Source organism: Paenarthrobacter sp. CM16, from assembly GCF_013179505.1.
Taxonomy (GTDB): Bacteria; Actinomycetota; Actinomycetes; order Actinomycetales; family Micrococcaceae; genus Arthrobacter.
The window spans coordinates 1-41,573 of record NZ_JABMCX010000003.1; the positions used below are offsets into that span (position 1 = coordinate 1).

The window sequence follows — 41,573 nt, forward strand, 5'->3', positions numbered from 1 at the left end:
CAATTTTCCGCGTCCAAGCCAAAGCCACCCGCATGTTACCCGCCAGTAACATGGTTGGGTTAGAGTGTCCCCATGACTTCAAGCAACGACGCTTCCGGCGCACTTGCGCCCACGCAGACTCCCTACGTAGCTACTGGTTCGCTCAAGGGCAGGACCATCCTGATGTCCGGCGGCAGCCGGGGCATCGGCTTGGCCATCGCCACGCGTGCGGCCCGCGACGGTGCAAACATCGTGCTCATGGCCAAGACAGGGGATCCCCATCCCAAACTCGAAGGCACGGTTTTCACCGCCGCCGATCAGCTGGTCGCTGCCGGTGGCCAGGCATTGCCGCTCGTAGGGGACGTGCGCAATGACGACGACGTCGCCGCCGCTGTAGCCGCCGCCGTCGAGCGTTTCGGAGGTATCGACGTCGTGGTCAACAACGCCTCGGCCATCGACCTTTCCCGGACCGATGCTGTTGACATGAAGCGTTACGACCTCATGCAGGACATCAACGTTCGTGGCACCTTCCTGCTCTCCAAGCTCGCGCTGCCGGCGCTCAGGGAATCCAGCCACGGCCACATCCTCACCCTGTCCCCGCCCCTGAACCTGGACCCGAAATGGGCCGGCATGCATCTTGCCTACACCATGGCCAAGTACGGAATGAGCCTGACCACCCTGGGATTGGCCGAAGAGCTCAAGAACGACGGCGTGTCGGTCAACTCCCTCTGGCCTTGCACGCTGATTGATACAGCCGCGATCCGGAACATGCCCGGCGGGCAGCAAATCGTGCAAGCAGCACGGGGCCCCGAAATCATGGCCGATGCCGCACATGCTGTCCTGACCGGTTCCGGGGCAACAGGCAAATTCTTCACCGACGAAGAGGTCCTGACAGCTGCCGGTGTGTCGGATTTTTCGCCCTACAGCCTCGGTGCACCCGAAGGCCGCCTGGTTCCGGACATCTTTCTCTGATTTCCACGCGGGGTTCTCCGGGTGTATTCCCAGACCCTTTTCAGGGCACGGGCCATCTGTGTGCGCCGCAAATGGATAGGATTCAGCTATGGATGCCGAACAGCCAGACAGCAGCGAACCCCCTGTCCAGGGCGCCGGTCCCGAGCGGCCCGCGTTGGACCGGGAAGCATTGCTGCAGCCGGAGTTCCTGTCGGCAGCAGGCATTTCGCAACTGAACATCGTTCAATCCACGGGCTCCACCAACCAGGACCTGGTGCGGGCGGTCACCGTTGAGCCCAAGAAGTGGACTGACCTTTCCGTGCTGACCGCCGAACATCAGACGGCGGCTCGTGGACGGTTGGACCGGCAGTGGGAATCGCCCGAGCGTTCAGCGGTGTCTGTATCCATGGTGCTTCGTCCTGTCACAGCCGAAGGCATGCCGGTACCCACTCAGAGCTACTCGTGGCTGTCCCTCCTGGCTGCAGTTGCCCTGCGTGAAGCTTTGCAGGAAACGGCCGGGGTCACTGCCGATATCAAGTGGCCCAACGACGTCCTGGTGAACGGCCGCAAGATCGCCGGCATCCTGGCGCAGATGACGAACATCGGCGATGGCTCGGTTCCCGCCGTCGTCCTCGGCGTGGGCCTTAACGTGACGCTGGCTGAGGAGGAGTTGCCGGTCAAGACAGCGACGTCGCTAGCGTTGGAAGGGGCAACGACGACGGACCGCACCGCGCTGCTGAAAAGCTACCTGTCCCGCTTCGCACGGCTTTACCGCAGTTTCTGTAATTCAGAAGGAGATCCCGCCGCAGGTTTGGCCGGCGGACCTTCCCTGCACAAGCGGGTGGAGTCGGCCATGGTCACACTAGGCCGCGAGGTCCGGGCACATTTGCCGGGGGATCATGAGCTTGTGGGCCATGCTTCGCGTTTGGACGAGCACGGCTCCTTGCTGGTGGTGGACCACGGCGGCAGGGAACATGTTGTGACGGCGGGTGATGTGGTGCACCTGCGCGCCACAGAAAGCGGTTATGCGTAAAGAGTTGCTTCCGGGAGAGCAGGTCATCACCATCACGCGCCAACAGGCCCGCTCCCTCTTCTTTCCCGTGCTTGCCTTCGTTATTGCTCCGGCCCTCACAGGCTATGCCTGCGCTTGGATTGTCAAAGGCAATGCACAGCGGGTGGCGCCTTTCATTACGGCGGAATGGACTCCTTGGTTGATAGGGCTGTCCTTACTGCTGGCTGCGTGGCTGGTGGTTGGGTACAGCCTGCGGCGGGTGATGCGATGGAATTCCGTCCGGTACATCCTCACGAGCAGGCGGATACTTGCCAAATTCGGAATGTTCCGGCGTCGGGACTGGCAGATATCGCTGATGGCGATCCGCAATGTGGGAGTCCATCAGAGCATGCTCCAACGGGCTTTGCACTCAGGGAATATATCCTTGGATACCGGGCACTCCGGAACGGCCACCTTGGTGGATGTTCCAGACGTCGCGAAATTCCGGGGTTTCATTCTTGACGCGATGGACGAACTCCCGCAAGGTGAAGTTTTTGAGGGCCAAGTATTGACGGACTATGACCAGTTGCCATGGGAGCTGAGAGAAGGTGGAAGAGATGAGCGTTGAGGATCAGCAGTCCGGCGAGGACACGGACCAGGAGTTCGACGCCGTCCCTGAACCTTCAGTGGATGAGGACACCGAGGCCGGGCCTGCTCCGGTTGTCGTGCAAACAGGTCCGCCTACGGGTGTTATGTCCGCCGAGCGTCTGGCCATCAAGGCCTTGGAATCGAAGCTGCTGGGCGGCGAACGCAAGCTCCGTCGTCGTGAAGTTGCCGCAGGTGCGGGAGTTTCCATTCTCTCGGCGAGGAAAATCTGGCGTGCCCTGGGATTCCCGAACTTCGGCGACGAAGACGTTGCCTTTACGGAACGGGACCAAGCCGCTCTCTCCACCATCCTGGACCTCGTCCGGGCCGGGATATTGACCGAGGAAGCCGCCATCTCCGTCACCCGTTCCATCGGGCAGATGACAGACCGGATGGTGGTCTGGCAGATCGAAGCGCTGGTCGAAGACATGGTCTCCGAGCAGGGGATTCCGGATGCAGTGGCGCGCAAGCAATTGGTAGGCCAGTTGCCGGCCCTGGTGGATTCGCTCGAAGAGATCCTTGTGTACTCCTACCGCCGTCAACTCAACGCTGGTGTGCAGCGCCTCGCCGTTCGCGCTGAAGCCGGACTTCAGGCCAGCGAGGAAGGCCGTGAGGGCGACGAAGACGATTCGCCTTTGCCCCTGGCTCGGGCTGTGGGCTTCGCCGACCTCGTCTCCTACACCAGCCTTTCGCGCCGCATGAACGAGAAGACGCTCGCTCAGCTGGTGCAGCGTTTTGAGAACAAGTGCGCAGAAATCATTTCCGTGGGTGGCGGACGTCTGGTCAAGACCGTGGGCGATGAAGTCCTCTACATCGCCGAGACACCAGCCGCAGGGGCTGAGATTTCCCTGGCATTGGCGCAGGCCTTTACTGAGGACGAGATCCTGCCGCAATGCCGTGTCTCCATGGTTTGGGGTCGCATCCTGTCCAGGCTGGGTGACATTTATGGACCGACGGTCAACCTCGCTGCCCGCCTCACCACGTTGGCTCAACCGGGCACCGTCCTGGTGGACGCCATGACCGCAGCTGCGCTGGGGCAGGATGACCGATTCGTCCTGGTTCCGCAGAAGTCTGAAAATGTTCGCGGTTTCGGCGAGATCCATCCCGTCATGCTGGCCCGTGGCCGCGGCAAGGGTTTGGTGCTCGACTAGGCGCCTCCGGACGGGCCGCCTTCCAATGCGCATGCTCTCTCACTTCCCCCGGGTTTGAACCGGACGCTCTATCACTTCCCCCATGGTTTGACCCGGACGCTCTATCACGTCCCCCTGGTGTGAACCGGACGCTCTATCACGTCCCCCATGGTTTGAACCGGACGCTCTATCACGTCCCCCTGGTGTGGACCGGTCGCTCTATCACTTTCTTCAAGGAAGGGAGAGAGCGTTCGGGTTTAAGGGGTGTGATGTGGGAGAGCGTTCGGCTTTAGGGGGTGTGATGTGGGAGGGCGTGTGGGTGCGATTTAGGTCACGACTTAGCTAATCGATGGAGTAACCCGGTAGGCTGTGGGGTGATTGTGTCGTGTTGCGCCGTGGGGGTCGGCGATGGCGGCTCCGTGCTGCCTGAACTGTGGGGGAATGTGGGATGGCTCTGTCTGATGGGTCCGGAAAACGCCGTGCCAATAACCGCCGGCGGAAGGTCATCGCAGCCACTGCTTTCACTGCCGCCACAGCTGTCCTGGTAACAGGTGCCATCCTCTATCCGGGTTTCAAGACCACGGAGGTGGACCTGAACGACGGCGGTGTATGGGTGGTCAGCAAGACCAAGAACGCGGCCGGCCGCCTCAACTACCCGTCCAAGTCGCTGGATGGGGCAGTCACTCCAGCCAGTACCAACTTCGATATCCTCCAGCAGGCCGGCGACATTTTCATCGATGACGCCGATGGCGGGACCATCAACCCCGTCAGTGCAGCCAACATGCGCCTCGGTGGCGACCAAAAACTGCCAGGCTCGGCAGAGGTGAGCTTCGGCAACAAGGTCCTGGCTGTCACAGACCCCTCCAAGGGCAAAGTATGGGCCGTTTCGCCTACCTCCATAGGCGGTTTCAGCGATGAATCCGAACCCTTGTTCGAGCAGTCGCCCGGTGTGGTCTCAGTGGTGGGTGTGGATGACACCATCCATACGCTGGACCCGAAAACCGGGACATTGACGGCCACAAAGGTGGACATTGACGGTAGGTCCGTGGACTCGCAGGTCAGGAAAGACGACGCCTTAAAGGCCGACGGCGAAGTCCAGTTGGCAACCGTCGGCGACAAAGCAGTGGTCCTCAACGCGGCCACAGGCGAGATCGTGCTGCCCGGGGGCAACAGGGTGCATCTGGACGATGCCAGGGAAGCGAAACTGCAGCAGAGCGGCCCGGACGCCACCAGCGTCGCCATCGCCACTCCGAAAGCGCTGCTCCTGCAACCCTTGGACGGCGGAACCGCGAAGACTGTTCCGGCAGACGGGCAGGGGATTCCGGCCGCGCCGGTGCATCTGGGATCCTGCACGTACGCCGCGTGGTCCGGTGCCAACAAGTACGTCCGGGAATGCACCAACGAGGCAGATAACAGGCGGTCCGACGTTCCCAAGGCGAGTGCGTCGCCGTCGTACGTTTTCCGGGTCAACCGCGATCTCGTGGTGCTGAACGACGTCAACTCAGGCAACGTCTGGATGGTCAACCAGAACATGCAGTTGGTCAACAACTGGGATGACGTCATCCCGCCCCAACAGACCTCGGACGACGCCGAGAAGGACTCTGCGGATGAAGTCCAGCAGACAGTCCTTCCGGACAGGAGTAAGCCCAACACCGTGCCGGTGGCCAAACCTGATGCGTTCGGAGTCAGGGCCGGTAAGACCACCGTCCTGCCCGTCTTGGACAACGACGCAGATGCCGACGGCGATGTCCTCACGGTCAGCACCAGCGAGCCGTTGAAGTCAGGCGCTTTGTCCGCCGTTTACGGTGGCACCGGCTTCCAGATTGCGGTTCCCGCAGGGACCACCGGCTCGGAAACTTTCAAGTATTCGGCGGATGATGGCCGTGGCGGTACAGGCGGCGCCGATGTTGACCTGCGGGTTGTGCCAGCGGAGGAAAATAACGCCCCCCAGCCCAAGCCGAACCGGAACAACACGTTGGTGGTCCAGTCCGGGAAGATCGCCAGCCAGTTTGTTCTCACCGATTGGTTGGACCCCGACGGCGATGACATCTTTGCCGTCGCCGTCTCCAGCAGCGATCCCGCGGACCAGGTCCGGATCAGGCCTGATGGCTTGCTCACGTTTCAGGACTCGGGGGCGGGGCCGGGCCGTAAAACGCTGACTGTCAGTGTTTCGGACGGGTCGCTGACCACCCAAGGGCAGATCGGCGTTGACGTTCGTGCTCCCGGCGCACTGCCGCCGATCGCGAACGCGGACCATGTGGTTGCAGTGGCCGGCCAGGACACCGTGATCGCGCCCCTCAAGAACGACACCGACCCCCAAGGCGGCACCTTGCGGCTGGCTCAAGCCCAGCCGGATCCGCAGTCAACAGCCGTGGTGGGGCCGGACCAGCAAACCTTTACTTTCAATTCCACGACCGTGGGCGCCCACTATGTGACCTACATGGTGACCAACGGGCCTGCGAGTGCGCAGCAGTTGGTGCGTGTAGACGTTGTTTCCGGCAACAGCGACGGTGCGCCCGTAGCCGTCCGCGATATTGCGCTCCTGCCCAGCGGCGGCAGCACCGTGGTTGATGTTTTGGGCAATGACTCGGATCCCAGTGGGGGCGTCCTGGTGGTCCAGTCGGTCACGGCGGCGGACGGGCTTCCGGTATCGGTCGCGGTCCTTGACCACTCGGTCATCAAGATCACCGACATCCGTGCCCAGGGGCAGTTGTCTTTGAAATACACGATCTCCAACGGCAAAGCCTCCGCAACCGGGGACATTTCCGTCCAGGTTGTCCCGGCGCCCACCAAACTCCAGGCGCCGCAGGCGAAACCGGACGAAGTCTCCGTCCGTGCCGGCGACGTCGTCACCATCCCGGTCCTGGAGAACGATACAGACCCCAATGGTGGAGAACTGACGCTGGACCCGGTACTGGCCCAGCAGCCGGACGAGAAAGCCGGGCGGATCTTCCTTGCCGGCAACACCCTGCGCTACATCGCCGGCCAGGAACCCACCACTGTTTATGCCATCTACAAGGTCAGTAATGCCTCGGGTCAAACTGACTCGCAACAAGTCACCATCCGCATCCGCGCCCGCGACGACGCCACCAACACCAGGCCGGAGCCCCGGAATCTGACAGCCCGCGTGGTTGCGGGGATGACGGTAAGAATCCCTGTTCCCTTGGACGGCATCGATGCCGATGGCGACTCGGTGCAGCTGATGGGCATCGATAAAGCTCCCGAGCTGGGGACAGCGATCCTGCGGGACGGGTACCTCGAGTTCACCGCTGGAGGAACGTCTGCCGGCACTGACACCTTCAGCTACCGCGTACGGGACCGTATTGGTGCGGAGAACACCGGTACGGTGATCGTGGGCATCGCGCCTGCGGAAGCCGACAACCAGAAGCCCATCGCGGTGGACGACGTCATTGATGTCCGGCCCGGCCGACGGGTGGCGGTTAACGCACTGAAAAACGACTCAGACCCCGACGGCGACCCCATCGCTTTGGTGTCGGCGTTCGAGGCCAAGCCGGAACTGCAGGTTGAGGCCGCTGCAGGAAAGGTAGTCCTCACAGCGCCGGGTGCAGCCGGCACGGACAGCATCAGTTACCGGATCCAGGACGATAAGAAGGCTGAAGCAGCCGCGGTCATCCGTGTCCAGACCAGCCCGACAGCGCCACTACATGCCCCCGTGGCAGTGGACGACCGGATCACGCTGGCCGAGACCCTGGGTAAGACTGCGGTTGACGTTCCGGTGGTGAAGAACGATTCCGATCCCGACGGCGTGGCGGAGGACCTCACCATTTCCCTGCCGGACGGAAACCCGAATGCGCGCGTCGGAACCGCCGGAAACGTGGTGGTGACACTCCTGCCCGAGGACCAGCTGATTCCGTACACCGTCACGGACATTGACGGTCAATCAGCTACGGCCGTCATGTGGATTCCGGGCCAGGGCCTCCAGTACCCCACACTTTCCACCACGGAGATCGTGGAGGTCACAGCGGGGGAGGAAGTCACTTTGGCCCTCCAGGACCACGTCAAGGTCAGGGACGGCCGCCAACCCCGCATCACGGTGGCTGACAAGATCCGTGTCCTGGGCGGTGACTCCACCAACGTCATTGCTGGTGACGGTACTGCGCTGAGGTATGCGGCCCGGCCTGAGTACGTGGGGCCCGGGTCCATCACCTTCGAAGTGACCGACGGCAGTGGTCCGGACGATGCCGAGGGCTTGAAGTCCACCCTGACCATCCAGACCAAGGTGCTCCCGAACCCCAACGCCAACCACGCCCCCACCTTCAGTGGAGCTGCGATTGAGGCGCCGAAGGGAGATACCACCGAGCTGGACCTGGCCAACCTTGCCGCGGACGTTGATGAGCAGGACCAAGGCAAGCTCACGTTCAGCGTGGACGGTGACCTGCCCGGCGGATTCGACGCGCGGGTGGAGGGTACGGTCCTGAAAATCACCCCCGGAGGCTCACTCAACCCCGGTGCCCGCGGGACCGTGCCGCTCAAGGTGACAGACGGCCGCTCAGAGCCTGCGAAGGCAGCCGTCACCGTCTCCGTGGTCTCATCGAACCGACCCAAACCGGCAGCGAACGATGACGTCCTGGACAAGGCCAACGCCGGCAAGTCAGAAACCATCAATGTGCTGGGCAACGACTTCAACCCCTTCAGCGAACCCTTGACCGTGCTTTCTGCCGTGGTGGAAACCGGATCCGCATCGGGTGAGCCTGCCATTGGAGGCGACTCCATCACTGTGACGCCTGCCGACGGCTTCAAGGGGGTCCTGGTGGTCAGGTACACCATCAAGGACAAGACCGATGATCCCAGCCGGCAAGCCGTGGGCCGTGTCCGGATCACCGTGCGGGACAAGCCCGACGCTCCTTCGGCACCGGTGGCCACCGACGTCCGCAGCAAAACTGCCGTCCTCAAGTGGGCACCACCGTCGGACAATGGCGCAGCCATCACCAAGTACACGGTTAAAGCGGCCGGGTTCCAGCAGGAATGCCCCACCACCACCTGCACCCTCACTGGGCTCACCAACAACGTCAAGTACGTCTTCACCGTGGTTGCCACCAATGAGGTAGGCGAATCCCAGCCCTCTGTGCCCTCCAACGAGATCACTCCGGATGAGAAGCCGTCGCCCCCGGACGTCCCCACGGTCAAGGCCGGCGATAAGGACCTGGCGATCACTTGGACCCCTGCCAAAACCGAGGGTTCGCCGGTGAAGCACTACAATCTGGAGATCTCTCCACCGCCCGCCAACGGCATTGCCGTCAAGAACGATGTCACCGGCCTCAGCTACACCTGGCCGGGCCTGACCAACGGTGTGAAGTACAAGGTCCGTGCTCAGGCTGTCAATGACCTCGGCCCCTCAGACTGGGGGCTGTATTCCGCCGAGGACCACCCTGCGGGTATCCCCGCAACACCGGCGCCGCCGAGTACCACTGTGGTGTCCGCAGTTGGTGCGCAAAACCAGCTCCGTGTCGACTGGGCTGAGCCGGGCATCAATGGTGACCCCATCAAGAGCTATTACGTCACCATGAGCGGTGGCAGCGGCACCACCCAGACTCAGACCATTCCGGGGAACGTCCGGACAGCCACCTTCAAAGTTTCCACCAACGAATCGGCGTACACGTTTACTGTCCAGGCCGAGAACAAAGCAGGCAAGAGCCTGGTCAGCGCAGCCTCGCCACCGCGCAGGGCCACCGGAAAGCTGGGTACCGTTCAAAACGTCAGCGCGACGCCGGCCAACACCGGCGCCGCTGGTGGCCAGCTCACCATCAACTTCAGTGCGCTCGGCGACACCCAGCGCAACGGTTCCAAGGCCAACGAAGTCAGCTACACCTACTCCGCAGGCGGACGCTCCGGCGCCATCCAGCCCGGGCAGACCGTAGGAGGCTTCGCCAATGGCCAGGCCACCACCGTGACAGTGACGGCACATTCAACCGTGGCGCCCAGTTCCGATGCCGCTGCCGCGCCACCCGCCACGCCATTTGGTGCGCCGGGGACGCCGTCGGCGTCGGGGTCCAACGGAGCCGTGAACCAGAAATCGGTGACCTTCAACTGGTCGTCACCATCGGCATCCACCAACGATGTGAAGACGACGAAGATCCGCATCGACAACGGCGGGTGGGAGACTGTGGGAGCCTCGGGCAGCCGGACCATCAACACCGCCGGGTGGGAAGAGGCTCACAGCATCACGGTGCAGACGTTCAACTCGCTGGGAACCGGTGGGCCCGTGGCATCGGCCAGTGCCAAGTCCGGGCGCCAAGGGGAGTGGACCACCACCATGAACCCAGGAGCCGTGGTGCGGTCTTGCAGCTTTACCTTGGGCGGCGCGAACTATAGGGAATCGGACAGAACCTGCGACGGAAAGGGTGGCAACCAGCCACCTTGGTTCTACTCGGCTGATCAAGGACCGCTGGTTGTGCGTTGTTACATCGACCAGTCGGATCATGTCGTCGGCATGTTCCGCTGGTGGCGCATCGAATCAGGCTCCTACCGCAACGTGGGCCGGTACATCATCGCAGGTCACACCAACCTTCCAGATCCCGCAGGCATTGGAGCGCCCCCGTGCTGACGGCCGCCGACGCCAGCGATGGGGCACATCTCCCCATCGCGCGCCCAGTGGTTAAGGCCGTAGTCTGTCAAAGCCAATGGATAGCCCGGTCTCGGGTTTCCTCGATTGGACGTGGGGTGCGTGGGATAGTCTTAGGGACTGAAAATTCCGCCGCCGTATGGGGGTACTGCGGAATGCACGGCTGCCGGCATGTGTCGGTTGGCCCGGACGCCGCTGGGGAGCGGCTGTATATCAAGGGAATTTTGGGGCTGTGAGAAATTTCTTCGGCAAGTTGAGGCTGACGAGGCGTCAAAACAAGAAGTTCATAGCGGGAACTGCTGCAACGGCAGCGGGCGCGTTGTTGATCACCGGGGCTGTGCTGTACCCGGGATTCAAGACCACTGAGGTGGACTTGAACGACGGCGGCGTGTGGGTTGTGAGCAAGACCAAGAACGCCGTGGGCCGGTTGAACTACCCGTCGCGTGTTCTCGATGGTGCCGTGACTCCGGCAACCACCACCTTTGACGTCCTGCAGCATGACGGCAACGTCTTTGTCGACGACGAATCCGGTTCCACCATCAACCAGGTCTCTGCCGCGAACCTCAAGCTTGGCGGCGACAAGCAGCTGCCGTCGTCGTCGCAGGTGAGCTATGGCTCCACCGTACTGTCGGTGACCGATCCGGCCCGCGGCAAGGTGTGGGCGTTGTCTCCCTCCACCGTCAACGGTTTCGACGAAGAAGGCACCGAACCGGTCCTGACCGGCGAACAGGGATTGGTTTCCGCTGTAGGTGCCGATAACCGCATCTACACTGCGGATCCGGGGAAGGGCGAAATCACCGTTACCGCGGTTGACGCCAATGGCGAGCGGACAGACTCACAGGTCACCAAAATTGACGAACTCAAAGGCGCCGGAGACCTCCAGATCTCCGTCGTGGGGGACAAGCCGGTAGTCCTCGACGCCGGTTCCGGCAACCTGTTCCTGCCCGGCGGCCGCAAACTCCAGTTGCAGGACGCAAGGGAAGCCAAGCTGCAGCAGAGCGGCGAGGACAGCAGCTTCGTTGCCATCGCCACTCGGAAGGCCCTGCTGAAGCAGCCCTTGGATGGGTCCACAGCGGCAACAGTCAACGCCGACGGCGAAGGTGTCCCGGCTGCACCAGTGCAGGTCAGCAAGTGTGTTCACGCAGCCTGGTCCGGGGCCAACAAATATGTCCGCGACTGCGAGAACGATGCCGACGACAAGAAGAACGACGTCCCCAAGGCCAGTGCTTCGCCCAGCTACGTTTTCCGCGTCAACCGCGACCTCGTAGTCCTCAACGACGTGAACTCGGGCAGTGTGTGGCTGGTTAACCAGAACATGCAGCTCGTCAACAACTGGGACGATGTTGTCCCTCCGAAGAACCAGTCCGATGACCAGGACCAGGAGTCCGCGGACAACAACACCATCAACGTCCTGCCGGACCGTACCAAGCCCAACCGTGCACCGGAAACGAAGCCTGACGAGTTCGGTGTCCGTCCTGGCCGAACCACTATCCTCAGCGTCCTGGACAATGACTCAGACCCCGACGGCGACGTCCTCACCGCAGCTGTGGGCGCGAACGGACCAAAATCGGGGGCGCTGGAGAACATCTATGGTGGCTCAGCGTTCCAGCTCAAGGTTCCCGCTGACGCCAAGCCCGGCACGGAAACCTTCGACTACAACGCTTCGGACGGACGTGGCTTGTCCGCCGGTGGCCAGGTGACGCTGCGCGTCGTGGCTCCGGAGGACAACAAGCCTCCCTTCTTCAAACGCGGCGAGCCCACCACCATGCTGGTGGAGCAGGGCAAGTCCGTTAGCCAGAACATCCTGACAGACTGGATGGACCCTGACGGCGACGACCTCGTGCTTCTGGATGCCAAGACGGACAACGATCAGGACCAGGTGAAGGTCCGCCGCGACGGCCTGCTCACGTACCAGGACTCGGGTGCAGCACCGGGCAAGAAGAACGTCACCATCACGGTATGGGACGGCCGGGCCACCACCACCGGCAGGATCGTCGTCAACGTTCAGCCGCCGGGCGCTTTGGCGCCGGTGGTCAACGCCGACCACGTCACGGCAGTGGTAGGGCAGGACCTTGTCATCGCACCCCTCAAGAACGACGTCGATCCCAACGGTGGCGCCTTGCGCGTTGCCCATGTGGAAGCCGCCGGCCCGGCGGAGCTGGGTCCAGTGACCGACGGCGGTACATTCACTTTCCGGAGCACCACACCGGGCCCGGTCTACTTGACGTACATCGCCAGCAACGGCCCCCAAAGCAGCCAAGGCCTGATCCGCGTGGACGTCGAATCCGGCAAGGACTCCGGTGCGCCGGTTGCGGTCCACGACGTCGCCCTGCTCCCTGTAGGTGGCAGCGTCCTGGTGGATCCACTGGCCAACGACTCCGATCCTTCCGGCGGGGTGCTGGTCCTCCAATCCGTTACCGTCCCGGACGGCTCATCGGCCTCGGTCAGCGTGATCGACCACAGCGTGCTGCGCGTTACCGACGTACTCGGCGCGAAAGAACCTTTCGTGTTCAGCTACACCATGTCCAACGGCCGCGGCTCGGCCACAGGCACCGTGGGCGTCGTCCCGGTGCCGGCCCCCGCCGTCGTCGAGGCTCCGCAGCCGAAACCGGACGAAGTCAACGTCCGCGTCAACGATGTTGTAACCATTCCGGTCCTGGACAACGACACCCACCCGCAGGGTGAGGAACTCTCTGTTGACCCCGTACTGGCGCAGACCATTCCGGAAGAGGACGGCAAGGCGTTCATTTCCGAGAAGACCTTGCGCTTCATTGCCGGCCCCACTCCCAAGACCGTGCGTGCCATCTACAACGCGGTGGACCCGCAGGGCCAGAAGAGCGCCGCGGCTGTCACCATCCACATCCTGCCGCTGGAAGGTGCGCAGAACTCACGTCCGCAGCCGCAGAACCTCACCGCACGCGTAGTGGCCGGCGGCAGCGTCCGGATTCCGGTACCACTGGACGGCATCGACCCCGACGGCGACTCTGTCCAGTTGACCGGCATCGACAGCACCCCCACCATGGGAACCGCGACGGCGGGCAGCAGCTTCATCGATTTCGTCGCCGCCGGTGATGGCGCGGGAACCGACACGTTCCGGTACAAGGTGATTGACCGCCAAGGTGCGGTCAACACCGGAACGGTGACGGTCGGCGTCGCGCCCCGCGGTGAAGACAACCAAAAGCCTGCCCCAGTGGATGACGAAGTGCAGGTGCGGCCCGGACGGCAGATCGCCGTGGATGCCACTGCCAACGACACCGATCCCGACGGCGACATCATCCGTATCCTGACGGACAGCATCGAAGCCGACGCCGGACTCGAAGCACAGGTCAGTAAGACCAGTGGCCGTGTACTGGTCACAGCCCCTGCCGCAGAGGGCACAGTCAACGTCCGGTACTCCGTAGCCGATGACCGGGACGCCGTGGGCCAGGCCAGCATCAGGGTGATCGTCAAGAACGACATTCCTCTGCAGGCTCCTATCGCCCGCGATGACCGCGTCACGTCTGCCCAGACGCTGGGCAAGACCGCAGTGGACGTTCCGGTCCTGAAGAACGATGAGGATCCCGATGGCGTGGGGGAGAACCTCAAGGTCACCACGGGCTTGGAGACGGCCCGTCCGGGCTCCGAAGGCAACGTGGTGGTGGACCTCACCGAGCAGCCGCAGTTGGTGCCCTACACCGTGGAGGACGTGGACGGTCAGAAGTCCACTGCCATCATCTGGGTTCCGGGCATCGGCCAGCAGGTTCCGACACTCGCCAAGGATGAAGTGGTGGAGATGGTTTCAGGCCAGTCCGTCACCGTTAACCTGGCCGAATGGGTCAAGGTCCGCGAGGGTAAGTCGCCGAGGCTGACCCAGGCGGACCGCATCAAACTCATCGGTGCCGACGGCAGCGACCCCGTAGCCGGCAATGGAACGGCCCTGAAATACACGGCCGGCGCTGAATACGTTGGTCCCGGTTCCATCAGCTTCGAAGTCACTGACGGAAGCGGACCCGACGACCCCAACGGACTGAAGTCGACACTGAGCATCCGGACCAAGGTGCTGCCGGATCCGAACAAGAACAACCCGCCGGTGCTGCTGGGCAGCGACGTGGACGTTCCCAAGGGTGACTCGGCCAGCCTGGACCTGGAGAAGCTCGCGTCCGATCCCGATTCCGACGATGTTCAGAACATGAAGTATGAGTTGGCCGGCGCAGCCCCGGGTGGATTCAGGGTCAGCATCGATGGCAGGACCCTGAAGGTCTCGGCCGAAGATTCGGTGCAGATCGGCCAGGGCGGCACGGTCCAGGTGAAGGCCAAGGACCCGCGTGGCCTCGAAGCGATTGCAACCTACAAACTACGGTTGACGGCGTCCAACCGGCCCAAGCCGGTTGCCAATGACGATCTTGAGCCGGAGGCACAGTCCGGGAAGTCCGTCACCGTCAATGCGTTGGCGAACGACTCCAACCCGTTCCCGGATACGCCACTGAAAATTATCTCTGCGGTGACTGAAACGGGCGAAGGCACAGCAGAGGTCAGCGGTGGGAACGTCACCGTCACGCCGTCGTCGGGCTTCACCGGCACCATGGTTGTTGCCTATGTGGTGGGTGACAAGACAGGCGAAACCTCACGTTATGCCACGGCGCGCATCCGCCTCACGGTCAAAGACAAACCTGCGGCTCCCACCACGCCGCTCGCCCAAAGCGTGGGCGACCAGACAGCGTTGCTCAACTGGAACGCCTCCGCTGACCGCGGCTCGCCCATCACCAAATACACCGTGTACGGCGAGGGCGGATTCAAGCAGGACTGCCCGGCCAACACCTGCACGTTGACTGGACTGACCAACAACGTGAAGTATCACTTTGCCGTCACGGCGACCAATGCGATCGGTGAGTCTGAACGTTCGCCGGCATCCGCCGAGGTCCGTCCGGACGTCAAGCCCGATACTCCCATTGCTCCCACGCTGAAGTTTGGCGACAAGCAGGTGTCCGTGGCTTGGGTAGCCCCTGGCAGCAAGGGCTCGCCCATCAAGTCCTACGATCTTGAGATCTCACCGGCTCCGGCAGGGCAGAACCCCCAGATCCAGAACCTCACGGGCAACAGTCACGTGTGGACCGGACTGACCAACGGCGTGGCCTACAAGGTCCGCGTCCTGGCCCGGAATGACGCCAAGGAACCGTCCGAGTGGAGCCCCTACTCCGCGGCCGAAACACCAGCCGGTGTCCCGGCAACCCCTGCCGCGCCGTCCGTGGCGGGCGCCGGATCCGTGGGCGACCAGAGCCAACTCCAGGTCAGCTGGACCGCCCCGAACAACAACGGTGACGCCGTGTCCGCCTACACACTGACCACCTATCGCGGCGGCGCTGTGGTGACCACGCAGTCAGTGGGTGCCACGTCGCAGAACGTCACCGTAGCCAACAGCGAAGCTGATTATACGTTCACGGTGTCGGCTACCAACAAGGCAGGCGTCAGTGGGGTGAGCCAGCAGTCCGCGGCAATCCGTGCTGCGGGCAAGCCCGGGATGGTGGCTGCGCCCACAGCAGCTTTGGTGGAAACCAACGCGGCCGGAGGGAAAATCCGGGTGGCCTTCAACCCCCTGTCACAGCGGGAACGCAACGGCGCCAACGCTAACGAGATCAGCTACCGGTATGCGCTGACGTCCGGAGCCGCCAGCGGAGCGATTCCGGCCGGTGGTGGAATTGTTGCGGCACCCAACGGCCAGGATACGGCCGTGGTGGTGTGGGCGGTCTCCTCAAGAAACCCCACGCCTGGCGACAGGAGCCCTGCATCAAACGCTGTCAATCCTTATGGGCTTGCGGCTGCGCCGACCGTTACCGGCAGCAAGAGCAGCGGCGTCGGAGACAAGACGGTGTCCTGGACGTGGAACCAACCCAGCGGTAATGGCAGGCCGGTCACCGGTTACCAGTACAGCCTCGATGGCGGGGGATGGACTGACACCGGTCAGCGGAGTTTCTCCACGAGCGTAGGCTTCAGCGAAACGCACACCCTGAGAGTACGCGCCATCAGCGGCGGTCAGGCCGGCAACGTCGGAAGCGACACGTCGCGAAGCGGTTCGGCGCCCCCACCCCCGGAGCCGACATCACAGATACAGGTAGATGCGTCCAGCGTGCGGACTTGCCCGGGTAAGCCCGGCCAAACGGACAGTTACACCCCCGGCAGTCCCGCGAAGTGCGGTGTGGGTTGGGTGGAACGCTCCTGGGGCAAGATCACCGTCAACTGCACCAAGGACATCTACGGAAACGGCACCCCGTGGTACCGGCTCCAAGGCTCGCCCAAGGACGGCTGGTTCGTGAAGTCCACCACGGTGGATCTCTACGGACCGCGCCCCGGCGGTTGCTAGCCCGTTCGGGCCGGCAGCCAACAACAACGTCAAACCTCCACCGATACATAAGGAACAGGATCAACCGATGACCATGACAAACGAGCAAGCCGCCTGGTTTGCAGAAACGTTCGAGAAGCTCGTGGCCAACGTGGGCAAGGCGGTGCTCGGCAAGGAGCACGTCATCCGGCTGACCTTCACGGCGATGCTGGCCGAGGGCCACGTCCTGTTTGAAGACGCGCCGGGAACGGGCAAGACGTCGCTGGCCCGCGCCTTGGCAGCAACGGTGCAGGGTTCGCACAACCGTATCCAGTTCACGCCCGACCTCCTGCCCTCCGACGTCACCGGTGTGACCATCTATGACCAGAAGACCCAGAAGTTCGAGTTCCACAAGGGTCCGGTGTTCAACAACATCGTCCTGGCCGATGAAATCAACCGTGCATCGCCGAAGACACAGTCCGCGCTGCTGGAAGTCATGGAAGAATCCCGGGTGACCGTGGATGGAACCACCTATGAGGCAGGCCGCCCGTTCATGGTGCTGGCAACCCAGAACCCGATCGAGCAAGCAGGTACGTACCGCCTGCCCGAAGCACAGTTGGACCGCTTCCTGATCAAGACCTCCATCGGGTACCCGGACCACGCCTCCACAGTGCGCTTGTTGGGCGGGGCCAACTTGAAGGACCGGTCCAAGGAACTGACGGCGCTCATCACCACCCAGGCTGTGGCCGACATGGCCGATCTCGCAGCCACCACCCACGTGGACACTGCCGTGCTTGAGTACATCTCGCGGTTGTGCGAGGAGACCCGCAACGCATCCGAGACCCGCCCTGGTGTTTCCGTTCGTGGTGCACTTGCCATGGTCCGGGCCGCCAAGGTCTGGGCTGCCGGGCAGGGCCGTAACTTCGTGCTGCCGGATGACATCAAGGAACTGGCCCCCGTGGTGTGGACCCACCGTCTGGTGATGGATCCCGAGGCTGAGTTCTCCGGTGCAACGCCTGAGGTAGTCCTCACCCGGGTCCTGGCAGACGTCGCGGCCCCGCAGCAACGCGCCACGGCCTAGCCCGCGGCACCGGCGTCGGGTCAAACCAACACGGCGCACAGCACCCCCACCCTGCACCCCAGCTCAAACAAAGGCCTCCACATGTCCTCCAGCACACCCCTGACCAGGGCTGCTGACTCGTTCAAGCGCGCTACGGCCGCTGTGAGCGGCAAGATTCGCGGCGCCCGCACCCCCCGGAACGAGCCGGGCAAGCGTCCTGGCCGTACCGGGAAACCGGGCAAACCCAGCTCCCTGCACCCGGCGGCCGTGTGGGCCGAAGCCGCTGGAACTGCCGGCGAATTCCTCTCGCCGGTGTGGACCAAGGTCCGCGCTGCCTGGTTGAAGTTCGTGTGGCCGGTCCTGTCCGTGGTGAGCCTGCTGGGCTGGGTGGTCCTGGCTGCAGCAATCGGACTCTGGTGGGCCGGACAGGCGTGGGGCTGGCAGGAAGCGAAGGCCGCGGCGATGGTCGCGTTCCTGTTGTTCGTCCTGGCCATTGCCTTCATTGTGGGCCGCTCGGCCTACGGCGTGGTCCTGGACCTTGCCCGCACGCGCGTGGCCGTAGGCGATGACGCTGTGGGCAGTATTGCGGTTTCCAACGTCTCCACCAGGCCGTTGCTGCCGGCCGCATTGGAGCTTCCCGTTGGTGCCAATACTGCTGTGTTCCATCTGCCCCGCATGAAGCCGGCGCAGGTGCATGAGGACCTCTTCACCATTCCTACGGCCCGGCGTGCCGTGATCGTGGTGGGCCCGGTCCGTTCGGTACGCGCGGACCCCCTGCACCTTCTCCGCCGTCGCGTCATGTGGACCGAACCTGTGGACCTTTTCGTCCACCCCCGCACGGTGTCGCTGGGCAGCTCTGCCGCCGGCTTCATCCGCGACCTTGAAGGCATGCCCACCACGGAGCTCTCCAGCGCCGACGTTTCTTTCCATGCCTTGCGGGATTATGTCCCCGGAGATGACCGGCGGCATATCCACTGGAAGACCACGGCGCGTACCAACAAACTCATGGTCCGCCAGTTCGAAGAAACCCGCCGCGCACACCTCGCCATCGCCCTGTCCATCAATACTGACGAATACGATTCCGAGCCTGAGTTTGAAATGGCCATCTCAGTGGCGGCATCCATCGGACGCCAGGCCATCAGCGAACAGCGCGATCTCGACGTCCTGACCCAAAGAGGACCGCTCCGCTGCGAAACCGGCCGCAACCTGCTGGACGACGCCACCCGCATTGTCGGGGCACCCATGCGGAAGACCGCCGTCGACCTCGCACGGAACCTCTCAGACGCCGTTCCGAACGCTTCTGTGGTGTTCTTCGTCGTGGGCAGCCATGTCAGCGCGACCCAGCTCCGCACCTGCGCCGCATCCGTGCCCCCAGGAGTCCGCAGCCTGGCCGTACGCGTCCAACCCGGTACGGCGCCGTCGAGGGCCAACATCGCGGACCTGACCGTCCTCACCGTCGGCGACCTGGACGACCTCGCCATTGTTCTTCGAAAGGCGGCAGCATGAGCACCGTGCCGAACCTTCGCGTGCGTCCCCGCGCCGCCAAGGGAGCCAGGTCCGCAGGCCGTGCCAACAGCGCCGCCGGCGGGTCGATTTTTGCCGATGGCCGCCCCTTGTGGCACTTCGCGGTGGACTGCGGCGCCTTGGTGGTGCTGCTTTTCCTTGGAGTCCTCGGCTTCAGCCTGAGTTTCGGAGGGGATCCGCATTATCTGATCGCCGGCCTGGGCGGTGTGCTGCTTGGACTGGGCATCGCTGTCCTGAACGCCCATCTCCGTTTGGGGCTGTTGATCACCGTCGCCGTGACCTTTGGCGCCTACATGCTGTTCGGCTCCGCGCTTGCTGTCCCTGATTCAGCAGTCTTCGGTGTCCTGCCGAGCCTTGATTCGTTGCGGACCCTGCTGTTGGGCGTGGTGTTTTCCTGGAAGGACATGCTCACGGTAGGTGTTCCTGTGGGTACAGCCAATGGCATGCTCATTGTGCCGTTCCTCAGCTCGCTGGTGACCGCCTTGGCCGCTGGTCTGCTGACGTGGCGCCTGAAGAGCCCGTACTGGCCCTTGCTGCCCGTTTTGGTGTTGTTCGTCACGGGTATTGCCTTCAGCACCAGTGCCGGTTTCCTCAATGTGGAACGCGGTGTTTCCCTGACCATCGTTTCGATCGTATGGGCCACGTTCCGGCGCGATGTCCTTCGGCAAAGGAGCACCAAGACTGTCTCGGCCAACAGGCCGGATTCCGACGCCGGTGCCGCGCGCCGCGGCCAGCTCCGCAGGCTGGGGACTGCTGCAGCCGTGATTGCGGTTGCCGTCGGTGTCACCGCCATCGCCTCGCCGATTGTGACGGCCAGCGATGACCGGAAGGTGCTGCGGAACACGATCGTCCCGCCGTTCGATCCGCGTGACTACATCACTCCCTTGGCCAGCTTCCGGAACTTCGTCAAGGACGAGAAGGACAGCACGCTGTTCACCGTCAAGGGCTTGCCCAAGGACGCCCGCGTGCGCTTGGCCGCGCTCGATGCCTTCAACGGTTTGAACTACACCATGGATCCCAACAGCTCCGGCAACTTCAGCAAGGTGGGAGATGCCCGCTCGCTCAATACGCTGGCCGATACCGGGAGCCCGGTAAAAGGGACCAACTACACGTTGGACATCACCATTGAGGACTACCAGGGCTACTTCGTCCCTGGCGGCCGGCACACCACGGGCATGAGTTTTGCTGACACGTCCGGTGCGGCGTCGGGCCTGTACTTCAATGCCGGCACGGACACCGCGGTGACCACTAAAGGCCTGGCCAAGGGCGAGAACTACACGGTCCAGGTTGCGGACCCCGGCACCTTGGAGCACGGTCAGCTGACACAGTACGACTTCGCCAAGCTCACGCTGCCGGAGGCACAGGAAGTGCCGCCGATCGTTGCATCGCAGGCCAACGAATTGTCTGCAGATGCGCCCACGGCCATTGACCGCGTACGGCAGATCGAAGCACATTTCCAGAAGAGCGGTGCGTTCAGCAACGGCCTGGTGACGGAGGGACAGCTTCCGAGCCTCCCCGGGCATAGCGCCGCGCGGGTCCGCAACATGCTCTCTGCCAAGCAGATGCTGGGCGACGATGAACAGTACGCCGTGTCCATGTCCCTCATGCTCCGGCATCTGGGCATCCCCTCGCGCGTGGTGATGGGCTTTTATCCCGATCCCAAGAGCCCCGAAAACGGTGCCGGGGACGTCAAGATCACCGGCAAGGACGTCCACGCCTGGGTTGAGGTGGCTTTTGACCGTGTGGGCTGGGTTGCCTTCGATCCCACTCCGCCCAAGGACAACGTGCCCATCCCGCCGGATCCGGAGAACAAGTCCAAGCCCAAGCCACAGGTGTTGCAGCCTCCGCCCCCGCCGCAGGAACCGGCAGACCTTCCGCCGGACTCCACCCCGGATGCCCTGGACGCTGACGAGAAGAAGAACAACCCCTGGCTGTTCTGGGGTCCGCTGTTGGCCGCCATCGGTGTGGCGCTGATTCCGTTGGGGATCCTCGCCCTGCCACTGCTGCTCATCCTCCTGTTGAAAGCACGACGCCGGAAGGCCCGTTTCCGTGACGGCCACCCCGCCCAGCGGGTAGGCGGTGGATGGAACGAGGTGATCAGCCTTGCCACCGATATGGGCGCCTCGATCGATACCAAGTCCACGCGCCGCGAGTCGGCCACGGTCATCGCGGAGGCGTTCCCGAACGCGGGCGGCACCACCACGATGCTGGCCCACCGCGCCGACGCTGCGGTCTTTGGTGCCGGCCAGCCGAGCGAGGAGGAGGTCAAGCATTATTGGGAGATCGTGGATTCGTCCTTGACCGACATCACCGGAAGCGTAGGTTTCTGGAAGCGGCAGCAGGCCCGGTTCTCGCCGCGGTCCCTGTTGTCCGATGGCCGGGCTGCCTTGAGGCGCCGGGAGTTGGGAACCACTGATCCGGCGTCTCGTCGTCGATTCACCTGGCCGTTCAAGAAGGACACCACCAATGAGTAATGAGGCCGAACTCTGCCCGGCCTGCAAGCATGCAGTCCGTCCCGGGGCTGCGTTCTGCACCCAGTGCGGTTCCCCCCTGAGCAACCGCGGAGCCCGCAAGGAAGGGAACATCAACCACGCCCAAAAGGCGGCTTTGGAGTTCGCAACCCGGCAGGGCCTGCCCGATCCCGGTAGTATCTCGGTAGTGTCGGCGCCGGCGTCGCCGACGCACCCGGTGCCTTCGGGAGCCACCATCGCGCCGGACCGTATCACTGGGCCAGGGGGAGGGACCACCATGACCACCAAGCTCGAGCTGGTGCCCGCATCTGCCGGGAAGAGGCTTGGCGCTGCTGTACTGGACTGGCTGGGCCCCATCGCTGTCCTGGCTACCACCTTCGCCATTGGCATCGCCGGCATTACGCAAACCCGCAGGAACGGCTTCATTGTCTATGACACGGGCCTGCTGGTTCTCCTCGGCAGCATCGGCCTGGGCGTGACAGCGGTCTATGTCTTCGTGCTGCTGGCACTCGAGGCCAAATCCGGCAACACTGTGGGCAACCAACTCATGGGTATCCGAAGCGCCGACGCCGAGGGCTACGCTCCCGGGGCCGGTGCCGTGTTTGTCCGCGGCATCATCACCGGCGGCGTCCTGCTCCTTGGCGGGATCACCTCGGTGGTCCTTTCCGCCCTTGGCCTGATTTCCCTGGTCCTGTGGATCGGGCTTCCGTTGATGTTCCTCGGTGTCGTCTGGGCTATCCTCGTGGTGGTTTCCAATGCCTGGGACAAGAACGGCAAGCTGCGCGGCTGGCAGGACAAGGCCGCAAAGTCTTTGGTGTTCGACGTCCATGCAGGGCGCAACCCCGTGGCTACCGGAGGTATCCAGGGCCCCTATAGTTTTGCGCCGATGGATCTGCCTCCGGTGCAGCCGGTTGCTTCCCCGGTACCCTCCGGTGCCGGGCAGTCCACGACGATTCATGCTTCGCCTGCACAGGGAACTCACGCGCAGGCGGGCCCTGTGGTGCCGGCAGCCCAGCAACCCTCACATGACCCCAACCAGTGGCGTCCGCCGTCGGCTCCACGGCCACCTGCGGCAGCACAACAACAGGCACCGGCCACGCAGCAGCCCCACGTCATCCACCCTCAGGTGACGCCGCAACCCCAGGCCGAACAACAACCGTCCGCGCCGGTTCCCGGCTTTGGAAGCCATCCCGACGACGACGTCGAGCGCACCCAGATGCGCCCGGGCACCGCACGGGCACAAGCGGTCCTGCGGATCCAGGTAGATGACGGACAGGACGTGCAGCTGGGCGGTTCGTGCCTTTTGGGACGCAATCCTGCCGCACAGCCGGGTGAAGCTGTAGAGCAACTGTTGCCCGTGGTCGATCCCGGCAGGTCCATCTCCAAAACCCATCTGCATCTTCGGGTCGATGGTGATGGTGTCTGGGTCACGGACCGAAACTCGACCAACGGCAGCGCCGTTACCACGCCCGATGGCCTCCAGACACGACTCCATCCGGGCCAGCCAGTATTGGTCCGTCCCGGTTCCACCGTCCACTTTGGCGACCGTTCCTTCCACCTAGGACAAGCATGAATTCACAGCCGGCCACCCCTGCCAACGCCGAAACCGGAGCCCCCGGGGGGCCGTCCTTCGGCCTGAGCTACGGGTACGGGACGGATCGCGGACTCCGGCGTGAACTGAACGAGGACTCGTTCATCGCTGCCGACCCCGTTTTTGCTGTGGCCGACGGCATGGGTGGGCATGAGGCCGGCGAAATCGCCAGCGGCATGTGCGTACGGGCCTTGGGCAGTGCCCCCGAACTTGCTGCCGGTGTGCGTACCGCCTCTGCTGCGGATTTGCAGGCCTGCCTGTTGAGGGCCGACGCTGGAATCCGCAATGCCACGGGAGCACGCGCAGGAACCACATTGTCCGGCGTGGTGGTGGTGGAACAGATGGGCCTGCCCTACTGGCTGGTGATGAACATCGGCGATTCCCGGACCTACCGCCTCAGCCAAGGGGAGTTCACCCAGGTCAGCGTGGACCACTCCGAGGTCCAGGAACTGGTTGATTCCGGAGACATCACTGCCGAGCAGGCAACCATTCATCCCCGCCGCCACGTAGTGACCCGTGCCTTGGGCACCGGTGATGAGACCGAGGCCGATTTCTGGTTGCTTCCCATCCAGGAAGGCGACCGGATCATGATCTGCTCCGACGGCCTCAACGGTGAACTGGGCGATGACCACATGTTCCGCATCCTCAGCACCGTAGCCCATCCCCAGGATGCCGTGGATGCGCTGATCCAGGCTGCCCTGCGAAGCGGCGGCCGGGACAACGTCACCGTGATCGTGGTGGACGCCAAGAACGTCTTGAACGACGCCGGCATCGCCACCACAGCGCCCCGCCCCGAGGTTGCATCCGAGGTTGAAGAGGACACTCTTCCCCGGGCCTGGGTTAATGGCACGGATGAGCCATCCCCGGCTGACCAGGAGGAAGGCGCCGATGGCAAGCAGTAACCTTTCGCTGACCCGCTACCAGCAGGGTGACTGGTTTGGCGTGGTGCGGAACGGAACCGTGGTGCTCCTTGGCCCGGACACCCCGCATGCGCTGATCGATACCGTTTGGGAGTTGCTGGACTCAGCTCCCGAGGCCCATGAGGTCCTTCACGAAGTGACGGATGCCTTTGGCGTTTCACTGAGCCGCATCCCTCCGTTCGGGATCATCGATTCCAAGGATGCGCTCCGTGTTTTCCTCCGTGGTGATCTCGAATTGCTGGTCCAGTCCGAATCGGGCGCCGAGGAGCTCACCGGCCGTGATGTGACCACCTGGACGGAGCGCCGGCTTGCCGGCGTAACCTCCTACAGTCTCCGGATCGGTGGCGGCTCAGCCTCGGACATGCCGTTGAACAGCCTTCCCCTGGCGGAGGGTGTGGTGCTGTTGTCAGTCCTGGAAGCCGCCGGCGCACCAGCCCGCGAGGCAGGTCCTGCCATCCATGCTGCCGCCGTCCCGCTGGCGGAACCGAAGGAACCGGCAAAGGACAGGGAAGAGCAGCCCGCGGTTCAGGACCGGGTTTCCGATGAGACCATGATCGGTTACACAGAGGCTGACCTTGGGCTGACCATCGCACCGGGCCAACTCTCCGCCGGCCAGCTCTCCAACGGCCAGCCCTCCGACAACCGGGCCTCAGGTGGCCAGTCGGCGGCCGGCGAGTCTGCCGAAACCGACGAGTCTGCCGAAACCGACGAGTCTGCCGAAACCGACGAATCTCCGGAAGCCTACGGGTCTCCGGACGCCGGAGCGGTTGCCGGTGGGGCACTGGCTTCCATGTCATCAGCCTCGGCGGGGGAAATCCCTGCGGTAGTTGAGTCTTCGCAACCGGGAGCGCTCCCGCATCCCGATCACCTGCAAGGCCAGGAAAAGGACGACGAAACCGGGAAAGCGGCGGCTGCGGAGCCATCCGTCCACGATCCAGCGGTGGAGGACGCCCGGGAAGAGTCGGGGGCCCCTGTCCACACCAGCACCACCGATCCGTTGTTGCCCACGTTGGAAAACACCACCAACTACGATCACTTGTGGGACAAAACGGTGATGCGGAACATTGAAGACGCCGCTGTCCGGGCGGAAGAAGACTCCGACGACCACGACGCCCCTGCATCCAAAACGCCGGATGCTCCCCAGGCCTACACTCCGGAAACCCCTGTTGAGCAACTCCCTGCTCCGGAGCCGGCAGCCCGGGAATCCGTTGAGCAACCCGCGGCAGCCCCGCAAGGGTCCGGGCTGATCGATTCCGTGCCCTGGCTCCGCAGCAGCCCCGCCACGCCGGAGGCAGCCAGTGCCCCGCCTGGGCTTTCGAGCATGCCTGCCATGCCAGCTACAGGTACGGCCCCATCCACGGGAGCTGGCCCTTCACAGCCAGGTACGGACCCTGCCCCGCAGCTTCCGGGCGGCTGGCCGCCTGCCGGCGTCGTCGACGAGGATTCAGACCATGACGGCCAAACCATCATGAAGAGCAGCCTGGTTGCTGACCCTGCGGATGCAGCCAGTCCCGGGCCTGATGTTCCGAACGCCGCGGTTGCCAACGGGCCCAGCGTCCTTGCAAGGGTGTGCCCGCAAGGGCACGCAAATCCGCCTACGTACCCGCAGTGTTCCGTTTGTGGCACCGCATTGTCCGGCGATGCGCAGCAGGTCCCGCGTCCATGTCTTGGCCGGATGCGCCTTTCCACAGGTGAGCTGATTGATCTTGACCAGTCGCTGATCATTGGACGGCAACCTTCCGTTTCCCGTGTCCAGGGCGGCACCATGCCCAAGCTGGTGCAGGTGGAGAGTCCCGGTGGGGACATCTCCCGCTCCCACGTCGAGGTCAGGTTGGAAGGTTGGCACGTCATGTTGTGCGACCTGAAGGCAACCAACGGAACAGTGTTGATCAGGGAAGGCCAGGCACCCCGCCGGCTTGCCCAAAACGAGATGGCCATCCTGTTGGACGGCGACATCGCCGAGTTGGGTGACGACATTTCATTGCGTTTCGAGGAGATTCTTTGAGTTCCAAGAGGCCCCCCGCGCCGCCTCCACCCATTCCCGGATTCCAGTACGTCAGCCTGCTCGGCTCGGGCGGATTCTCGGATGTGTACCTGTACGAACAAGACAGGCCCCGCCGCAAAGTAGCCGTTAAGGTGCTGCTTTCGGACCTGAAAACCGAGGGCGCACGGCGTCGCTTCGAGTCCGAGGCCAACCTGATGGCCCAGCTATCCTCGCACCCGTACATCGTGACGATCTTCGAAGCGGAGATCACGGAGAACGGCCATTCCTACCTCGCCATGGAATATTGCTCCAGGCCGAGCCTCGATGTCCGGTACCGCCGGCAGCGCTTCAGCGTGGACGAGGTCCTGGCCGTCGGCATCCAGGTGGCTTCCGCCGTCGAAACCGCCCACCGGGCCGGCATTGTGCACCGTGACATTAAGCCTGCAAATATCCTGGTCACCGACTACAACCGGCCTGCCCTGACGGACTTTGGTATCTCCGGTACCATCGGCGCCGACACCGAGGATGACGCCGGGATGTCCATTCCGTGGTCGCCGCCGGAGCAGTTCCGTGGCGGCGCCGTGGACGGGGTTCCCGTGGACATCTGGGCCCTTGGCGCCACCCTGTACACGCTCCTGGCCGGCCGTTCGCCCTTTGTTCTGCCCGGGCAGGACAATTCGCAGCGCGAGCTCATTTCGCGCATCACCAACTCGCCCCTTCCCAGGCTTGGGCGGGCGGATGTTCCGGAGTCCCTGGAGCTGGTGCTGGCCACGTCCATGGCGAAATCGCCGGGGTCCCGGTACTCCTCGGCCCATGCTTTTGCCTTGGCGCTCCAACGGATCCAGACAGAACTGAATTTGTCAGTGACGCCCTTTGAGGTTCTTGAGGAACCCGGTCACGGCGACGAGCAACATCCGGATGACAACTTCGAGGAAACCCGGGTCCGGAGCATTGCGTCCATCGATCCGGACGCGTCCGGAACGGCCACCACGGGTTCCGCGCCCACGTTCCCGGCGCGGACCTTTCCCTCCACCGTTCCAGGGGCCACCCAGCCTCCTGGGCAGTTGGCCGGTCCGCCGCAGACAGTGCAGCCGAACCAGCTCAGGCCCGCCCAGCCAACGCAAGCCCAACCAACTCCCGCCCAACCAACGCAAGCCGGCACCACTCAGCAAACCCCGCCCCGGTTCCATGCGCCGGTCCGGGACAACAGCCCAGCGGAGGAACCGGACGTTGCTGAGTCCACAGTCCTTCGCGGTTGGCAGTCCTCACCGGGCACGGTGGACGATGCCACGGTCGACCGCTCGAATGCCTCTGCAGGGGTACCGGCGGCGGGTGAAGATGACGTCCCGGCAGCGGACCACAGCAAGCGCAATCTGTGGCTTGCCGCCACCGGCGCAGCAGTGCTGGTGGTCGCCGTCGTGGTTGGCATGGTCCTGGGCTCCTCGGCACCACCGAAAGTCGCTCCGACGGAAACGGCCAGCAAAGCTCCGGCCGACCCCTTGGATAGTGGCAGCGTCCCTGACGTCGAAGCACTGGCCGCGGCGCGGGATACCAAGGATCCGAACATCATTGTTTTCTCGTGGAAGAACCCGCAGCCCAAAGAGGGCGATACCTACAAGTGGCGCACCAAATCGGCCAAAGCCGACGGCGCCTACGAGACCACACGGACAGAGAAGGCATTCGTCTCCGGATTCGGTGAACCGCCCATTTGCGTGCAGGTCATTATTGTCCGATCGGACGGCAGCGCGTCGCCTGAGGGGCCGGGCTCCATCGCTTGCCTGGACGGGTAGCCGGCAGATGAAACTTACTTACCGCCGACTGAGGAGGCACAGATCATGGGGGATCTAGCAATAGATTTCTGTGGGGAATGGTACGAACCATCCGACGAAGACGTCTTTGACATTGGTCGCGAAGGTGACCTGGAGGTCGACGACAACCCGTACCTGCACCGACGCTTCCTGCAGATCGCCCGTTACGACGGCATGTGGTGGCTCAGCAACGTGGGCAGTATGTTGTCTGCCACCATCGCCGATGGTTCCGGTGGGATGCAGGCCTGGCTCGCACCCGGAGCAAGGATCCCGCTGGTCTTCAGCCACACCAATGTGATCTTCACAGCCGGGCCCACCACCTATGAGTTCGCCGTCCACTTGAAGACGCCGTCATTCCGGCATGAGGCCCGCGAAGAGGACCAGGCCGGGGACACCACCATTGGGCCCGTGGTCTTTACCGACTCGCAGAAGGCCTTGATCGTGGCCTTGGCTGAGCCCATGCTGCGGCGCGAAGGCACCGGTTTCAGTGCCATCCCTTCCTCAGCAGAAGCCGCCAAGCGGCTGGGTTGGGCTCTGACACGCTTCAACCGCAAGCTGGACAACGTGTGCGACAAACTGGACCGCGTGGGCGTAGTGGGCTTGCGCGGTGGTGCAGGGAAACTTGCCACCAACCGCCGGGCCCGCCTGGTGGAACACGCTGTGACCTCGCATTTGGTGACCCCGGCCGATTTGCACCTCCTTGAGAAAATGACTGGAGTCGACGAAGGATGAAGTTTCGCCTGACCTTGCGGCGCGATCCTGCAGAAGCAAAGGACCTCGCCGTAACGGTGGATGGCCGCGCCACCGTTGCTGACATTGCTACGGAACTCTGGGCCGCCGACCCCGCACGCAAGGGGACCGAACCGCCGTCGAACCTGTCCATCAGTGTGGACGAAGCGTTTGTTGGCGGCGGCCTGTCCGGGCACATCCTGCGGCCCACCGACAACTTGCTGGAGTCCGGACTTCGCCCCGGTTCCAAGGTTTCGCTCGCCCAGGTCAGCGAACAGTTCGCCTCGAACGGCCACGGAAACGGCACTAACAGGGGACCGGCAGCTGCGACGTTGCGCGTCATGTCAGGGCCCGACGTCGGACGCGAATTTTCGCTGCCTTTCGGCACCAGCTACATCGGCCGGGACCGGGACGCCGACATCCGGCTCACCGACCCCCTGACCTCCAAGCGCCATGCCCGCGTCACAGTGGGCGAAACGGTGGAGATCGTGGACACCAACTCCGCCAACGGCCTGCTGATGGATGGGCTGCCCGTCACCCGGGCAACCTTGCAATCCTCGGACACGGTCACCCTGGGGGACACCACGGTAGGGGTGGTGGCGTTGTCGCGCAACCATGGCGGCGGACCGTCGTCGCCTTTGGTGGACTTCAACCGCTCACCGCGGGTGCTTCCGAGGTTCGAGTCTCCCAAGCGCGTGCCGCCGGCCGGTCCTAAGCGCCCCGAGCACCAGCCGTTCCCGTACATCATGCTGGTGGCTCCGCTGCTGATGGGCGGCGTGCTCTTTGCCGTCACCCAGAACCTGCTATCGGTGCTCTTCATGGCCATGATGCCGCTGTTCATCGTGGGGCACTATGTGGACCACAAGATGCAGAGCAAGCGCCAGGCCAAGGAAGGCCACAAGCAGTTCAAAGCCGCCATGCTGGCGTTCCGCGAGGACATTGACCGGCAGCAGAACATTGAGCGCGCCGTCAGGCTCCAGGAAGCGCCGTCGGTCAGCGATACTGTGGACGCGATCTACAAGCTTGGCCCCCTGCTGTGGACCAACCGTCCCGAGCACCAGCACTTCCTGGGCGTCCGGTTCGGTCTGGGTTCCGCGCCGTCGCGCATCCCGTTCGACGAGCCCGGTGCCAACGAGACAGAACCGCAATACATGCGGGAAATCCAAGAGTGCCTGCAGCAGGTCCGCGTGATTGAGGGCGTGCCGATCGTTTCCCAACTGCGCACCTCCGGCTCGTTCGGCGTTGCGGGGGACCGCAGCGTGGTGGACGATGTTGCCCGCGGGATGGTGCTCCAACTGGTGGGCCTCCACTCGCCGGCGGAAGTGGTGCTGACCTCGCTGACCTCGGCGCGTTCGCGCGAACGCTGGGACTGGCTGCAATGGCTCCCGCATGTGGGTTCAGGCCACAGCCCCCTCTCCGGCGACCACCTCGCCGCCGGCCCCGGTGCCGGTGCTGCCTTGTTGTCCAGATTGGAAAGCCTCGTGGAGGAACGCGAGTCCATGGCCAAGGAACCGGGCCCCCAGCCCCGACCAGGTCTTAAGGACGAACACGAAGAAATCCCCGCGCCCGTGGTTCCGGCGGTCCTGGTGATCGTTGAAGACGATGCTCCCGTGGACCGGGGACGGCTGACCCGGCTGGTGGAACGAGGCCCGGATTACGGCGTGCACATCATGTGGGTGGCGGCCAACGTACAGTCGCTTCCCGCGGCGTGCCGTGATTTCCTTTCCGTCGACGGCGATCACGGCACCACCACCGGACAGGTGCGCCTGGGCCGCCACACATACCCTGTGAGCTGCGAAAGCCTCGACGCCGATCTCGCCACCCAACTGGCGCGCATGATGTCGCCGCTGGTGGATGTTGGAAACCCGCTCGACGACGACTCCGACCTCCCGCGTGCCGTTTCCTACGCCACGCTGATCGGCAAGGAGTTGATGGACAACCCGCAGGCCGTGGCCGAGCGCTGGCAGGAAAACAACTCAGTCCACGCAACGGCAGTGCCCAACCGCAAGGACAACGGCAGCCTCCGTGCTTTGGTTGGCTCCAAGGGCGTGGAGCCGTTCTACCTGGATTTGAAGAACGAGGGCCCCCACGCACTGGTCGGTGGAACCACCGGTGCCGGCAAGTCCGAATTCCTCCAGTCGTGGGTGATGGGCATGGCCGCGGCGTACAGCCCGGACCGTGTCAGCTTCCTGTTCGTGGACTACAAGGGCGGTGCCGCTTTCGCGGACTGCCTCCACTTGCCCCACACTGTGGGCCTGGTGACCGACCTGTCCCCGCACCTGGTTCGCCGTGCGCTGACGTCCCTGCGCGCCGAGCTGCACTACCGGGAACGGCTCCTGAACCGTAAGAAAGCCAAGGACCTGCTGGCCCTGCAACGCGAAGCCGATCCCGAGGCCCCGCCTTACCTGATCATCATCGTGGACGAGTTTGCGGCTTTGGCCACGGAAGTTCCCGAGTTTGTGGACGGCGTGGTGGACGTCGCCGCCCGAGGCCGTTCGCTGGGCTTGCACCTGATCCTGGCCACCCAGCGCCCCGCCGGCGTCATCAAGGACAACCTGCGGGCCAACACCAACCTCCGCGTTGCTTTGCGCATGGCCGATGAAGTGGATGCCGTGGATATCCTCGGTGTTCCCACTGCTGCTTACTTTGATCCCTCGATCCCGGGTCGTGGCGCTGCAAAAACTGGTCCTGGCCGCATCCAGGGTTTCCAGACCGGCTACGCCGGTGGCTGGACCACCGAGAAACCCCAGCGTCCCAGGATCGACATCGTGGAGATGGCCTTCGGTTCCGGACCCACGTGGGAACCACCGTTGGTGTCCCAGGTAGAGGAAGAACCGGCTGGACCCAACGACATCGCCCGCATGACCGGAAACATCATCCGTGCCGCCGACGTCCTGTCCATCGAACCTCCCCGGAAGCCGTGGCTTAACGAACTCGCCACTACCTATGATTTCTCCAAGCTCCCCAATCCGCGGACGGATGAGCGGCTGCTGCTGGGTGTAGCGGACGATCCCGCCCACCAGGACCAGCCCACGGTGTTCTACGAACCGGACAAGGACGGCAACATGGCCGTCTACGGCACGGGCGGATCCGGAAAGTCGGCTGGGTTGCGCAGTATCGCCATCGCCGCTGCCGTCACACCCCGCGGTGGTCCGGTGCACGTTTACGGCATCGACTGCGGTTCCTCGGGCTTGAAGATGCTGGACGGACTCCCGCACGTTGGTGAAATCATCAACGGCGACGACGTAGAACGCGTGGGCCGCCTGCTGCGCTGGCTCAAAGAAGTGGCCGATGACCGTGCAGCCCGGTTTGCTGAGGTCCGGGCCTCGACCATTGTCGAGTACCGGCAGTTGGCCAACCGGCCGGATGAGAAGCGCATCTTCATCCTGGTTGACGGCATGTCCTCCTTCCGGGAAGGCTACGAGTACAGCAAGTTGTCCGCGCTCTGGGATATCTTCCTGACCCTGGCTACCGACGGACGTCCCTTGGGCATCCACCTGGTTGTCAGCGGTGACCGCACCAACTCTGTTCCGGCGTCGCTCCTTGCTTCGATCCAGAAGCGGTTGGTCCTGCGCCTTAGTTCCGAAGACGACTACATGACCCTGGACGTCCCCAAGGACGTCCTCAATGCCGCCTCGCCTCCCGGCCGAGGGCTCCTGGATGGGCTGGAAGTCCAGCTCGCCGTGTTGGGTGGCAACTCCAACCTGGCCCTGCAAGCGCGCGAAGTGGCAAAGCTCAGCCAGGCCATGCTCCGCCAGGGACTCGAGCAGGCACCGCAGATCCAGCGACTGCCGGAACTGGTGGACCTGGATATCCTCCCCACCGGTGCCCCGGACAACCCCGTGATAGGCGTCGACGACGAAACGCTGGGTTCGGCGGCAATCGCCGCCAAGGGTTCGCTTCTCCTGGCCGGCCCTCCGGGTGCCGGACGGACGGTTGCGCTGGTTACCTTGGCGTACGCTTTGCGTCGCTCCAACCCGAGGACGGACCTGATCTACATCGGTTCACGCCGTTCCGCTGTTGCCTCCTTGAACATCTGGAGCCGCTCGCTGGTGGGCCCGGATGAAGTGTCGGACGTCGTGGATGACTTGATCGACAAAGCCTCGGACAACCCGGGGAGTATGGCCATTTTCATTGAGGGGCTCACCGAGTTCACGGACACACTGGCAGAGTCGGGCGTCGGGCGCCTGGTCACGGCGGCCATCAAAGCCGACCAATGGGTGGTGGGGGAGTCCGAAACCTCCACTTGGTCCCAGGCCTGGTCCCTGGCCCAGCCGTTCAAGTCCGGACGCCGTGGACTCTTGCTCAACCCCGGTGATGTGGAAGGCGACAGCCTGCTCAACACCTCCCTGGGCCGGATCAGCACGGACTTCATTCCGGGTCGTGGCTACATTGTTGGACGGGGCAAGGTACGCAAATTGCAGATCGCCATGCCGCCGGAGAACCGAAGCTAGGATTTGCCGCAGCGCGGGGGATGTAGGAGGATTTCACAAAACACCCGAACTCCTTGAAAACCGGCGGCACCCCAACGCCCCGGCTGAGGTTAATTCCATGCGACACTCCGTTGTCCCTGCCGTTCTTCTGACTGCCTTTCTTGCTGTGGGTGGTCTTTTGGCCCCCGCTGCTGCTGTCCACGCTGCCCCATGCGGGGAAGGTAAAGCCACGTGCGCGCCGGTGCAGGCTCCAACGGAGCCCGCACCCACCCAGCCGGGCCTGGCTCCGGAGACGGACAAGAAACCCGCACCGCAACCGGAGCCAACCAAGGTCCGGGAAACCCAGAAGGCGCCGGCACCCGCGCCGGCCGTACCCCAGCCGCCCGTACAGGCACCGCAGCCGGCGGTCACCCAGTTCGTCACCGTGGCACCACGGGTGACCAGTCCGGCGTCGGAATCATCCGAACCCACGCCCACGGCCGAGCCGACCACAGCGTCAGCAACGCCGTCGGCCTCGCCTTCTTCAAGTCCTGCCTCCGCCAGCCCCAGCCCCTCAAAGTCGTCCAACTGGAACACTCCTGTGGACAAGGGCAAGGAGACGCAGGCGGCGGCGATGGTCGGCACCTCATTCTCCGGCCCCAACATGCTGGGTCTCTTCGGTATCTTGGGCGGCGTCCTGCTGGTTGGCCTGGGCGGCCTTGCCTTCGCACTCTGGAGCAAGAACAGGCTCTCCTCGCACTAGCCCACCGCATAATGTCCGCACGGTGCGGCAAGATAGACGTGTGAGCACACCAGAAACTGCGAATCCGGTAGAAACCACAGGTGAGGACACGGCTGCGGCCGGTGTTGAAACAGAGGGCACTCCGCCCTCGGAGTCCTTGCGGGACGAGTACGAGCACCTGGCCGACCTCGTCCGTAAATACAGGTATGCCTATTACCAGGAAGACTCACCCACGGTTTCCGACGCCGAGTTTGACGAGCTTTACCGGCGCCTTGAGGAGTTGGAGGCACTTCATCCTGAACTGGTCTCCAATGATTCCCCCACGCAGGAAGTGGGCGGTGAGGTCTCCTCGGCCTTCGCTGCCGTTGAACACCTGCAGCGCATGTACAGTCTGGATGACGTTTTCTCCCTGGATGAGCTTGAGGCTTGGGTGCGGAAGGCCGAAGCGTCCGTGGCGAAGCTCGGAGACTCCGTTCCACCCATCGCTTGGCTGACCGAGTTGAAGATCGACGGCCTCGCCGTGAACCTCCTGTATCGTGACGGCAAACTGGTACGCGCAGCCACGCGTGGAGATGGCACGACCGGCGAGGATATCACCCACAATGTCCTGACCATCAAGGAGATACCGCGCGAACTCAGTGGTTCCGGGTATCCGTCCGAAGTCGAAATCCGAGGCGAAGTTTTCATCCCCTCCAAGGCTTTCACGGAGTTCAACGAGACCCTCGTGGCAGCAGGCAAAGCCCCGCTGGCCAACCCCCGCAACGCAGCCGCCGGTTCGCTTCGCCAGAAGGACCCTGCAGAAACAGCCAAACGGCCGCTGAGCATGTACGTGCACGGCATCGGTGCCCGGGAAGGCCTGGAAGCCAAGAGCCAGTCCGAAACGTACAAGCTGCTGGAGGCTTGGGGCCTGCCCACCAGTCCCTACCTCAAAGTCCTGGACTCTTTTGACGAGGTCCTTGAATTCATTGCGCATTACGGCGAGCACCGCCATGACCTGGCGCATGAGATCGACGGCATTGTGGTCAAGATCGATGACTTCGCCACCCAGCGCGCCCTCGGCTATACCTCCCGGGTTCCCCGATGGGCTGCGGCGTATAAATACCCACCGGAGGAAGTCCACACCAAGCTCCTGGATATTGCCGTCAACGTTGGCCGCACCGGGCGGGTCACTCCCTTCGGTTTGATGGAACCTGTCAAGGTGGCCGGCTCCACCGTCGGCATGGCTACGCTGCACAACCAGGACGTGGTCAAGGCCAAGGGCGTCATGATCGGTGACATCGTGATCCTCCGAAAGGCCGGGGATGTCATCCCGGAGATCGTGGGCCCGGTACTTGCCCTGCGTGAGAAGCAGGACCCTCCGGTCCGGGAGTTTGTGATGCCCACGGAGTGCCCGTCCTGCGGCACCCCGCTGGCTCCTGCCAAGGAAAGCGACGTGGACATCCGCTGCCCCAATGCGAAGTCGTGCCCGTCGCAACTGCGTGAGCGGGTCTTCCACCTCGCGGGCCGTGGTGCGTTCGATATTGAAGCTTTGGGGTGGGAAGCAGCCATCGCCCTCACCCAGCCGGCGGAGCCTGAAACGCCTCCGCTGACCAGCGAAGCGGGCCTGTTCAGCCTGAAGCCCGAAGACCTGGCAAATGTCCTGATCCGTAGGGAGAAGCGTACAAAGGGCGTGGGCACGGGAGAGTACGAGCTCGTTCCGTATTTCTACACCAAGGGAACGGCCAAGTCTCCGTCCAAGCCAACGGCTACCACGGAGAAATTGTTCGTGGAGTTGGAGAAGGCCAAGAAGCAACCGCTCTGGCGTGTCCTGGTTGCGCTCTCCATCAGGCATGTGGGCCCCACCGCCTCGCGGGCACTGGCTACGGCATTCGGCAGCATGGACGCCATCCGTAACGCCACCGAAGAGCAGATGGCGCATGTGGATGGCGTGGGTCCCACCATTGCGGTGGCCTTGAAGGAATGGTTCGCCGTGGACTGGCACAACGAGATCGTGGACAGCTGGGCTGCGGCAGGTGTGCGGATGGAGGACGAGCGTGACACTTCCATGCCGCGGACACTCGAAGGCCTCACCATCGTGGTGACCGGTACTTTGCCCAACTTCAGCCGCGACGAAGCCAAGGAGGCCATCATCATCCGTGGCGGGAAGGCGTCCGGTTCCGTGTCAAAGAAGACCAGCTACCTGGTGGCCGGTGAGAGTGCAGGGACCAAGCTGGATAAAGCGGAACAGCTCGGTGTTCCTGTGCTGGACGAGGACGGATTCCGCGAGCTCCTTGCCAACGGTCCCGCCGCCGCTGAGCCGGAGACCGAAGCAGCACCGGAATCGGCACCTGAAGCAGCAACCCAAGAAGGTACTGCCGGGGCGGATTCCGAATGACTGACGTGAACGGGCTCCTGGCTGTAGCCCAACGTGCCGCTGCTGCCGGTGCTGCTGTGCTCGCGCAGCGGTCCATCAGCGGCACGGGTGGCGATGGGCTCGAAACCAGCAACAAGGGCGAGGCCGGCGACTGGGTTACTGCCTTTGACGTCGCGGCTGAGAACGCTGTCCGCGAAGCCATCCTTGCCGAGCGGCCCCATGACACCATCACCGGCGAGGAACACGGCACCACCAGGCCTGAGACGCCTTCCGGATACCGCTGGTCCATTGACCCCCTGGACGGGACCACCAACTTCATCCGTAACATCGCCTACTACGCCACCTCTGTGGCGGTGGCCGATTCCGACGGCGTATGGCTGGCCGGCGTGGTCCACGCACCTGCCTTGGGACGCGTCTATTCGGCCGCCCGGGGACAAGGAGCCTGGCTTGAGGTCGGGGGAGAGACCACCAGATTGGCAGGTCCTGTTCCCGGCCGGACCGGCCTGATCCTGGCAACGGGTTTCAGTTACGATCCCGCGACCCGTGCCAGCCAATCTGCCGGCCTGGCCGAGCTCATGGAAGGATTCGCCGACGTCCGGCGCCTTGGTTCCGCTGCCCTTGACCTCTGCCTGGTGGCGGATGGAACGTTTGACGCCTACGGCGAGCGTGGACTGAACGAGCACGACTTTTCCGCAGGAGCCTTGGTGGCGGAGGAAGCCGGATGCTGGGTCCGCAGGCCACGGTTGGAAAGCCCCCTCAATGGTGGGCCCAGCACCGAGGATCGTTTGGCGGCCTGGATGTGCGCGGGGACCCTGGAACTGTCCGGCAAGTTCCCCTTGTAGCCATCAACCCGTGATCAGAAGCCTCGCCATCGCCAACTACCGGTCAATCCGGGATCTTGCCATGGAATTGCATGGGCTGGACATCGTGACCGGGGCCAACGGCAGCGGCAAATCCTCGTTGTACCGCGCCCTGCGTCTGCTGGCCGAGTGTGCCGGGGGAGATTCCGGAAATGTGGTGGGATCACTTGCGCGTGACGGCGGCCTGGCCTCCACGCTGTGGGCCGGTCCGGAGTCCATCAGTGATGCCATGCGCCGCGGCGACGTGCCTGTCCAAGGCACTGTCCGGCGTGAGTCCGTGAATTTGAAGCTGGGTTACTCCGGCGACGACTTCGGATACCTGGTGGATCTGGGGATGCCTGCGGGCAGCGGTTCCGGGTTTGATCCGGAAACCGGCCGGACCCGCCCCTCGGCCTTCAGCCGTGACCCGGAAATAAAACGCGAGCAGATCTTCTCAGGCCCCGTAGCCAGGCCGGGGTCTTTGCTGGTGGACCGGAAGGGAAGCCTGGCCAGATTACGGGGACCGAAAGGGGAGTGGGCCGAGTTGTCGCGGCGCCTGGATACTTTCCAGAGCATGCTGACCGAGGTTTCGGACCAGGATCGGGCGCCGGAAGTGCTGAGGGTTCGGGATTCAGTGCGGTCCTGGCGGTTCTACGATCACTTCCGCACAGATGCCGAAGCCCCGGCGCGTCAGGCGCAACTTGGCACACGTACTCCGGTTCTGCACCATAGCGGCAAGGATCTCGCTGCTGCGCTCCAGACACTGCGGGAGGTGGGGTTCGAGCGGCAGCTGGATGCCGCCGTCGGGCATGCCTTTCCCGGAAGCCGATTGGAAATAGCCGTCCACGACGGCCGGTTCAGCGTGGAGCTGCGGCAGCCGGGCATGCTGCGGCCCATGAAGGCTGCCGAGCTATCGGATGGGACCCTGCGGTTCCTTTTGCTGACAGCTGCGTTGCTGACCCCGCGACCGCCGGAGCTCATGGTCTTGAACGAACCCGAGACCAGCCTCCACGTTGACCTGATGCCGGCACTGGCCGGACTGATCGTCCAAGCCAGTGCCAACAGCCAGATGATCGTGGTGACCCACTCTGAAGCCTTGTTGACTGCTTTGCGGAGCAGCGGCGCCGCCCATGAACATGAGTTGTACAAGGACATGGGCGAGACCAGGATCAAGGGTCTGGGCCCGTTGGAGGGGCCGCTATGGAGTTGGCCCAAGCGCTGAAATCCGGCTCAGAAGGCAGAGCCTATGGATGTAAGCTCCTGCGGGGCGCTTCCGGCGTAACGGTTCTCAGGGCGTGCCAGCCCGTAGTGACCACGGAGCGTGGAGGCCGTGTACTCGGTCCGGAAAAGTCCACGCCGCTGAAGGATGGGGACCACCTGGTCCACGAAGACCTCCAAACCGGAAGGCAGCACGGGCGGCATGATGTTGAAGCCATCAGCGGCACCGGCAAAGAACCAGTCCTGGATAGCGTCGGCCACCTGTTCGGGCGTACCGGAGAACGTCCGGTGGCCGCGTCCGCCACCCAGGCGTCCAATCAGCTGCCGGACGGTGAGCTGTTCGCGCCTGGCCAGCTCCACAATGAGCGTGTAGCGGCTCTTGGCTCCCTCAATCTCGTCCTCTGAGGGCAGGTCGGCGGGGAGTTGGCGGTCCAAGGGAAGGTCCTCGGGGGACAAACGCAGTGCCTTGGCCAATTGTTCACGGGCGTACTCGGGCTTGATGAGCTGGTCCAGTTCCCGCTCGAGTTGGAGGGCTTCGGCCTCGGTGGAGCCGATCACTGGGACGATTCCGGGCAGGATCTTGATGCCTTCGGGGTCCCGTCCGGCCGCTGCGGTGCGGGCCTTGAGGTCTGAATAGAAGGCCTGGGCATCGTTCAGCGTCTGGTGGGCCGTGAAGACGGCTTCTGCGTACTGTGCTGCCAGGTTCTTACCGTTTTCCGAGGACCCGGCCTGCACCATCAAAGGGTGGCCTTGCGGGGAACGGGGCACGTTCAGGGGGCCACGGACGCGGAAGTGCTTTCCTTCGTGGTCGATAGTGCGGATCTTGGTGTCGTCACCCCAGACGCCATCGGCCTTGTCCGCCAGGACGGCGTCGTCTTCCCAGCTGTCCCACAGCTTCCGGGCCACTTCGATAAATTCGGCAGCTCGTTCGTATCGGACTGCGTGTGCGGGCTGATCGTCAACACCGAAGTTCCGCGCGGCATCCGGGCCGGCCGTCGTCACGACGTTCCACCCCGCACGGCCTCCGCTGACCCAATCAACGGAGGCATAGCGGCGGGCAAGATTGAAGGGATCGTTGTAGGTGGTGGACGCGGTAGCGATCAGGCCAATCTTCCGGGTCGCTGCTGCCAGTGCCGTCAGCAGCACTGTGGGCTCCAACTTCCCTGCCGGGCGCCGGCCTACCTCCCCGAACAGCACCGGGGAATCTGCGAAGAAGATGGAGTCCAGCTTTCCCCGTTCCGCTGTGCGGGCAAGGTGCTGGTAGTGCTCCACCTTGGTGGAGGCAAAAGGGTCGCTCTCGGGCAGGCGCCACGATGCCTCGTGGTGCCCTGTGCTCATCAGGAACGCGTTCAGGTGCAGCTGGCGGTCTGGCGGGGTCATGGTTCTCCTCGTGGTCAGGACGGGTTTCGGGCCGGTGTGTGGCAACTCAAGCACGGGTCCAACGGCCTCCGCCAGCAGTCCGACATGTCCCCGCAACAGCGCGAAACCGGGCTTCATGGCACGAAACGCGGCTCCATCAGGCGCCACGTGGGGCAACACAAAAACGGCCCCCGCGGCCGGAAGCGAACAGCGTAGCGCCAGCCGTCCGGCGTCGTACTTTTCGAACGTGACTGATAGCTCCATCACGAAAAGGCCATTCCGGCGCTGTTCCTGCCTCTCACGCGACTACCATTGGTAGGTGCTTTCGCCGATTACCGTCCGTCCCGCCCTGCCCGAAGACTACGACGCCGTTGCCCGCATTACGCAGGATTCTTACGTCACCGCGGGGTACTACGGTGACGCCGACCACCCGTACCTGCAGAAGCTTCAGGACGTGGCTGGACGCGCGGAGCACGCAGAGATCCTGGTGGCAGAGCGCAATGGCCAAATCATCGGCTCCGTCACCGCGGCACCTGCCGGCGGCGGTTTCTCCGACATCGGCCTCGAGGACGAACTGGAACTCCGAACCCTGGTAGTGGATCCGTCAGTCCAACGCTCCGGTGCGGGCAGGGCCCTGGTGCAGGCCGTGGTGGATCAAGCCAAAGCCATGGACGGTATCAAGGCAGTGTCCCTGACCACCGGTGCCACCTGGGAAAGTGCCAACGCCCTCTATGCACGTACCGGCTTTGACCGCGCACCGCACCGCGACTGGTTTGTGCCCGGCACCGACATAAAACTGTTCGTTTACCGGCTGGACCTTCCACAGTCATAAAGTTTCCTTCGTAAACGCCGGTCAAAGGACCGCGAAGCGACAGGAGGGCGCGGCATGCGCAAGACATTCGGCACGGGCTCGGTCTGGGAACAGACCCTTGGATACTCCCGGGCTGTCCAGGTGGACAACACCCTTTTCATTTCGGCGACGGCCGCCTCCGGACCTGATGGCATTGTGGGCGAGGACTTCTACTCGCAGACCAAGTACATCCTTGAAAAGCTCGGTGCTGTCCTGGAAGACGCCGGATTCTCCTACCAGGACGTCGTCCAGTCCAAGCTGTACCTGACGGACATCAGTAAGTGGGAGGACGCCGGCCGCGCCCACGGTGAAGTGTTCGGCGAGATCCGTCCCACGCTGTCCTTGGTGCACGTCCTGCCGTTCCTCGACCCGGAGATGTTGGTAGAGATCGAGCTGGTAGCGCAAAAGTCCGCGTAGCGCACAAATGCTACTTACTTGGGTCAGGCCGGGACGCCGTACCGGTGTTCCGGCCGGCCCGTGGTCCCGTAGCGCAACTGGATTTCGACGGCGCCATCGTCCGCCAGCGAGGACAGGTAGCGTTGCGCTGTGGCCCGGGAAACGCCAACGCGTTCCGCGACCTCGGCGGCTGAGTACTGCTCACCGGGAAGCAACGATTCCAGGACGGCCGCTTCGGTGGCGGAGCGGGGTTTGGCCGTAGGGGTGACGTCTCCGGGGATCAGGGAGCGTTTGGCCCGTTCAATGGTGCCCTGGTCAACGGCCGTCTGCTGCCCCAAAATCCGCCGATACCTGGCGTAGGAACGGAGCTGCTGGGACAGGGACTCAGCGGTGAAGGGCTTGAGCATGTACCCCAAAGCGCCGCGACGCAAAGCGACCTTGATGGATTGGGCGTCAGAGGCCGCCGTGAGCATGATGGCATCCACGTCCAGTTGGCCCAACAGATCCAGGCCGGAGCCGTCCGGGAGGTATACGTCCAGCAGCACCAGATCGGGGCGCAGGCTATGGATGGCCTGCAAAGCCTGGGACACCGACCCCGCCGGTGCCAAGGCCATGAAGCCGGCCACCGAATCCACGTAGGCGGCGTGGAGCCTTGCAACGTGGAAGTCGTCATCCACAATCAGCACGCGTAAATCCTCAGCCATTGCTGTCCTCCCTCAACGTCGAGTCGGTTCCGGTAATAC

Annotated in this window: 23 protein-coding genes; 21 read left to right on the plus strand and 2 right to left on the minus strand. The window is 63.7% G+C overall.

The window, feature by feature from the left end:
• Positions 1–72 precede the first annotated feature (72 nt).
• The 19 genes from HP499_RS00395 (at position 73) to HP499_RS00485 (ending at position 38,229) form a co-directional block, all read left to right on the plus strand.
• Positions 73–951: an NAD(P)-dependent oxidoreductase gene (locus HP499_RS00395; protein ID WP_172322003.1), complete on the plus strand. Its 879-nt coding sequence runs from the start codon at positions 73–75 to the stop codon at positions 949–951.
• An 88-nt stretch (positions 952–1,039) separates the two neighbouring features.
• A complete protein-coding gene (locus HP499_RS00400) occupies positions 1,040–1,963 on the plus strand; it encodes a biotin--[acetyl-CoA-carboxylase] ligase (RefSeq protein WP_172322004.1) in 924 nt (307 codons plus the stop codon).
• Positions 1,956–2,549 carry a PH domain-containing protein gene (locus tag HP499_RS00405; RefSeq protein WP_172322005.1) on the plus strand — a complete coding sequence of 198 codons (594 nt, stop codon included), beginning with the start codon at positions 1,956–1,958 and terminating at the stop codon, positions 2,547–2,549. The genes HP499_RS00400 and HP499_RS00405 overlap by 8 nt, the downstream gene beginning before the upstream one ends.
• On the plus strand, positions 2,539–3,717 hold the full coding sequence (locus HP499_RS00410) for an adenylate/guanylate cyclase domain-containing protein (RefSeq protein ID WP_172322006.1): 1,179 nt from the start codon (positions 2,539–2,541) through the stop codon (positions 3,715–3,717). The genes HP499_RS00405 and HP499_RS00410 overlap by 11 nt, the downstream gene beginning before the upstream one ends.
• A gap of 427 nt (positions 3,718–4,144) precedes the next feature.
• Positions 4,145–10,261, plus strand: coding sequence for an Ig-like domain-containing protein (locus tag HP499_RS00415; RefSeq protein WP_172322007.1), 6,117 nt, complete (start codon positions 4,145–4,147; stop codon positions 10,259–10,261).
• 157 nt (positions 10,262–10,418) lie between these two features.
• Entirely contained in the window at positions 10,419–16,616 is a 6,198-nt protein-coding gene (locus HP499_RS00420; protein WP_216659597.1) for an Ig-like domain-containing protein, read from the plus strand.
• Positions 16,617–16,683: 67 nt separating this feature from the next.
• Positions 16,684–17,655 (plus strand): MoxR family ATPase, encoded by a 972-nt coding sequence (locus HP499_RS00425; protein WP_172322009.1) that lies wholly within the window; start codon positions 16,684–16,686, stop codon positions 17,653–17,655.
• Positions 17,656–17,736: 81 nt separating this feature from the next.
• On the plus strand, positions 17,737–19,140 hold the full coding sequence (locus tag HP499_RS00430) for a DUF58 domain-containing protein (protein ID WP_172322010.1): 1,404 nt from the start codon (positions 17,737–17,739) through the stop codon (positions 19,138–19,140).
• The gene (locus tag HP499_RS00435) at positions 19,137–21,632 is read left to right on the plus strand and encodes a transglutaminase domain-containing protein (protein WP_172322011.1); all 2,496 of its coding nucleotides are present in this window, start codon (positions 19,137–19,139) and stop codon (positions 21,630–21,632) included. Before HP499_RS00430 ends, HP499_RS00435 begins: the two co-directional genes overlap by 4 nt.
• Positions 21,625–23,202 carry an RDD family protein gene (locus HP499_RS00440; protein WP_172322012.1) on the plus strand — a complete coding sequence of 526 codons (1,578 nt, stop codon included), beginning with the start codon at positions 21,625–21,627 and terminating at the stop codon, positions 23,200–23,202. The genes HP499_RS00435 and HP499_RS00440 overlap by 8 nt, the downstream gene beginning before the upstream one ends.
• The gene (locus HP499_RS00445) at positions 23,199–24,122 is read left to right on the plus strand and encodes a PP2C family serine/threonine-protein phosphatase (protein WP_172322013.1); all 924 of its coding nucleotides are present in this window, start codon (positions 23,199–23,201) and stop codon (positions 24,120–24,122) included. Before HP499_RS00440 ends, HP499_RS00445 begins: the two co-directional genes overlap by 4 nt.
• A complete protein-coding gene (locus HP499_RS00450) occupies positions 24,109–26,145 on the plus strand; it encodes a hypothetical protein (protein ID WP_172322014.1) in 2,037 nt (678 codons plus the stop codon). Before HP499_RS00445 ends, HP499_RS00450 begins: the two co-directional genes overlap by 14 nt.
• A complete protein-coding gene (locus tag HP499_RS00455; RefSeq protein WP_172322015.1) occupies positions 26,142–27,914 on the plus strand; it encodes a serine/threonine-protein kinase in 1,773 nt (590 codons plus the stop codon). Before HP499_RS00450 ends, HP499_RS00455 begins: the two co-directional genes overlap by 4 nt.
• 45 nt (positions 27,915–27,959) lie before the next feature.
• Positions 27,960–28,664 (plus strand): hypothetical protein, encoded by a 705-nt coding sequence (locus HP499_RS00460; RefSeq protein ID WP_026541428.1) that lies wholly within the window; start codon positions 27,960–27,962, stop codon positions 28,662–28,664.
• On the plus strand, positions 28,661–33,115 hold the full coding sequence (locus HP499_RS00465; protein ID WP_172322016.1) for an FtsK/SpoIIIE domain-containing protein: 4,455 nt from the start codon (positions 28,661–28,663) through the stop codon (positions 33,113–33,115). Before HP499_RS00460 ends, HP499_RS00465 begins: the two co-directional genes overlap by 4 nt.
• 97 nt (positions 33,116–33,212) lie before the next feature.
• Positions 33,213–33,836 carry a hypothetical protein gene (locus HP499_RS00470; RefSeq protein ID WP_172322017.1) on the plus strand — a complete coding sequence of 208 codons (624 nt, stop codon included), beginning with the start codon at positions 33,213–33,215 and terminating at the stop codon, positions 33,834–33,836.
• 40 nt (positions 33,837–33,876) lie between these two features.
• Positions 33,877–36,189 carry an NAD-dependent DNA ligase LigA gene (ligA, locus tag HP499_RS00475; RefSeq protein ID WP_172322018.1) on the plus strand — a complete coding sequence of 771 codons (2,313 nt, stop codon included), beginning with the start codon at positions 33,877–33,879 and terminating at the stop codon, positions 36,187–36,189.
• Positions 36,186–37,010 carry an inositol monophosphatase family protein gene (locus HP499_RS00480; protein ID WP_172322019.1) on the plus strand — a complete coding sequence of 275 codons (825 nt, stop codon included), beginning with the start codon at positions 36,186–36,188 and terminating at the stop codon, positions 37,008–37,010. The genes ligA and HP499_RS00480 overlap by 4 nt, the downstream gene beginning before the upstream one ends.
• Positions 37,011–37,020: 10 nt before the next feature.
• Positions 37,021–38,229: an AAA family ATPase gene (locus HP499_RS00485; protein ID WP_172322020.1), complete on the plus strand. Its 1,209-nt coding sequence runs from the start codon at positions 37,021–37,023 to the stop codon at positions 38,227–38,229.
• Positions 38,230–38,237: 8 nt separating this feature from the next.
• Here the strand turns inward: HP499_RS00485 and HP499_RS00490 are convergent, their stop codons facing one another.
• On the minus strand, positions 38,238–39,605 hold the full coding sequence (locus tag HP499_RS00490; protein WP_172322021.1) for an LLM class flavin-dependent oxidoreductase: 1,368 nt from the start codon (positions 39,603–39,605) through the stop codon (positions 38,238–38,240).
• Positions 39,606–39,903: 298 nt separating this feature from the next.
• Here HP499_RS00490 and HP499_RS00495 point away from each other — a divergent pair, with 298 nt between their 5' ends.
• Both HP499_RS00495 and HP499_RS00500 read left to right on the plus strand, forming a co-directional pair.
• Positions 39,904–40,416 (plus strand): GNAT family N-acetyltransferase, encoded by a 513-nt coding sequence (locus tag HP499_RS00495; RefSeq protein WP_172322022.1) that lies wholly within the window; start codon positions 39,904–39,906, stop codon positions 40,414–40,416.
• A gap of 54 nt (positions 40,417–40,470) precedes the next feature.
• On the plus strand, positions 40,471–40,851 hold the full coding sequence (locus tag HP499_RS00500) for a RidA family protein (protein ID WP_172322023.1): 381 nt from the start codon (positions 40,471–40,473) through the stop codon (positions 40,849–40,851).
• Between the two features lie 23 nt (positions 40,852–40,874).
• Here the strand turns inward: HP499_RS00500 and HP499_RS00505 are convergent, their stop codons facing one another.
• Positions 40,875–41,534 carry a response regulator gene (locus HP499_RS00505; protein WP_172322024.1) on the minus strand — a complete coding sequence of 220 codons (660 nt, stop codon included), beginning with the start codon at positions 41,532–41,534 and terminating at the stop codon, positions 40,875–40,877.
• Between the last annotated feature and the right edge of the window lie 39 nt (positions 41,535–41,573).

Excerpts from the sequence above, each read along its gene's own strand:
- HP499_RS00440 (WP_172322012.1), top strand. The coding sequence starts at position 21,625 with ATGAGTAATGAGGCCGAACTCTGCCCGGCCTGCAAGCATGCAGTCCGT.
- HP499_RS00400 (WP_172322004.1), top strand. The coding sequence starts at position 1,040 with ATGGATGCCGAACAGCCAGACAGCAGCGAACCCCCTGTCCAGGGCGCC.
- HP499_RS00465 (WP_172322016.1), top strand. The coding sequence starts at position 28,661 with ATGAAGTTTCGCCTGACCTTGCGGCGCGATCCTGCAGAAGCAAAGGAC.
- HP499_RS00410 (WP_172322006.1), top strand. The coding sequence starts at position 2,539 with ATGAGCGTTGAGGATCAGCAGTCCGGCGAGGACACGGACCAGGAGTTC.
- HP499_RS00500 (WP_172322023.1), top strand. The coding sequence starts at position 40,471 with ATGCGCAAGACATTCGGCACGGGCTCGGTCTGGGAACAGACCCTTGGA.
- HP499_RS00445 (WP_172322013.1), top strand. The coding sequence starts at position 23,199 with ATGAATTCACAGCCGGCCACCCCTGCCAACGCCGAAACCGGAGCCCCC.
- HP499_RS00395 (WP_172322003.1), top strand. The coding sequence starts at position 73 with ATGACTTCAAGCAACGACGCTTCCGGCGCACTTGCGCCCACGCAGACT.
- HP499_RS00490 (WP_172322021.1), bottom strand. The coding sequence starts at position 39,605 with ATGACCCCGCCAGACCGCCAGCTGCACCTGAACGCGTTCCTGATGAGC.
- HP499_RS00425 (WP_172322009.1), top strand. The coding sequence starts at position 16,684 with ATGACCATGACAAACGAGCAAGCCGCCTGGTTTGCAGAAACGTTCGAG.
- HP499_RS00460 (WP_026541428.1), top strand. The coding sequence starts at position 27,960 with ATGGGGGATCTAGCAATAGATTTCTGTGGGGAATGGTACGAACCATCC.
- HP499_RS00415 (WP_172322007.1), top strand. The coding sequence starts at position 4,145 with ATGGCTCTGTCTGATGGGTCCGGAAAACGCCGTGCCAATAACCGCCGG.
- HP499_RS00435 (WP_172322011.1), top strand. The coding sequence starts at position 19,137 with ATGAGCACCGTGCCGAACCTTCGCGTGCGTCCCCGCGCCGCCAAGGGA.
- HP499_RS00450 (WP_172322014.1), top strand. The coding sequence starts at position 24,109 with ATGGCAAGCAGTAACCTTTCGCTGACCCGCTACCAGCAGGGTGACTGG.
- HP499_RS00430 (WP_172322010.1), top strand. The coding sequence starts at position 17,737 with ATGTCCTCCAGCACACCCCTGACCAGGGCTGCTGACTCGTTCAAGCGC.
- HP499_RS00420 (WP_216659597.1), top strand. The coding sequence starts at position 10,419 with ATGGGGGTACTGCGGAATGCACGGCTGCCGGCATGTGTCGGTTGGCCC.
- HP499_RS00405 (WP_172322005.1), top strand. The coding sequence starts at position 1,956 with ATGCGTAAAGAGTTGCTTCCGGGAGAGCAGGTCATCACCATCACGCGC.
- HP499_RS00505 (WP_172322024.1), bottom strand. The coding sequence starts at position 41,534 with ATGGCTGAGGATTTACGCGTGCTGATTGTGGATGACGACTTCCACGTT.
- HP499_RS00480 (WP_172322019.1), top strand. The coding sequence starts at position 36,186 with ATGACTGACGTGAACGGGCTCCTGGCTGTAGCCCAACGTGCCGCTGCT.
- HP499_RS00470 (WP_172322017.1), top strand. The coding sequence starts at position 33,213 with ATGCGACACTCCGTTGTCCCTGCCGTTCTTCTGACTGCCTTTCTTGCT.